This window comes from Shinella pollutisoli (genome assembly GCF_024609765.1).
GTDB classification, from domain to species: Bacteria; Pseudomonadota; Alphaproteobacteria; order Rhizobiales; family Rhizobiaceae; genus Shinella; species Shinella pollutisoli.
Map to the genome: position 1 here is coordinate 1 of NZ_JANFDG010000037.1, position 44,263 is coordinate 44,263.

At 68.1% G+C, this 44,263-nt stretch carries 44 protein-coding genes; 30 read left to right on the forward strand and 14 right to left on the reverse strand.

Annotation, left to right across the window (positions count from 1 at the left end):
• Positions 1 to 69: 69 nt before the first annotated feature.
• Genes hemW through rph form a run of 4 tightly spaced genes read right to left on the reverse strand, consistent with a single transcriptional unit; the run spans position 70 to position 3,065 of the window.
• A complete protein-coding gene (gene hemW / locus NNZ72_RS22765; protein WP_257317978.1) occupies positions 70 to 1,263 on the reverse strand; it encodes a radical SAM family heme chaperone HemW in 1,194 nt (397 codons plus the stop codon).
• 6 nt (positions 1,264 to 1,269) lie between these two features.
• Positions 1,270 to 1,914, reverse strand: a complete 645-nt coding sequence (gene rdgB, locus NNZ72_RS22770) for an RdgB/HAM1 family non-canonical purine NTP pyrophosphatase (protein ID WP_257317979.1) — start codon at positions 1,912 to 1,914, stop codon at positions 1,270 to 1,272.
• Between the two features lie 10 nt (positions 1,915 to 1,924).
• On the reverse strand, positions 1,925 to 2,338 hold the full coding sequence (locus NNZ72_RS22775; protein WP_257317980.1) for a VOC family protein: 414 nt from the start codon (positions 2,336 to 2,338) through the stop codon (positions 1,925 to 1,927).
• 10 nt (positions 2,339 to 2,348) lie between these two features.
• Positions 2,349 to 3,065: a ribonuclease PH gene (gene rph / locus NNZ72_RS22780; protein ID WP_257318016.1), complete on the reverse strand. Its 717-nt coding sequence runs from the start codon at positions 3,063 to 3,065 to the stop codon at positions 2,349 to 2,351.
• A gap of 162 nt (positions 3,066 to 3,227) precedes the next feature.
• On the opposite strand from rph, the gene hrcA reads away from it, so the two are divergent.
• Positions 3,228 to 4,304, forward strand: coding sequence for a heat-inducible transcriptional repressor HrcA (hrcA, locus tag NNZ72_RS22785; protein WP_257317981.1), 1,077 nt, complete (start codon positions 3,228 to 3,230; stop codon positions 4,302 to 4,304).
• An 80-nt stretch (positions 4,305 to 4,384) separates the two neighbouring features.
• Positions 4,385 to 5,023 carry a nucleotide exchange factor GrpE gene (gene grpE / locus NNZ72_RS22790; RefSeq protein ID WP_257317982.1) on the forward strand — a complete coding sequence of 213 codons (639 nt, stop codon included), beginning with the start codon at positions 4,385 to 4,387 and terminating at the stop codon, positions 5,021 to 5,023.
• 75 nt (positions 5,024 to 5,098) lie between these two features.
• Here the strand turns inward: grpE and ptsN are convergent, their stop codons facing one another.
• The 6 genes from ptsN to lptC form a co-directional block, all read right to left on the reverse strand.
• Positions 5,099 to 5,563 carry a PTS IIA-like nitrogen regulatory protein PtsN gene (gene ptsN / locus NNZ72_RS22795; protein ID WP_257317983.1) on the reverse strand — a complete coding sequence of 155 codons (465 nt, stop codon included), beginning with the start codon at positions 5,561 to 5,563 and terminating at the stop codon, positions 5,099 to 5,101.
• A gap of 77 nt (positions 5,564 to 5,640) precedes the next feature.
• Entirely contained in the window at positions 5,641 to 6,216 is a 576-nt protein-coding gene (gene hpf / locus NNZ72_RS22800) for a ribosome hibernation-promoting factor, HPF/YfiA family (protein ID WP_257317984.1), read from the reverse strand.
• Between the two features lie 212 nt (positions 6,217 to 6,428).
• Positions 6,429 to 7,997 (reverse strand): RNA polymerase factor sigma-54, encoded by a 1,569-nt coding sequence (gene rpoN / locus NNZ72_RS22805; protein ID WP_257317985.1) that lies wholly within the window; start codon positions 7,995 to 7,997, stop codon positions 6,429 to 6,431.
• Between the two features lie 102 nt (positions 7,998 to 8,099).
• On the reverse strand, positions 8,100 to 8,909 hold the full coding sequence (lptB, locus tag NNZ72_RS22810; protein WP_371747812.1) for an LPS export ABC transporter ATP-binding protein: 810 nt from the start codon (positions 8,907 to 8,909) through the stop codon (positions 8,100 to 8,102).
• A 10-nt stretch (positions 8,910 to 8,919) separates the two neighbouring features.
• The gene (locus NNZ72_RS22815) at positions 8,920 to 9,477 is read right to left on the reverse strand and encodes an LptA/OstA family protein (protein WP_257318018.1); all 558 of its coding nucleotides are present in this window, start codon (positions 9,475 to 9,477) and stop codon (positions 8,920 to 8,922) included.
• An 18-nt stretch (positions 9,478 to 9,495) separates the two neighbouring features.
• Positions 9,496 to 10,161 (reverse strand): LPS export ABC transporter periplasmic protein LptC, encoded by a 666-nt coding sequence (lptC, locus tag NNZ72_RS22820; protein WP_257317986.1) that lies wholly within the window; start codon positions 10,159 to 10,161, stop codon positions 9,496 to 9,498.
• A 198-nt stretch (positions 10,162 to 10,359) separates the two neighbouring features.
• Here lptC and sppA point away from each other — a divergent pair, with 198 nt between their 5' ends.
• From sppA to NNZ72_RS22835, 3 genes are read left to right on the forward strand one after another with little or no spacing between them, the layout of a single operon-like run.
• Positions 10,360 to 11,310 carry a signal peptide peptidase SppA gene (sppA, locus tag NNZ72_RS22825; RefSeq protein ID WP_257317987.1) on the forward strand — a complete coding sequence of 317 codons (951 nt, stop codon included), beginning with the start codon at positions 10,360 to 10,362 and terminating at the stop codon, positions 11,308 to 11,310.
• Between the two features lie 28 nt (positions 11,311 to 11,338).
• The gene (locus NNZ72_RS22830; protein WP_117367685.1) at positions 11,339 to 11,638 is read left to right on the forward strand and encodes an integration host factor subunit beta; all 300 of its coding nucleotides are present in this window, start codon (positions 11,339 to 11,341) and stop codon (positions 11,636 to 11,638) included.
• Positions 11,639 to 11,646: 8 nt separating this feature from the next.
• Positions 11,647 to 11,988 carry a LapA family protein gene (locus NNZ72_RS22835; RefSeq protein WP_257317988.1) on the forward strand — a complete coding sequence of 114 codons (342 nt, stop codon included), beginning with the start codon at positions 11,647 to 11,649 and terminating at the stop codon, positions 11,986 to 11,988.
• 3 nt (positions 11,989 to 11,991) lie between these two features.
• On the opposite strand, the gene NNZ72_RS22840 is transcribed toward NNZ72_RS22835, so the two are convergent.
• Positions 11,992 to 12,438 (reverse strand): SRPBCC family protein, encoded by a 447-nt coding sequence (locus NNZ72_RS22840; RefSeq protein ID WP_257317989.1) that lies wholly within the window; start codon positions 12,436 to 12,438, stop codon positions 11,992 to 11,994.
• Between the two features lie 104 nt (positions 12,439 to 12,542).
• On the opposite strand from NNZ72_RS22840, the gene NNZ72_RS22845 reads away from it, so the two are divergent.
• The 5 genes from NNZ72_RS22845 (at position 12,543) to olsB (ending at position 18,198) form a co-directional block, all read left to right on the forward strand.
• Positions 12,543 to 13,580 (forward strand): RsmD family RNA methyltransferase, encoded by a 1,038-nt coding sequence (locus NNZ72_RS22845; RefSeq protein ID WP_371747813.1) that lies wholly within the window; start codon positions 12,543 to 12,545, stop codon positions 13,578 to 13,580.
• On the forward strand, positions 13,577 to 14,431 hold the full coding sequence (locus NNZ72_RS22850; RefSeq protein ID WP_257317990.1) for a TrmH family RNA methyltransferase: 855 nt from the start codon (positions 13,577 to 13,579) through the stop codon (positions 14,429 to 14,431). Before NNZ72_RS22845 ends, NNZ72_RS22850 begins: the two co-directional genes overlap by 4 nt.
• Complete coding sequence (lspA, locus tag NNZ72_RS22855) at positions 14,428 to 14,919, forward strand: signal peptidase II (RefSeq protein ID WP_257317991.1); 492 nt, start codon at positions 14,428 to 14,430, stop codon at positions 14,917 to 14,919. Before NNZ72_RS22850 ends, lspA begins: the two co-directional genes overlap by 4 nt.
• Positions 14,920 to 14,975: 56 nt before the next feature.
• Entirely contained in the window at positions 14,976 to 17,231 is a 2,256-nt protein-coding gene (locus NNZ72_RS22860; protein WP_257317992.1) for a hybrid sensor histidine kinase/response regulator, read from the forward strand.
• 91 nt (positions 17,232 to 17,322) lie between these two features.
• Entirely contained in the window at positions 17,323 to 18,198 is an 876-nt protein-coding gene (olsB, locus tag NNZ72_RS22865; protein ID WP_257317993.1) for a l-ornithine N(alpha)-acyltransferase, read from the forward strand.
• Between the two features lie 97 nt (positions 18,199 to 18,295).
• Here the strand turns inward: olsB and NNZ72_RS22870 are convergent, their stop codons facing one another.
• A complete protein-coding gene (locus tag NNZ72_RS22870) occupies positions 18,296 to 20,581 on the reverse strand; it encodes an NADP-dependent malic enzyme (RefSeq protein WP_257317994.1) in 2,286 nt (761 codons plus the stop codon).
• A 115-nt stretch (positions 20,582 to 20,696) separates the two neighbouring features.
• Here NNZ72_RS22870 and mutS point away from each other — a divergent pair, with 115 nt between their 5' ends.
• The 18 genes from mutS to trmB all read left to right on the forward strand — a co-directional run bounded on the left by mutS (position 20,697) and on the right by trmB (position 41,727).
• Positions 20,697 to 23,429 (forward strand): DNA mismatch repair protein MutS, encoded by a 2,733-nt coding sequence (gene mutS / locus NNZ72_RS22875; RefSeq protein WP_257317995.1) that lies wholly within the window; start codon positions 20,697 to 20,699, stop codon positions 23,427 to 23,429.
• Positions 23,430 to 23,651: 222 nt separating this feature from the next.
• Positions 23,652 to 26,498 (forward strand): [protein-PII] uridylyltransferase, encoded by a 2,847-nt coding sequence (locus NNZ72_RS22880; protein ID WP_257317996.1) that lies wholly within the window; start codon positions 23,652 to 23,654, stop codon positions 26,496 to 26,498.
• Positions 26,495 to 28,066 (forward strand): murein biosynthesis integral membrane protein MurJ, encoded by a 1,572-nt coding sequence (gene murJ, locus NNZ72_RS22885; RefSeq protein ID WP_257317997.1) that lies wholly within the window; start codon positions 26,495 to 26,497, stop codon positions 28,064 to 28,066. Before NNZ72_RS22880 ends, murJ begins: the two co-directional genes overlap by 4 nt.
• Before the next feature lie 61 nt (positions 28,067 to 28,127).
• Positions 28,128 to 29,195: a tryptophan--tRNA ligase gene (gene trpS / locus NNZ72_RS22890; RefSeq protein ID WP_257317998.1), complete on the forward strand. Its 1,068-nt coding sequence runs from the start codon at positions 28,128 to 28,130 to the stop codon at positions 29,193 to 29,195.
• Positions 29,196 to 29,279: 84 nt separating this feature from the next.
• Complete coding sequence (locus tag NNZ72_RS22895; RefSeq protein ID WP_257317999.1) at positions 29,280 to 29,771, forward strand: universal stress protein; 492 nt, start codon at positions 29,280 to 29,282, stop codon at positions 29,769 to 29,771.
• A gap of 111 nt (positions 29,772 to 29,882) precedes the next feature.
• A complete protein-coding gene (locus NNZ72_RS22900; RefSeq protein ID WP_257318000.1) occupies positions 29,883 to 30,452 on the forward strand; it encodes a NifU family protein in 570 nt (189 codons plus the stop codon).
• 7 nt (positions 30,453 to 30,459) lie between these two features.
• Positions 30,460 to 31,107 (forward strand): tRNA (adenosine(37)-N6)-threonylcarbamoyltransferase complex dimerization subunit type 1 TsaB, encoded by a 648-nt coding sequence (tsaB, locus tag NNZ72_RS22905; RefSeq protein WP_257318001.1) that lies wholly within the window; start codon positions 30,460 to 30,462, stop codon positions 31,105 to 31,107.
• Positions 31,108 to 31,114: 7 nt separating this feature from the next.
• Positions 31,115 to 31,609, forward strand: coding sequence for a GNAT family N-acetyltransferase (locus NNZ72_RS22910; RefSeq protein WP_257318002.1), 495 nt, complete (start codon positions 31,115 to 31,117; stop codon positions 31,607 to 31,609).
• Between the two features lie 51 nt (positions 31,610 to 31,660).
• Positions 31,661 to 32,089, forward strand: coding sequence for a Fur family transcriptional regulator (locus tag NNZ72_RS22915; protein ID WP_257318003.1), 429 nt, complete (start codon positions 31,661 to 31,663; stop codon positions 32,087 to 32,089).
• Between the two features lie 178 nt (positions 32,090 to 32,267).
• Positions 32,268 to 33,056 (forward strand): lyso-ornithine lipid O-acyltransferase, encoded by a 789-nt coding sequence (gene olsA, locus NNZ72_RS22920; RefSeq protein WP_257318004.1) that lies wholly within the window; start codon positions 32,268 to 32,270, stop codon positions 33,054 to 33,056.
• Between the two features lie 142 nt (positions 33,057 to 33,198).
• Entirely contained in the window at positions 33,199 to 34,566 is a 1,368-nt protein-coding gene (gene miaB, locus NNZ72_RS22925; protein ID WP_257318005.1) for a tRNA (N6-isopentenyl adenosine(37)-C2)-methylthiotransferase MiaB, read from the forward strand.
• A 27-nt stretch (positions 34,567 to 34,593) separates the two neighbouring features.
• Complete coding sequence (locus NNZ72_RS22930; protein ID WP_257318006.1) at positions 34,594 to 35,649, forward strand: PhoH family protein; 1,056 nt, start codon at positions 34,594 to 34,596, stop codon at positions 35,647 to 35,649.
• Positions 35,646 to 36,152 carry an rRNA maturation RNase YbeY gene (ybeY, locus tag NNZ72_RS22935; RefSeq protein ID WP_257318019.1) on the forward strand — a complete coding sequence of 169 codons (507 nt, stop codon included), beginning with the start codon at positions 35,646 to 35,648 and terminating at the stop codon, positions 36,150 to 36,152. Before NNZ72_RS22930 ends, ybeY begins: the two co-directional genes overlap by 4 nt.
• A gap of 29 nt (positions 36,153 to 36,181) precedes the next feature.
• Positions 36,182 to 37,318 (forward strand): hemolysin family protein, encoded by a 1,137-nt coding sequence (locus NNZ72_RS22940; RefSeq protein ID WP_257318007.1) that lies wholly within the window; start codon positions 36,182 to 36,184, stop codon positions 37,316 to 37,318.
• A 175-nt stretch (positions 37,319 to 37,493) separates the two neighbouring features.
• Positions 37,494 to 39,080, forward strand: coding sequence for an apolipoprotein N-acyltransferase (gene lnt, locus NNZ72_RS22945; RefSeq protein WP_257318008.1), 1,587 nt, complete (start codon positions 37,494 to 37,496; stop codon positions 39,078 to 39,080).
• An 80-nt stretch (positions 39,081 to 39,160) separates the two neighbouring features.
• A complete protein-coding gene (locus tag NNZ72_RS22950; protein ID WP_257318009.1) occupies positions 39,161 to 39,586 on the forward strand; it encodes a helix-turn-helix domain-containing protein in 426 nt (141 codons plus the stop codon).
• A gap of 193 nt (positions 39,587 to 39,779) precedes the next feature.
• On the forward strand, positions 39,780 to 41,018 hold the full coding sequence (gene metK / locus NNZ72_RS22955; protein WP_257318010.1) for a methionine adenosyltransferase: 1,239 nt from the start codon (positions 39,780 to 39,782) through the stop codon (positions 41,016 to 41,018).
• 7 nt (positions 41,019 to 41,025) lie between these two features.
• Positions 41,026 to 41,727, forward strand: a complete 702-nt coding sequence (trmB, locus tag NNZ72_RS22960; protein ID WP_257318011.1) for a tRNA (guanosine(46)-N7)-methyltransferase TrmB — start codon at positions 41,026 to 41,028, stop codon at positions 41,725 to 41,727.
• Positions 41,728 to 41,748: 21 nt separating this feature from the next.
• Here the strand turns inward: trmB and NNZ72_RS22965 are convergent, their stop codons facing one another.
• Entirely contained in the window at positions 41,749 to 42,006 is a 258-nt protein-coding gene (locus NNZ72_RS22965) for a BQ00720 family protein (protein WP_257318012.1), read from the reverse strand.
• Positions 42,007 to 42,141: 135 nt separating this feature from the next.
• Complete coding sequence (locus tag NNZ72_RS22970) at positions 42,142 to 42,573, reverse strand: Hsp20 family protein (protein ID WP_257318013.1); 432 nt, start codon at positions 42,571 to 42,573, stop codon at positions 42,142 to 42,144.
• 181 nt (positions 42,574 to 42,754) lie between these two features.
• Between NNZ72_RS22970 and NNZ72_RS22975 the strand changes: the two genes are divergently transcribed.
• Entirely contained in the window at positions 42,755 to 43,699 is a 945-nt protein-coding gene (locus tag NNZ72_RS22975; protein ID WP_257318014.1) for a nucleoside hydrolase, read from the forward strand.
• Positions 43,700 to 43,703: 4 nt separating this feature from the next.
• Positions 43,704 to 44,075 carry a hypothetical protein gene (locus NNZ72_RS22980; protein WP_257318015.1) on the forward strand — a complete coding sequence of 124 codons (372 nt, stop codon included), beginning with the start codon at positions 43,704 to 43,706 and terminating at the stop codon, positions 44,073 to 44,075.
• Positions 44,076 to 44,263: the final 188 nt, after the last annotated feature.

Genomic DNA, 44,263 nt, shown 5'->3' on the forward strand with positions numbered 1-44,263 from the left:
TCGCTATTCGCTATTCGCTATTCGCTATTCGCTATTCGCTATTCGCTATTCGCTATTCGCTATCAGCTATCAGCAGGCCAGATCCGCCACCACCGCATCGAGGATCAGCATGCCGGCGGGCGTGCAGCGCAGGCGGGAATTGCCGAGCCGCTCGACGAAGCCGTGCTCGATCAGGAAATCCTCGCGCGCCGGATCGAGGTCGCGGCCGGAGAGCGCCTGCCAGCGGGCAAGGTCCACGCCTTCCCGCAGCCTGAGGCCCATCAGCAGCAGCTCGTCGGCCTGCTCCTCGCGCTCCAGCACATCCTGCACCACCATGCCGTGGCCTTCGGACGCCACCCGGTCGAGCCAGGCTTCCGGCCGCCGCTCGGTGGCGGTCGCGACCCTGGCGCGGCCGACGGTAAGCCGGCCGTGCGCTCCGGGGCCGATGCCGGCATAGTCGCCGTAGCGCCAGTAGGTGAGGTTGTGGCGGCTTTCCGCGCCCGGCCGGGCGTGGTTGGAGACCTCGTAGGCCGGCATGCCCTCGCGCGCGGTGAACTCCTGCGTCGCCTCGTAGAGGATCGCCGACTGCTCGCCGTCGGGCACGGCAAGCTTGCCCGCCTTGTGCAGGCCGTAGAAGGGCGTGCCCTCCTCGATGGTGAGCTGGTAGAGCGAGAGATGGTCGACCGCGTAGGAGACGGCCTCCTTCAGCTCCCGGTCCCAGTCGGCGACCGTCTGGCCGGGGCGCGCATAGATGAGGTCGAAGGACATGCGTGGAAAAATCTCGCGCGCGAGCCGGATCGCCTTCAGGGCGTCGGCGACGTCGTGCAGCCGGCCGAGAAACTTGAGGTCCCGGTCGTTCAGCGCCTGCACGCCGAGCGAGACGCGGTTGACGCCGGCGGCGCGATAGCCGCGGAAGCGCTCCGCCTCCACGCTCGACGGGTTCGCCTCCATGGTGATCTCGATTCCGTCCGGCACGTGCCAGTGGCGGGCGATGCCGGAAAGGATGGCGTCCACGGTGGCAGGATGCATCAGCGAGGGCGTGCCGCCGCCGAGGAAGATGCTGGTGACGCTGCGCGGGCCGGAAAGCCGCCGCATCGCCGCCATCTCGGCGAGGAACGCCTCGACATAGCGCGGCTGGTCCACCGGCTGGTGGCGGACATGGCTGTTGAAGTCGCAATAGGGACATTTCGCGGCACAGAAGGGCCAGTGCACATAGACGCCGAAGCCCGGATCGAACGCGTCCGCGCCCCGGGCCTGCAGGATGTCGAGAGGCACCGCCGTCATGGTCGCTCAGGCCTTCAGGCAGGTTTCGACGAAGAGCTTGAAGGCGCGGGCGCGATGCGAGAGCGCCGCCGCATCGCCCGGCTTCCAGCCGTGCTTTTCCTCCGCGCTCATCTCGCCGAAGGTCACTTCGTAGCCCTCGGGCTGGAAGACGGGATCGTAGCCGAAGCCTTTTTCCCCGCGCGGCGGCCAGACGACCCGGCCCTCGACCTCGCCGCGGAAGAGCTCCGTGTGCCCGTCCGGCCAGGCGAGGCAGAGGACGGAGACGAAGCGCGCCGTGCGCGTCTCCGGCGAGAGCGCGCCCTTCTCGGCAAGCGCCTTCTCGACCTTCTCCATCGCCATGGAAAAGTCGCGGGTGCCGTCCTCTTTCTCCGCCCAGTTCGCCGTATAGACGCCGGGCGCACCGTCGAGCGCGTCGATCGCGAGGCCGGAATCGTCGGAAAGGGCCGGCAGGCCCGAGGCCCGGGCGGAGGCGAGCGCCTTGATCGCCGCGTTCTCCTCGAAGGTCGTGCCGGTCTCGTCGGGTTCGACGAAATTCAGCTCGGCGGCCGACTTCGCGTCGAAGCCGAAGGGGCCGATGAGGTCGGCGATCTCGCGGATTTTTCCTGCATTGTGGCTGGCGACCACGATGGTTCGGGTGTCGAGCTTGCGCATGGATGGTCCTTCAGGCGATGTCCCACAGGCCCGGCTCGGCGCATTCGAGGCTGTTGCCGGCGGGATCGCGGAAATAGATCGAGCGGGCGCCGTTCGGCCAGCGGAAATCCGCTTCGATGGCGATGCCCGCTTCTTCGAGCTTTTTCACCCAGAAATCAAGGTCCGGGCCGGCGACGCGGAAACAGGCGTGCCCGGCCCCTTTCGCCCCGTGCGGCGGCACGGGCAGCGCATGGGCCGGCGGCGGCACCACCGTCTCCTTCGGGTTGAAGATCAGCAGCACGCCCGGCCCGCAGCGGAAGAAGACATGCCGGTCGCCGTGCCGGGTGATCCGCTCCAGGCCGAGGATGCCGCCGTAGAAGCGCTCGGCCGCGTCGAGGTCCTCCGCGTAGAGCGCGGTTTCGAGGATCCCTTCGATTGCGGCCATGGCTCTCTCCTCAGGCGACCGCCTGCTTCTGCAGGTCGACCAGTTCGGCAATGCCGGCGCGGGCGAGCGAGAGCAGGCCGGAGAACTCCTCCTCGGTGAAGGGCTTGCCCTCCGCCGTGCCTTGGATCTCGACGATGCCGCCGCCGCCGGTCATGACGAAATTGGCGTCGGTCTCGGCGGCGGAATCCTCCAGATAGTCGAGGTCGATCACCGGCTGGCTGGCGAAGATGCCGCAGGAAATGGCGGCGACATGGTCCCTCAGCACGCGCTCGACCTTGATCATGCCGCGCGTCTCCATCCATTTCAGGCAGTCGTGGAGCGCCACCCAGGCGCCGGTGATCGAGGCGGTGCGCGTGCCGCCGTCGGCCTGGATCACGTCGCAGTCGACGGTGATCTGGCGCTCGCCGAGCGCTTCGAGATCGACCACGGCGCGCAGCGACCGGCCGATCAGGCGCTGGATCTCCTGGGTGCGGCCGCCCTGCTTGCCGGCGGCGGCCTCGCGCTTCATGCGCTCGCCGGTGGCGCGCGGCAGCATGCCGTATTCGGCCGTCACCCAGCCCTTGCCGCTGTTTCGCAGCCACGGCGGCGTCTTCTCCTCGAGGCTCGCCGTCACCAGCACATGCGTGTCGCCGAACTTGACGAGGCAGGACCCTTCGGCATGCTTGGAAACGTTGCGCTCGAAGGAAACCTTGCGCATCTGGTCGGTCTTTCTGCCGGACGGCCGCATCATGAACTCCTGATCATCGATATCTGACACGCTGCTTTAGACCAGAACGCCTGCCGTGGGAATGCCGGCGGCCGGGCCGGGCCGGCGCAAAATCCCTTTTGCGCCCGGGGATGAAATCACTATATTCCGGGTGAAGAACGGGATTGCTGCGGAAAGATGGTGTTGAACAAGTCCTCGGGACCCGACATCCAGGCGGCGCTGGACGAGCGATCCGGCGAGATCTTCCGCCGGATCGTCGAAAGCTATCTGGAAAGCGGCGAGCCGCTCGGCTCGCGTAACCTCTCGCGCATCCTGCCCATGTCGCTGTCGCCGGCCTCCGTGCGCAACGTGATGAGCGACCTGGAGGAGCTCGGCCTCATCTATTCCCCGCATGTCAGCGCCGGACGCCTGCCGACCCAGATGGGCCTGCGCTTCTTCGTCGACGCCTTCATGCAGGTGGGCAACATCTCGCCCGAGGACCGCGCCTCGATCGAGCGGCACGTGCGCCCGCATGGCGCCAAGCACGACGCCGTCGAGACGATGATGAACGAGGCGAGCCGGGCGCTGTCCGGCATGTCGCGCGGCGCCGGCCTCGTCATCACCACCAAGAACGACGCGGTGCTGAAGCACGTCGAGTTCATCCGGCTGGAGCCGACCAAGGCGCTCGTCGTGCTGGTCGGCGACCACGACCAGGTGGAGAACCGCATCATCGAGCTGCCGGCCGGCGTCACGGGCTCGCAGCTCACCGAGGCGGCGAACTTCTTGAACGCCCATCTCGCCGGCAACACGCTGGTTGAGGCCCGCGCCCAGCTCGAGAAGCTGCGCGGCGAGGTCAGCCGCGAGCTCGACCGGCTGTCGCAGGACCTGGTCGAGAAGGGGCTCGCCGTCTGGTCCGGCGGCTTCGAGGAGGGCAAGCCGACGCGGCTCATCGTGCGCGGGCGCGCCAACCTGCTGGAAGGCCTCGCCGGCACGGAGGACATCGACCGGCTGCGCATGCTCTTCGACGACCTCGAGCGCAAGGACAGCCTGATCGAGCTGCTCAACCTTGCCGAGAGCGGGCCGGGCGTGCGCATCTTCATCGGCTCGGAGAACAAGCTGTTCTCGCTGTCCGGCTCCTCGCTGATCGTCGCGCCCTATCGCGACAGCGACGAGAAGATCGTCGGCGCCGTCGGCGTCATCGGGCCGACGCGGCTCAATTATTCCCGCATCGTGCCCATGGTGGACTATACCGCACAGCTGATGTCGCGCCTTTCGCGCTGAGCCGGCTTCCAGCCCTTGATTTTTCAGGATCAAAGCTCGATATCGGGCCAAACCCATCCATCTGCAACTCGGAGTACGTCATGACCGACGAGACCAAGAAACATGGACCTGACGAAGTCACGGAAAACGGCGCGGCGGCCGGAACGCCGGTGCCGGAGGAGGCCACCCCGGAGGAACAGGCCGCAGGCCAGGAGGCCGAGGCCGATCCGGTGGAGGCGCTGCGCGCCGAAAACGCGGAGCTGCGCGACAAGTACCTGCGGCTCGCCGCCGAGATGGACAACCTGCGCCGCCGCACCGAGCGCGACGTCAAGGATGCCAAGTCCTATTCCGTCGCAGCCTTCGCCCGTGACATGCTGGCCGTCTCCGACAACCTGCGCCGGGCGCTCGACGCGATTCCCGCCGAGGCGCGCGACGGTGACGACGCCGGTTTCAAGGCGCTCGTCGAGGGCGTCGAGATGACCGAGCGCTCCATGCTGTCGGCGCTGGAGCGCCACGGCGTGCGCAGGATCGATCCGGTCGGCGAGAAGTTCGACCCGCACTTCCACCAGGCGATGTTCGAGGTGCCGAATCCGGACGTCGTCAGCGGCACGGTCGTGCAGGTGGTGCAGGCCGGCTACGTCATCGGCGAGCGCGTGCTGCGCCCGGCGATGGTCGGCGTCTCCAAGGGCGGCCCGAAGGCGCCGGCCGGCGGCGAGGCGAGCGCGCCCGCCCAGGCCTGAGACCCTTCACGGGGCCCGGAACGACGAACGGCGACCTTCGGGTCGCCGTTTCGCGTTGGAGCTTTCGTGAAAGGGTCAGGCCGCGTTCGAGGCGTGCTCCTCGCTGAGGCAGGCATAGATGGCGCTTTCGCTCTCCGAGGCGCGCAGCTTGGCCACCATGGCCGGGTCGCGCAGCACGCGGGCGATGCGCGACAGCGCCTTCAGGTGGTCGGCGCCCGCCCCTTCCGGGGCGAGAAGCAGGAAGACGAGGTCGACCGGCTGGTCGTCCAGCGCCTCGAAGTCGACCGGGGTTTCCAGCCGCGCGAAGATGCCGGTGATCTGCGGCAGCTCCTTGAGCTTGCCGTGCGGGATGGCGATGCCGTTGCCGACACCGGTCGAGCCGAGCCGCTCGCGCTGAAGGATGACGTCGAAAATCTCACGCTCCGAGATTCCGGTGATCTTCGCCGCTTTTGCCGCCAGTTCCTGAAGCAGCTGCTTCTTGGAGTTGGCCTTCATCGCCGGAATGATCGCACTCTGCTGCAGCAAACCTGCCAATGCCATGCCTTTATCCTCGTGCGCCGGTGAAGGTTAAAGAAGGGGCGCGGTGCCGGGTCCGCCGGCACCGCGCCGTCCTTCACTCAGCTTTTGATACTGGCCGCGTCGATCCAGCCAATATTTCCGTCGTTGCGTCGATAGACGATATTGAGTTGTTCCGACCCGGCGCTGCGGAAGAGAAGAACCGGCTCGTCCGTCATGTCGAGCGCCATCACGGCGCTTGCGACGGACATGGTCCTGAGCTTCTTCGTGCTTTCCGCCACGACGGTCGGCGCGTAGTCCTCGGGAAGCTCCTCGGCTTCCTCGGGGACCGAATCCATCACCGTATAGGCCACTTCCGCGAAGGCATCGTGACCGTTGCCGGCATGATGGTCCCTGAGCTTGCGCTTGTAGCGGCGCAGACGCTTCTCGATCCGTTCGGCGGCGGCCTGGAAGGAGGCGAGCGGGTCGTTCGCCTCGCCGTTCGCCTGCAGCGTCGTGCCGGTATCGAGATGGACGCGGCAGTCTGCGGTAAACCGCGAACCGGATTTCTCCACGATGACCTGGCTCGAATATCCTCCGTCGAAATATTTGGTTACGGCCTCCGCGATCTGGTCCTCGATCCGCTGGCGGAACGCATCGCCGATTTCCATGTGTTTACCGGATACACGCACACTCATGGAGTTTCCTCTCTGTTGTGATTTGCGCGTAGCAGTCTATTCCAACCGGACCCGCGTTCCAAGCTCTCCGCACGCGCGGCGGATCTTTCGCCGCACGGCTCTGTAAAGCCGGGAAATGTATCGGGAGCCTCTTGCCTTCTCTTCGAAATTGCGGGGGGCACTTAGCCCGTCCGGGCCGGGAAGTCAATCGGCCGTTCACGACTCGTTAAGTCTCAGGACGCCGCGGCGGCCCTGGCGAGCGCCCGTTTCTCGCGCCGGCGCTGGACGGAGGAGGGGATGTTCATCGCCTCGCGGTACTTCGCCACGGTGCGGCGCGCGAGCTCCACGCCGCCCTTGCGCAGGATGTCGACGATGTCGTCGTCCGACAGCACCGCCTCGGCGGATTCCTGGGAAATCAGGGCGCGGATGCGGTGGCGGACGGATTCGGCCGAATGGGCGTCGCCCCCCTCCGCCGAGCCGATCGACACGGTGAAGAAATATTTCAGCTCGAACAGGCCGCGCGGCGTCAGCATGTATTTGTTGGAGGTGACGCGGCTCACCGTCGATTCGTGCATGCCGATCGCCTCGGCCACGGTCTTCAGGTTGAGCGGCCGCAGGTGGTCGACGCCATGCACGAGGAAGGCGTCCTGCTGGCGCACGATCTCGGCGGCGACCTTGAGGATCGTGCGGGCGCGCTGGTCGAGGCTGCGGGTCAGCCAGTTGGCCGTCTGCAGGCATTCGTTGAGGAAGGCCTGCTCGGCGCTGTCGCGGCCCGTGCGGCGGGAGACGGCGGTGTGGTAGTCGCGGTTGACGAGGACGCGGGGGAGCGCGTCGGCATTGAGCTCGACCTGCCAGCTGCCGTCGGGCGCGGCGCGCACGACGATATCCGGCACGACCGCCTCGGAGGCGGCCGTCTCGAAGCGCAGCCCGGGCTTCGGATCGAGCGCGCGGATCTCGGCGAGCATGTCGACGAGGTCCTCCTCGTTGACGCCGCAGAGCTTGCGCAGCGTCGCGAAATCGCGGCGCGCGAGCAGTTCGAGATTGTCGACGAGCGCCGCCATGGCCGGGTCGAACCGGTCGCGGGCCCTGAGCTGGATGGCGAGGCATTCGCCGAGCGTACGGGCGAAGACGCCGGGCGGGTCGAGCTCCTGCAGCCGCGAGAGCACGCGCTCCACCTCGGCGACCGGCTTGCCGAATCTCAGCGCCGTCTCGGCCGTGCTGCCGGTCAGATAGCCCGCCTCGTCGAGCTGGTCGGCGAGGTGGCGGGCGATCAGCCGCTCGATCTCCCCGGAAAGCAGGAAGGGGATCTGCTCCTCGACCGCGTCCTTCAGCGTCTTGCGGCTGGCGACGAAATCGTCGAGGTCGTAGGCCGCGCCGTCCTCGCTGCCGCCGGGCATCGATTTCCACTGGCCGATCAGCTCGGGCGCATCCGCCGCGCGCGGGCCGGCGTCGTCCGGGAACATGTTGTCGAGGCCGCCGTCGAGCGTGTCGCCGGCTGCGGCCGCGTTGCCCGACACGGCGGAATCGTAGAGGTCGCGCTGGTTCTCGCCGTCGCCGGCCGCGTCGGCGGCCTGCGCGCGCTCCTCGCTCGGCAGCAGGTAGTCGTCGTCCGTCCGCTCGCCGTCGCGTCCGCTCTCCTCGCCGGAGACGATCTCCAGCAGCGGATTCTTCTCGACCTCCTGCTCGATGAAGCGGTTAAGCTCCAGATGCGTCATCTGCAGGAGCTGGATCGACTGCATGAGCTGCGGGGTCATGACCAGCGACTGGCTCTGGCGCAGATGAAGGCTGGCGGCAAGGGCCATGCGGAACGCTACTCCTCAGGGGAAAACCCGTCTGGCCCGAAAATTGCTTTTTTGAGAGGTTTGGTCAAGCCGCGGGCGCCAACGTGGTGAACGCCCGGGGCCTTAGAGGCTGAAATTGTCGCCGAGATAGAGGCGGCGCACGTCCGGATTGCTGACGATGTCGTTGGCGCGGCCGTGCGTCAGCACCTCGCCGGCATGGATGATGTAGGCGCGGTCGATGAGGCCGAGCGTCTCGCGCACGTTGTGGTCGGTGATGAGCACGCCGATGCCGCGCGAGGTGAGGTGGCGCACCAGCGCCTGGATGTCGGCGACCGAGATCGGGTCGACGCCGGCGAAGGGCTCGTCGAGCAGCATGAAGGTCGGATCGGTGGCGAGCGCCCGGGCGATCTCCAGCCGCCGCCGCTCGCCGCCCGACAGCGCGATCGCCGGCGACTTGCGCAGGTGCGAGATCGAGAATTCGGCAAGCAGGCTGTCGAGCTTGGCCTCGCGCCGCGCCCTGTCGCGGTCGTGCACCTCGAGCACGGCGCGGATGTTCTCCTCCACCGTCAGCCCGCGGAAGATCGAGGCCTCCTGCGGCAGATAGCCGACGCCGAGCCGGGCGCGGCGGTACATCGGCATGGTCGTGACGTCGTAGCCGTTGATCTCGATCGAGCCTTCGTCCACCGGCACGAGGCCGGTGATCATGTAGAAGCAGGTCGTCTTGCCGGCGCCGTTCGGCCCGAGCAGGCCGACGGATTCGCCGCGCCGGACGACGAGCGAGACGCCGTTCACCACCCGCCGGTCGCGATAGGACTTCGTCAGCCCGCGCGCGATCAGCGTTCCCTCGTAGCGGGAGAGATCGGCATGGCGCGGCGCTTCCTGGACGGCCTTCTTCGGGCGGCGTGCAAGGCGGGAGAGGAGAGAAAGGGACACGGACGCTATATCAGTTGGTCTTGCGGGATTTCGGGTCGAGCTGGATCATGACGCGGCCGCCGCAGGCATCCAGCTTCGCCTCGCCGGTGCGCATCGTCACGGTCAGCTTGCAGCCGACGAAGACGTTCTTGCCCTCCGATAGCACGACCTTCTCGCCCGAGAGCACCAGCGTCTCGTCGACGAGGTTGAAGGTGCCGGTGTCGGCCGTCGCCTCCTGGGTGCCGGACTTCAGGTAGACCTTGCCGGAGACGTCGATCTTCTCGATGTCGGCGTCGCCGCCGGCGACCGACCCGCCGCTCGCCCGGTAGGAGACGACCATGTTGCCGGCCTGCAGCGTCGTGGTGCCCTGCACGACCTTCACGTTGCCGGAGAACTCCGCCTTGTTCTCCTGGTCGCGGATTTCCAGCCGGTCGCTCTGGATCTGGATCGGCTTGTCGTTGGAAAGCTCCAGGCCCTTCATCCGGCTCTGCGTCTGCTGCGCGCCGGCCTGGCCGGCCGCAAGCGCGAGCCCCGCGGCGAGGACGATGCGGGCGGCGGCCCTCGAACGGGCGGAAAGGGGGGCGGACATGATGGCGGGCATGGCGCTTTACTTTTCTCGGTTGCGGATGGCGGCGGGATCCACGTCGACGACGACCTTGCCCTCGAAGACGATCACCTTGCCCTTATCGGTCATTCGCAGCGACTGCGCAACAATCGATGCTTCGCGCGAGCGGATCGAGATCGGCTCGTCGCTGTTCATGCGCCCGCCGTTGATGTCGAGATGGGCGGAGCGGAAGGCGGCCTCGAGCCCGGTGTTCAGGCGGATGGTGAAGGGCGCGGTCATGTCGAGCAGGTTGCCGCCGCGGTCGTAGACGCCGGTCGCCGCCTCCACCTCGGCGATGGTCGTCTCGTTGACGGGCATCTTGGCGCGGATGTTCTCCAGCGTGATGACGTCCGGCTGCTTGATGTCCTGCAGCGCGCGCTCGGCCTTCATGGAATAGCTGATGCCGTCGTCGTTGCGGCCGGAGATCGCGGGGTTGAGCATGACGAGCTTGCCGTCCTCGATCGAGGCGCTCTCCATCTGCAGGTCGGCGGGCAGGTAGGTGCGGACGATCGAGACGGCGACGAAGACGAGGCCGATGGCGATGGCCGCCGCCGGAAGCACCACTTTCAGCCTGCGCACGCGCGCGGAATGGCGCGCCGCCAGCCGATAGGCTTCGGCGGAAGCGCGGACGTCCGGTATGGAATGCGCGTCCTGAATGGTGTTCAGCATCCTGTCTTGCCTGGCTGCGTCGAGGCGAAGGCCGTCTCCATAACGGGGCCATATGGAGATTATTCCTGAACAAACAATGGATGTCCAAGAAACTTGTACGACGAATTGCCATTTCGCCCGCGAATGCCATATCGATAGGGCTTCCGGCGCACCGTCGAACGGGCCTGCCGGGGCAACACGTTTCGAGGGCAAGAGAGCATGGACCAATCCGCCATCGCCGACCGGCGGCAGCTGCGCCGCAAACTCACGTTCTGGCGCGTCGCGGCGGTGCTCGTCGCGCTTGTCGCGATCTTCGCCGCGGCGCTTGCGCGCTGGCCGGGCGGCGGGGCGCGCGATCATGTCGCACGCGTCGCGATCTCCGGCATCATCCAGGACGATCGCGAGCTGCTCGAGCGCCTCGACCGCATCGCCCGCAACGACCGCGCCAAGGCGCTGGTCGTGACGATCTCCTCGCCCGGCGGCACGACCTACGGCGGCGAGGTGATCTTCAAGGCGCTGCGCAAGGTGGCGGAGAAGAAGCCGGTGATCGCCGACGTGCGCACGCTCGCCGCCTCGGCCGGCTACATGGTGGCGACCGCGGGCGACACGATCGTCGCCGGCGAGAGCTCGATCACCGGCTCGATCGGCGTGCTCTTCCAGTATCCGCAGATGAAGGAGCTGCTCGACAAGCTCGGCGTGTCGCTGGAGGAGATCAAGTCCGCGCCGCTGAAGGCCGAGCCCTCGCCGTTCCATCCGCCGAGCGAGGAGGCCAAGACCATGATCCGCGCCATGGTGATGGACAGCTACGACTGGTTCGTCGACCTCGTCGCCGAGCGCCGCAAGCTGCCGCGCGCCGAGGTGCTGAGGCTTGCCGACGGCAGCATCTTCACCGGCCGGCAGGCGCTCGCCGCCAGGCTCGTCGACCGGCTCGGCGGGCCGGAGGAGATCAAGGCCTACCTCGCCGAGCGCCAGATCGATTCGGAGCTGCCGGTCGTCGACTACGCCGCGCCGGGCGGCACCGGCCTCGCCTGGCTGGGCGGGCAGGCGCGCGACATCCTCGGCGGAATCGCGGGCGCTCCCCTCGATCTTGCGCGCGCGGTCGAAAAGCTCGGCGGCGAAAAGTTGTTCCTTGACGGTCTGGTCTCCGTTTGGCAGGTTGATCGCGATTGAAAAGACACATGTTTTTGAGGGGGCCGCAGTGATCAAGTCGGAACTGGTTCAGATTGTCGCCGCTCGCAATCCCCACCTCTACCACCGCGACGTCGAGAATATCGTCAACGCGGTCCTCGACGAGATCACCGATGCGCTGGCCGCCGGCAACCGCGTGGAGCTGCGCGGCTTCGGGGCCTTCTCGGTCAAGAACCGCCCGTCGCGGTCCGGCCGCAACCCGCGCACCGGCGATGCAGTCTTCGTCGAGGAGAAGTGGGTGCCGTTCTTCAAGACCGGCAAGGAGCTGCGCGAACGCCTCAATCCCGGCCAGGCCGATCAGGACGACTGAGGCGCACCATGGTCAGGAAGCTCGTCAACGTCCTCGTGCTCATCCCGGTCGGCATCGTGCTGATCGTGCTGTCGGTCGCCAACCGGCAGTCCGTGACGCTGGCGCTCAATCCCTTCCGGCCGGAAGACAGCATGCTGTCGCTGACCGCGCCCTTCTTCGTCTACCTGTTCCTGGCGGTGATCCTCGGCATGGTGATCGGCTCGCTCGCCACCTGGTTCAGCCAGGGCAAGCACCGCAAGCGCGCCCGCACCGAGGCGCGCGAGGCGGTGAAATGGCACACCGAGGCCGACAAGCAGAAGTCGCGCGCCGAGGCGATCGCCGCGCAGGCCGTCGTCCCGGTCTCCAAGTAGCCGTCAGGTATTCCCGTTCAGCCGCGCGCCGAAATCGGCGAAGAACTGCGACGCCAGCTTCTTCGAGGTCGAATCGATGAGGCGCGAGCCGAGCTGGGCGATCTTGCCGCCGACCTCGGCCTTGACGTCGTAGGCGAGGATCGTGCCGTCGTCGTCCTCCCGAAGCCGGACGTCCGCCCCGCCCTTGGCGAAGCCGGCGATGCCGCCCTTGCCCTCGCCGGAGATCGTGTAGCTTTCCGGCGGGTTGAGGTTGGAAAGCGTCACCGCGCCGTTGAAGGTGGCCGAGACCGGGCCGATCTTGACCTTGACGGTCGCCGCCATCTCGGTCGGCGATGCCATGGTGAGCGACTGACAGCCCGGAATGCAGGCCTTCAGCACCTCCGGATCGTTGAGCGCCGCCCAGACGGCGTCCCTCGGGGCTGCGATGCGCTCCTCGCCCGACATGTCCATGGCCGTTCCTCCCTCTGCCTCCTTGATTTATCGCAGAACGGAAAGCGCTTTGCCAAGAGGGGGAGGGATGCTATGGGACCCGGAAAACCAGGGACGACGCGATCGTGAAGGACAGACACCGCCGGCCGAAGACCGGCTTCGAGGCCCCGTCGAGGCCGCAGCCCGCGCGCAGGGAGCCGCGTCCGGCCCCCGAGCCCGCGGCCCGCCCGCTTCACCGCCGCACCGGCGGGAAGCCGGCCGAGCGCGTGCCGGTGATCCTGGAGACGGCGGGCTCGGACCAGTACCGGCTGATCGACAGCGGCCGCGGCGAGAAGCTGGAGCAATACGGCCCCTACCGCATCGTCCGGCCCGAGGCGCAGGCGCTCTGGCAGCGCAGCCTGCCGGACGCCGTCTGGGAGAAGGCCGACGCGATCTTCACCGGCGACACCGACGAGGACGGCATGGGCCGCTGGAAGTTCCCGCGGCAGGCCCTCGGCGAGACCTGGCCGATGCGCCTCCTCGACGTCGATTTCCACGGCCGCTTCACCGCCTTCCGCCATGTCGGCGTCTTCCCCGAGCAGCTCGCCCACTGGCGCTGGATGAAGGAGCGCATCTCGGAAGCCAATCGGCCGGTGAAGGTGCTGAACCTCTTCGGCTATACGGGCGTCGCCTCGCTGGTGGCGGCGAGCGCAGGCGCCGAGGTGACCCATGTCGACGCCTCGAAGAAGGCGATCGGCTGGGCGCGCGAGAACCAGGCGCTCGGGCGCATGGAGAAGCTGCCGATCCGCTGGATCTGCGAGGACGCGATGAAGTTCATCCAGCGCGAGGAGCGCCGCGGCAGCCGCTACGACATCATCCTCACCGACCCGCCGAAATTCGGCCGCGGCCCGAACGGCGAGGTCTGGCAGCTCTTCGACCACCTGCCGCTGATGCTCGACATCTGCCGCGAAATCCTGTCGCCGAAGGCGATCGGCCTCGTGCTGACGGCCTATTCGATCCGGGCGAGCTTCTATTCCATCCACGAGCTGATGCGCGAGACGATGCGCGGCCTCGGCGGCACGGTGGAATCAGGCGAGCTCGTCATCCGCGAGACCGGGCCGGACGGCGACGAGGCCGGCCGCGCGCTCTCCACCTCCCTTTTCAGCCGATGGATCAGCGCATGAGCGACCAGCACGAAGGCCCGCGCCGCGTCGGCCAGGTCAAGGAAGTGACGAGCCTCTCCAATCCGATCGTCAAGGACATCAAGGCGCTGTCGCTGAAGAAGACGCGCGACGAGACGAAGAGCTTCCTCGCCGAGGGCCTGAAGCTCGTCATCGACGCGCTCGACCTCGGCTGGACGATTCGCACCCTCGTCTATGCCAAGAACGTCAAGGACAAGCCGCAGGTCGTGCAGGTGGCGGCGAAGACGGTGGCGCGCGGCGGCCTCGTGCTGGAGGTGAGCGAGAAGGTGCTCTCTTCGATCACCCGGCGCGACAACCCGCAGATGGTCGTCGGCATCTTCGAGCAGCGCTGGACGGCGCTGAAGGACGTGAGGCCGGGCAGGGACGAGACCTGGGTCGCGCTCGACCGGGTGCGCGATCCCGGCAATCTCGGCACGATCATCCGCACCGCGGACGCGGCCGGCGCGAGCGGCGTCGTCCTCGTCGGCGAGACGACGGATCCCTATTCGCTGGAGACGGTGCGCGCCACCATGGGCTCGGTCTTCGCCGTGCCGCTCGTCAGGGCGAGCCCCGCCGACTTCCTCGCCTGGAAGAGGACGGCCGGCGTTTCGGTCGTGGCGACCCATCTCGCCGGCGCGGTCGACTACCGCATGATCGACTACCGCAGGAAACCCGTCGTCCTGCTGATGGGCAACGAGCAGGCAGGGCTGCCCGAGGAGTTCGCCCGCGAGGCCGACGCGCTCGTCCGCATCCCGCAGGCGGGGCGGGCCGATTCGCTGAACCTCGCGATCGCCACCGGCATCATGCTGTTCGAGGCGCGCCGCCACCTGCTTTCGCTGGACGCCGGCGCATGAGCGGGCGCATCCCGCTGATGTCGCGGCCGCTGCCGGTCGTCCTGGTCATCCTGCTGGCCGTCGCCCTCGACCAGACGGTGAAGTTCGCCGTCGAGGCTTTCCTGCCGTTCCAGGAGGCGGTGGAGGTGGTGCCGATGCTGGCGCTCTACCGCACCTACAATTACGGCGTTGCCTTCTCGATGCTGTCGGGCATGGAAGGCTGGTTCATCGTCGGCCTCCGGCTCTTCGTCGTCGGCTTCGTCGTCTGGCTGTGGCGGCAGACGCCGAAGGCGCGCGGCCTCGCGCATGCCGGCTATGCGCTCATCATCGCCGGCGCCATCGGCAACCTGATCGACCGGGCGCTGTTCGGCTACGTCATCGACTATGTGCTCTTCCACACGCAGAGCTGGTCCTTCGCCGTCTTCAACCTCGCCGACAGCTTCATCACCATCGGCGCCGGCCTCATCATCCTCGACGAGCTCCTGCTGCTCGTCCGTCGCGATCGCTAGATTTTTACGGATTTGCTGAAGCCGTTTTGAACGGTCGGCGTGCTATGCGCACAGGCATGAGCGAGCCCGTCAAGCTACAGAACCGCCTCAAGGCCGAATTTTCCGAGCCGCCACCGGCCGGCCCGTCCGCCGCCGTCACGGAGGAACGCCGGGTGCCGGAGCCGTCACCCGCACCGGAAAGCCATGCGGCGCACGGCAACCTCATCGCCGGCTTCGGCCTGCTCTATGCGGCGCTCGTCCTCGCCACCGGCATGGCCGCGGGCTTCTATGTCGCCGCCATGGGCCTCGCGCTCGCCGGCGTCGCCGGGGCGGCCGTGCTGATGCGTGCCCGCGGCAGGGGCGCACCCGCGAGCGAGGCCGAGCAGGACCGGTCCTGGGAGCGCGACGAGGCGTCGGAGATCCTCTCGGCCATCCACGACGTGCTCGGCGACATCGTCGTCATGCGCGCGCTCGACGGCCGCATCCTGCGCGCCAATGCCGTGCTTGCCACGCTGACCGGCGTCGAGGCGGTCGAGGGCCGGACCTGCGAGGAGCTGGGCCTTGCCTTCCGCTCGCAGGCGATCCCGCACCGCTACGACGTCGATCTCGACGGCCCGGCGGGGAAACGCATCTATTCCTGGCACGACATCACCGTGCGCGACCCCGCCTCGGGCGACCTCGTCGTGCATTCGATCGCCCGCGACGTGACGGAGGAGCGCCGGGCGGAGCGCGAGCGCGAGATGGCGAGGCTGCGCGCAGAGGAGGCCAGTGCCGCGAAGTCGCGGCTGCTCGCCACCGTCAGCCACGAGATCCGCACGCCGCTCTCCGGCATCCTCGGCATGTCGCACCTGATCGGCCAGACGCGGCTGACGGCCGAGCAGAAGAACTATCTCGCCGGCATGCGCCAGTCCGGCCACGCGCTCGTCCAGCTCGTCGACGACCTGCTCGACTTCTCGACGCTGGAGGCCGGGCGCTTCCAGCTCCGCCCTTCCGAGGAACCGGTGCGCCCGCTCCTCGAAAGCGTGGTGGAGATGCTGTCCCACCGCGCGCACGAGAAGGGCATCGAGATCGGCTCCTTCGTCTCGCCGGACGTGCCGGGCCTCGTCGTCTTCGACGCCCCGCGCCTGCGCCAGGTGCTCTACAACGTCGTCGGCAATGCGGTGAAGTTCACCCACACGGGCGGCGTCTCGCTGGAGACCGCGCTCGACGGCGAGGCGATCGTCATCCGCGTGACCGACACCGGCCCCGGCATGACGGCGGAGGAGCAGGCGCGCATCTTCCGCGAGTTCGAGCAGGCGGGCGGCGCGGCCCAGCGCAGCGGCGGCACCGGCCTCGGCCTTGCGATCTCCGCGCGCATCCTCTCCGAGGCCGGCGGCGCGCTGACGCTCGAAAGCACGCCCGGCAAGGGCAGCACCTTCACAATCCGCATGCCCGTCGAGGCGCGCCAGGCCCCGGGCGTCGCCGGGAGCCGCCGCCGCGTGCTCGGCGACAGCCGCGTCTTCCTGCTGGCTCCCGACGGGCCGGCCGCCCGGGCGCTGGCGCGCACCGTCGCGGCGCTCGGCGGCACCTGCCACCACGCCGCGACGGCCGAGGAGGCGCGCGAGATCGCGCTCGGCCTCGAAAACCGCGGGGAGACGCTGACCGACGTCATCGTCGACAACCGCCTGTCCGGCCTGTTCCGTCGTACGCTCGCCGATCTCGCCTGCTTCCGCGAGGGCAATGCGCGGCGCGTCTATCTCGTCAACCCGGAGGAGCGCGGCGGCCGCCCGGTCGGCAATGGCGAGGGCTACGACGCCTGGCTCATCCGGCCGCTGCGCGAGCGCTCGCTGGTCGAGGTGCTGCGCGGGCGGATGAAGGGCGTCGAGGCGCGCGACGCGATCAACGACAACCGGCCGGTGCTGAAGGACCTGCCGCCGCTCGCGCCCGACTTCGCGCCCGCCTCCGCCCACGGCCTCGATATCCTCCTGGCCGAGGACGATCCGGTCAACGCCATGCTGGTGCGGGCCGTGCTGGAGCGGGCCGGTCACGCCGTCCGCCATGTCCCGGACTATCCGGGCCTCCTCGCCGCGCTCGACGACCCGGACGTCCCGGCCGATCTGCTCGTCACCGACCTCGGCATGCCGGGCGGCGAGGGCACGGGCACCATCGCGCGCGTCGTCGCCGGCGACTGCGGAAGGAAGCGCCTGCCGGTGATCGTGCTGACGGCGGACCGGCGCCCGGGCCTGAAGGAGGAGCTCCTGGCGACGGGGGCGGCCGCCGTGCTCGCCAAGCCGGCCGAGCCCGAGACGCTGCTTGCGGAAGTCGCGCGCCTGGCAAACCGCATGCCGGCCTGACCGTTCCTGCTTTCCAAGCGGGCCCCGCGTCATTATCCTGTTGCAGAACGATGCTTAAAGGCAGCCAGTTCTGCCATCGGGAGATCGCGACATGACGCTCGACCTCGCCCACCCCCATCCCGTCGCTCCGGCGGATATCGCCCCCAGGACCGCAACGCGCCCGGTGACCGACGCGCTCGGACGCATCGGCAACCTCGAGACGCGGCTCGCCCGCTCGCCCGCCGAGAGCGACGCGGCGCAGGCGGTGCGCTACCGCGTCTTCGCCGAGGAGATGAACGCGCGCCTTTCGCCCGATGCGGTGCGCCGCAAGCGCGACACCGACGCCTGGGACATGGTCTGCGACCATCTGCTGGTGCTCGACACCGCGATCGCCGGCGACGCCGAGGAGCAGATCGTCGGCACCTACCGGCTGCTCCGGCAGGAGGTCGCCGCGGTTTCCGGCGGCTTCTACTCGCAGTCGGAATTCGACGTCGACGCGCTCGTCGCCCGCCATCCCGGCAAGCGCTTCATGGAGCTCGGCCGCTCCTGCGTGCTGCCGGAATACCGCACCCGCCGCACGGTTGAGCTGTTGTGGCAGGGCTGCTGGGCCTATGCGCTGAAGCACGGCGCCGACGTGATGTTCGGCTGCGCCTCCTTCCCCGGCGCGATCCCCGAGGAGCATGCGCTGGCGCTCTCCTTCCTGCATCACAACGTGCGGGCGAAGGACGAATGGAGCGTCGCCGCCCTGCCGGAATTCCACCGCACCATGGACCTGATGCCGGTGGAGGCGATCGACGCGAAGCGGGCGCTCGCCGCCATGCCGCCGCTCGTCAAGGGCTACCTGCGCCTCGGCGCCTCGATCGGCAGCGGCGCGGTGGTCGACCACGCCTTCGGCACGACGGACGTGCTGATCGTGCTGCCCATCGGCCGCATATCCGGCCGCTACATCAACTACTACGGCGCCGACGCCGGCCGCTTCTCGAGCTGATATTGTAGCGAATAGGGAGTAGCGAATAGAACAGGATAGGCGCAATCCTATTCGCTATTCGCTATTCGCTATTCGCTATTCGCTATTCGCCTACCGCCTAAACCCCGGCATTGTACGCGGCGAGCGCCGCCATGTTGACGATGTCGCTGTCCTTGGCGCCCATCGAGACGATCTGCACCGACTTGTCGAGGCCCACGAGCAGCGGGCCGATCACCGTCGAGCCGCCGAGCTCCTGCAGCATCTTCGTCGAGATCGAGGCCGAGTGGAAGGCCGGCATGACGAGCACGTTGCCCGGCTCCGACAGGCGGCAGAACGGATATTGCTCCATGATGCGCGGATTGAGCGCCACGTCCGCCGCCATCTCGCCGTCGTACTCGAAGTCGACGCGGCGCCGGTCGAGGATGTTGACCGCCTCCTTGACCCGCTCGGAGCGTTCGCCGGAGGGATGGCCGAAGGTGGAATAGGCGAGCATCGCCACGCGCGGCTCGTAGCCGAGGCGGCGGGCGAGCCCGGCGGCCTCCACGGCGATGTCGGCGAGCTCCTCCGAGGTCGGCATGTCATGCACGGCGGTGTCGGCGACGAGCACGGCGCGGCCGCGGCAGAGCGCCAGCGACGCGCCGATGACGCGGTGGCCGGGCTTGGCGTCGATGCAGCGCCGCACGTCCTCCAGCGCCGTCGAGTAATTGCGCGTCAGCCCCGTCACCATCGCGTCCGCGTCGCCGAGCGCCACCATGCAGGCGGCGAAATGGTTGCGGTCGTTGTGGATCAGGCGCTGGGCGTCTCGGTAGAGGTAGCCCTTCCGCTGCAGCCGCGCATAGAGATAGTCGATATAGGCGTCGTTGCGCGTCGAGATGCGGGCATTGAGCAGCTCGATGCCCGGCCGGTCGAGATCGATGCCGGCGCGCTCGGCGACCTCGCGCATCCGGTCGTCGCGGCCGACGAGGATCGCCGTGCCGAGCTGCTGGTTGGCGTAGGAGACGGCGGCACGCATCATCTGCTCCTCCTCGCCCTCGGCGAAGACGACGCGCTTCGGATGGCGGCGCACCCGGGCGTAGATCTGCTGCAGCGTCGAGGCGATCGGGTCGCGCCTTGCCTTGAGGTCGCGCGCATAGGCGTCGAGATCGGGAATGTGCTTGCGCGCGACGCCCGTCTCCATCGCCGCCTTGGCCACGGCGACCGGGATCGCCGAGATGAGGCGCGGGTCGAAGGGCACGGGAATGATATATTGCGGCCCGAAGCGCGGGCGCACACCCTGGTAGGCGGCCGCCACGTCGTCCGGCACGTCCTGCTTGGCGAGGCTCGCCAGCGCCTCGGCCGCGGCGATCTTCATCGCGTCGTTGATGGTGGAGGCGCGCACGTCGAGCGCGCCGCGGAAGATGTAGGGGAAACCGAGAACGTTGTTGACCTGGTTCGGATAGTCCGAGCGCCCCGTCGCGACGATCGCGTCGTCGCGGATGCGGGTGACCTCCTCCGGCGTGATCTCCGGGTCCGGGTTCGCCATCGCGAAGATGATCGGCCGCGGCGCCATCGAGCGCACCATCTCCTCCGTCAGCGCCCCCTTGGCCGAGAGCCCGAAGAAGACGTCGGCCCCGTCGAGCGCTTCCGCGAGCGAGCGCCGGTCGGTCTTGACGGCATGCGCCGACTTCCACTGGTTCATGCCCTCCTCGCGGCCCTGGTAGATCACGCCCTTGGTGTCGCAGAGGATGACGTTGTCGGGGGCGAAGCCCATCGACTTGATGAGCTCGATGCAGGCGATGGCCGCGGCACCCGCGCCGTTGCAGACGAGCTTCGTCGTCTTGAAGTCGCGGCCCGTCAGCGCCAGCGCGTTGATGAGGCCGGCCGCCGCGATGATCGCCGTGCCGTGCTGGTCGTCATGGAAGACGGGGATGTCCATCAGCTCGCGCAGGCGGCTTTCGATGATGAAACAGTCCGGTGCCTTGATGTCCTCGAGGTTGATGCCGCCGAAGGAGGGGCCGAGGTAGCGCACGCAGTTGACGAACTCGTCGACATTCTCGGTGTCGACCTCGAGGTCGATGGAATCGACGTCGGCGAAGCGCTTGAAGAGGACGGACTTGCCTTCCATCACCGGCTTGGAGGCGAGCGCGCCGAGATTGCCCAGACCGAGGATGGCGGTGCCGTTGGAGATGACGGCGACCATGTTGCCGCGCGTCGTGTAGTCGTAGGCGAGCCCCGGATCCTCGGCGATCGCCTTCACCGGCACGGCGACGCCGGGCGAATAGGCGAGCGACAGGTCGCGCTGCGTCGCCATCGGCTTGGTCGGCGTTATCTCCAGCTTGCCGGGACGGCCGGAGGCGTGGAAATCCAGCGCTTCGCTGTCCGTGACGCTCGCCCGCTGGCGATCGGATTTGGCGGTTTCCGGCATGAACTCCCCCTTGATACTCCTGTGGGCGATGTGCCCACATCCTCCCTTGGCTGTTGTTTTCTATAGCGGTGCACGGCTAGGGTGGCACCTGTTTTTTTGGAAGAACTGTCTCTCCGTGAACGATCCGATCGCCCGCCCCAACGATGTCCTGTCGACGGCCGAGCTCGCCAGCGGCGAGAGCCGCGCATCGGCCACGCCGATGATGGAACAGTATATCGAGATCAAGGCCGCCAATCCGGACAGCCTGCTGTTCTACCGCATGGGCGATTTCTACGAGCTGTTCTTCGAGGACGCCGTCGACGCCTCGCGCGCGCTCGGCATCACGCTGACGAAGCGCGGCCAGCACATGGGCCTCGACATCCCCATGTGCGGCGTGCCGGTGCACGCCGCCGACGACTACCTGCAGAAGCTGATCGCGCTCGGCTTCCGGGTCGCCGTCTGCGAGCAGGTCGAGGACCCGGCCGAGGCGAAGAAGCGCGGCTCGAAATCGGTGGTGCGCCGCGACGTGGTGCGGCTCGTCACCCCCGGCACGCTGACGGAGGAAAAGCTCCTCTCGCCCTCCGACGCCAATTATCTCATGGCCGTGGCGCGCATCCGCGGCGGGGCGGAGCCGGCGATGGCGCTCGCCTGGATCGACATCTCCACCGGCATCTTCCGCCTGTCGGAGACGACGCAGACGCGGCTTTTGGCCGACGTCCTGCGCGTCGAGCCGCGCGAGCTGATCGTGCCGGACACGCTGTTCCACGATCCCGAGTTCCGCCCGGCCCTCGACGTGCTCGGCCGCGTGGCCGTGCCGCAGCCGGCGGTGCTCTTCGACAGCGCCACGGCGGAGAACCGCATCGCCCGCTATTTCGGCGTCTCGACGCTCGATGGCTTCGGCACCTTCTCGCGCGCCGAGCTGGCCGCCGCGTCTGCCGCCGTCGCCTATGTGGAGAAGACGCAGATCGCCGAGCGCCCGCCGCTTGGCCGGCCGGAGCGCGAGAGTGCCGCCTCCACGCTCTTCATCGATCCGGCGACGCGGGCCAATCTCGAACTGGTGCGCACGCTCTCCGGCGAGCGCGGCGGCACGCTGCTCAAGGCCATCGACCGTACGGTGACGAGCGGCGGCGCGCGGCTTCTCGCCGAGCGGCTGATGTCGCCGCTGACCGATCCGGACGCGATCAACACGCGGCTCGATTCCGTCGCCGTTCTCGCCGACCGGCCGGCCTTCGCCGAGGACCTGCGCGTCCTGCTGAAGCGGCTGCCCGACATGCCGCGCGCGCTTTCGCGGCTGGCGCTCGGCCGCGGCGGCCCGCGCGATCTCGGCGCCATCTTCCAGGGTCTCTCGACGGCGGCGGAGATCGCCCGGCGGATGGCGGCAGAGGACCTCGGCGGCGAGCTCGCCGAGGCGCGCGCGGCGATCGCCGCCCTGCCGGTCGACCTCTCGCACAGGCTCGCCGTGCAGCTCGCCGACGAACTGCCGCTCCTCAAGCGCGACGGCGGCTTCATCCGCGAGGGCGCCGACGGCGAGCTCGACGAGATGCGGGCGCTGCGCGACCAGTCGCGCCGGGTGATCGCCGGCCTGCAGCTGCAATATGCCGAGGAGACCGGCGTCAGGTCGCTGAAGATCAAGCACAACAACGTGCTCGGCTATTTCATCGAGGTCTCCGCCGGCAATGCCGGCGCCCTGACCGAGGGCGAGGCGGCCAAGGCCCGCTTCATCCACCGCCAGACCATGGCGGGCGCCATGCGCTTCACGACGACGGTGCTCTCCGAGCTGGAGACGAAGATCGCCAACGCCGCCGACCGGGCGCTCGCCATCGAGCTTGCCGCCTTCGAGACGCTGACGACCGCCGTGGTGGCGGAGGCCGAGGCGATCAAGGCGGCGGCCCGGGCGCTCGCGGTGGTCGACGTCTCCGCCGGGCTTGCGGTGCTCGCCGAGGAACAGGCCTGGAGCCGGCCGGTCGTCGATCGCTCGAAGATGTTCTGCATCGTCGGCGGCCGTCATCCCGTCGTGGAGCAGGCGCTGCGCCGCCAGCAGGCGGCCGCCTTCGTCGCCAACGGCTGCGATCTCTCCCCCGTCGACGGCAAGGGCGACGGGGCGATCTGGCTCTTGACCGGCCCGAACATGGGCGGCAAGTCGACCTTCCTGCGCCAGAACGCGCTGATCGCCATCCTCGCGCAGATGGGGGCCTACGTGCCGGCCGAGAGCGCCCATATCGGCATCGTCGACCGGCTGTTCTCCCGCGTCGGCGCCTCGGACGATCTCGCCCGCGGCCGCTCGACCTTCATGGTCGAGATGGTCGAGACGGCGGCGATCCTCAACCAGGCGACCGACCGCTCGCTGGTCATTCTGGATGAAATCGGCCGGGGGACGGCGACCTTCGACGGCCTCTCCATCGCTTGGGCAGCCGTCGAGCACCTGCACGAGGCGAACCGCTGCCGCGGCCTCTTCGCCACCCATTTCCACGAGCTGACGGTGCTCTCGGAAAAGCTCGGCCGGCTTTCCAACGCCACGATGCGCGTCAAGGAATGGGACGGCGAGGTGATCTTCCTGCACGAGGTCGGGCCGGGTGCGGCCGACCGCTCCTACGGCATCCAGGTGGCGCGGCTCGCGGGCCTGCCGCCCTCGGTCGTGGCGCGGGCGAAGGACGTGCTGGCGAAGCTGGAGGACGCCGACCGCAAGAACCCGGCAAGCCAGCTCATCGACGACCTGCCGCTGTTCCAGGTGGCCGTCCGCCGCGAGGAGCTGCAGCGCTCGACGGCGCCCTCGAAGGTCGAGGAGATGTTAAAGGGTCTCAACCCCGACGACATGACGCCGCGCGAGGCGCTGGAGGCGCTCTATGCGCTGAAGCGGGAGCTTTCGTAAGACTATCCCCCCTCTGCCCTGCCGGGCATCTCCCCCACAAGAGGGGAGATCGGCAGGAGGCAAGCACCCTGCTCCAAATGCGCCGTTTGCGATGGACGAAGAGGGTGCTCCATCCAATCTCGCCCCTTGTGGGGGAGATGCCCGGCAGGGCAGAGGGGGGTATCAGCACGACGGCATGCCGCCCACTGTCCTCTCCCCGCAAAACCGTCTATACGGGCGACGATGGAAAAGACGCTGACGGCACCGGCCGACTCGGGCCTTCTCGACGTGGCGGCGCTGCGCGCCCGCTGCGAGTTCATCGCCAGCACCAATGCGGACTATCGCGATCGGATGCGCCGCGAGCTGCTTGCCGCCTTCAAGCAGGCCAACGCCGCCGGCCGCGAGCGGGCGAAGGCGCTGCTCTTCGCCGACGGCAGCGGCCTGCAATGCGCCGCGCGCATCTCCTGGCTGCAGGACCAGCTGATCTCCGTCCTGCACGATTTCGCGCTGAATCACGTCTTCTCCGCCGGCCACGCGGCCCCCGCCCAGCACATCACCGTGACCGCCGTCGGCGGCTACGGGCGCGGCACGCTGGCGCCGGGCTCCGACATCGACCTGCTCTTCCTCCTGCCGGCGAAGCCCGCGCCATGGTCGACGCCGGCGATCGAGTTCATGCTCTATCTCCTGTGGGACATGGGCTTCAAGGTCGGCCACGCGACGCGCACGGTCGAGGAATGCATCGTGCTCTCCAAGGGCGACATGACGATCCGCACGGCGATCCTGGAGGCGCGTTACGTCTGCGGCTCCGGGACGCTGTTCGACGAGCTGAACGCGCGCTTCGATCGCGAGATCGTCCGCAACACCGGCCCCGAATTCATCGCCGCCAAGCTCGCCGAGCGCGACGAGCGCCACCGCAAGGCCGGCGACACGCGCTACCTGGTCGAGCCCAACGTCAAGGAAGGCAAGGGCGGCCTTCGCGACCTGCACACGCTGTTCTGGATCGCCAAGTATTTCTACCGCGTGCGCGACCCGGCCGAGCTGGTGAAGCTCGGCGTCCTGTCGCGCAACGAATACAAGCTGTTCCAGAAGGCGGAGGATTTCCTCTGGGCGGTGCGCTGCCACATGCATTTCCTCACGGGCAAGGCCGAGGAGCGGCTCTCCTTCGATATCCAGCGCGAGATCGCCGAGGCGCTCGGCTACCAGCCGCATCCGGGCCTTTCGGCCGTCGAGCGCTTCATGAAGCACTATTTCCTCGTGGCGAAGGACGTGGGCGATCTCACCCGCATCTTCTGCGCCACGCTGGAGGACCAGCACGCCAAGGAGGCGCCCGGCCTCGGCGCCGTCATCATCAGCCGCTTCACCCGCCGCAGCCGCAAGATCGCCGGCACGCTCGATTTTCTCGAGGACCGCGGCCGCATCACCGTCGCCGACCCGGAGGTCTTCCGCCGCGATCCGGTGAACCTCATCCGCCTGTTCCACATCGCCGACATCAACAAGCTGGAGTTCCATCCGGACGCGCTGAAGCTCGTCACCCGCTCGCTGAAGCTCGTCAACCACGCGCTGCGCGAGGACGAGGAGGCGAACCGGCTGTTCCTGTCGATCCTGACCTCGCCGCGCGATCCGGCACTCATCCTGCGCCGCATGAACGAGGCCGGCGTGCTCGGCCGCTTCATCCCCGATTTCGGCAAGATCGTCGCGATGATGCAGTTCAACATGTACCACCACTATACGGTGGACGAGCACCTGATCCGCTCCGTCGGCGTGCTCTCCGGCATCGACCAGGGCCGCGAGAAGGAGGCCCATCCGCTGACCTTCCAGCTCATGCCGGGGCTGGAGGACAAGGTGCCGCTCTACGTGGCGGTGCTGCTGCACGACATCGCCAAGGGCCGGCCGGAGGATCATTCGGTGGCCGGTGCGAAGGTCGCGCGAAAACTCTGCCCGCGCTTCGGGCTGACGCCGAAGCAGACGGAGCTGGTCGTCTGGCTGATCGAGGAGCACCTGACCATGTCGATGGTCGCCCAGACCCGCGACCTCAACGACCGCAAGACGATCCTCGACTTCGCCGAGAAGGTGCAGTCGATGGAGCGGCTGAAGATGCTCTTGATCCTCACCGTCTGCGACATCCGCGCCGTCGGCCCCGGCGTCTGGAACGGCTGGAAGGGCCAGCTGCTGCGCACGCTCTACTACGAAACGGAGCTGGTGATCTCCGGCGGCTTCTCCGAGCTGTCGCGCAGCGAGCGGGCGAAGGCCGCCCGCGAGACGCTCGCCGAGGCGCTCGCCGACTGGAGCCAGAAGGACCGCAAGACCTACACGCGGCTCCACTACGATCCCTATCTGCTGACGGTGCCGCTGGAGGACCAGGTGCGCCATGCCGGCTTCATCCGCGAGGCGGACAAGGCGAAGCAGGCGCTCGCCACCATGGTGCGCACCCATTCCTTCCATGCCATCACCGAGATCACCGTGCTCTCGCCCGACCATCCGCGGCTGCTGACGGTGATCGCCGGCGCCTGTGCGGCGGCCGGCGCCAACATCGTCGACGCGCAGATCTTCACCACCTCGGACGGCCGCGCGCTCGACACGATCCTCGTCAACCGCGAGTTCCCGGACGACGCCGACGAGATGCGCCGTGCGGCGACGATCGGCAAGATGATCGAGGACGTGCTCTCCGGCCGCAAGCGCCTGCCGGAGGTGATCGCCACGCGCGCGAGGAACCGCAGGCGCAGCCGCGCCTTCACCGTGCCGCCGGCCGTCACCATCTCCAACGGGCTGTCGAACAAGTTCACCGTCATCGAGATCGAGTGCCTCGACCGCCCGGGCCTGCTCTCCGAGGTGACGGCGGTGCTCTCCGACCTCTCGCTCGACATCGCCTCGGCGCACATCACCACCTTCGGCGAGAAGGTCATCGACACCTTCTACGTCACCGACCTCGTCGGCCAGAAGATCACCAACGAGAACCGGCAGGGCAACATCGTCGCCCGCCTCAAGGCCGTGATGGCCGACGAGGCGGACGATGCCCGCGACCGCATGCCGTCCGGCATGATCGCGCCGGCTGCCATTCCCCAGCAGAAAAGGGCAAAGGCCGAACAATGAGCCTGGTGAAGAAATTCGCGACCGTCGGCGGCGCGACGCTTGGCAGCCGCGTGCTCGGCTTCGCCCGCGAGACGCTGATGGCTGCGGCGCTGGGCACCGGCCCGATGGCCGACGCCTTCTATGCCGCCTTTCGCTTCCCGAACCTCTTCCGCCGGCTCTTCGCCGAGGGTGCGTTCAACGCCGCCTTCGTGCCGCTCTTCGCCAAGGAGATCGAGGCGGGCGGCATCGACGGGGCGAAGCGTTTTTCCGAAGAGGTCTTCGGTGTCCTCTTCACGGTGCTGCTGCTACTGACGATCGCCATGGAGCTCTCCATGCCGCTGATCGTCGCCTGGGTCATTGCGCCGGGCTTCGTCGACGATGCGGAGAAGTTCGACGTGACGGTGAAGCTCGCCGTCGTCATGTTCCCCTATCTCATGTGCATGTCGCTGACGGCGATGCTGTCGGGCATGCTGAACTCGCTGCACCATTATTTCGCCGCCGCCGTCGCCCCCGTCTTCCTCAACATGGTGCTGATCGGCGCGCTCGGTTATGCGCTCTGGCAGGGCGCCTCGCCGCTCGAGACGGCCTGGTATCTCTCCTGGGGCGTGCTCGCCGCCGGCCTCCTGCAGATGGCGGTGCTCTATGCCGGGGTGCGCCATGCCGGCATGCGGATCGGCCTTCGCCGGCCGCGCATGACGGAGAACGTCAAGCGCCTGCTGTGGCTCGCGCTGCCCGCCGCCGTCACCGGCGGCATTACCCAGATCAACCAGCTGATCGGCCAGATGATCGCCTCCACCAAGGACGGGGCGATCTCGGCGCTGCAATATGCCGACCGGGTCTATCAGCTGCCGCTCGGCGTCGTCGGCATCGCCGTCGGCGTCGTGCTTTTGCCGGAGCTTGCCCGTGCGCTGAAGGCCGGCCACGAGCGCGAGGCCGGCAACCTGCAGAACCGCTCGATGGAATTCGTGCTGTTCCTGACGCTGCCGGCGGCGGGTGCGCTCTGGGTCATCTCCGACGAGATCGTCCGCGTGCTCTACGAGCGCGGCGCCTTCGGCGTCGAGACGACGGCGGTGGTGGCCGGCACGCTCGCCATCTACGGCCTCGGCCTGCCTGGCTTCGTGATGATCAAGGCGCTGAACCCCGGCTTCTTCGCCCGCGAGGACACGAAGACGCCGATGCGCATCACGCTCGCCTCGGTCGTCGTCAACTGCGTGCTCGCCGTCTCGCTCTTCCCGCTCTTCCACGAGCGAGGCATCGCCACGGCGGAAGCCGTTTCCGGCTGGCTGACGGCGCTCGCCCTCTTCGTCACGCTGGTCAGGCGCGGCCACTGGCCGCTCGAACGGGCGCTCGCCTTCCGTATCCTGCGTCTCCTCGCCGCCACCGTGGTCATGGCCGTCGCGCTGGAATATGCCTCGGGCTTCCTCTCCGACCGGCTGGCGTCCACCGCCTCGCTCTACGAGCAGGTCGGCGCGCTCGGCCTCCTCGTCGTCTTCGCGATGATCGTCTATTTCTCCGTCGCCTTCCTCATCGGCGGCGCCGATCTCGGCATGATCCGCCGCAACCTGAAGCGCGGCCGCAACGCCTCTTGATCCCCATCGGCGCGCCGTGCATAAGCGCGCCAGACCCCTTTTACACGGACGACAGACCGCCATGAGCGCATTCAAGCCCCTCGTCTTCTCCGGCGTGCAGCCGACCGGCAACCTCCACCTCGGCAACTATCTCGGCGCCATCCGCAAGTTCGTGGCGCTGCAGGACGAGCATGACTGCATCTACTGCGTCGTCGACCTGCACGCGATCACCGCGCAGCTCGTCCATGACGACATGCGAAGCCAGATACGCTCGATCGCCGCCGCCTTCATCGCCTCCGGCATCGATCCAAAGAAGCACATCGTCTTCAACCAGTCCGCCGTGCCGCAGCACGCCGAGCTCGCCTGGATCTTCAACTGCGTCGCCCGCATCGGCTGGATGGAGCGCATGACCCAGTTCAAGGACAAGGCGAGCGGCAAGAACGCCGAGCAGGTCTCGCTCGGCCTCCTCGCCTATCCGAGCCTAATGGCCGCCGACATCCTCGTCTACCGGGCCACCCACGTGCCGGTCGGCGACGACCAGAAGCAGCACCTGGAGCTCACCCGCGACATCGCCCAGAAGTTCAACATCGACTTCGGCGACCATATCCGCCGCACCGGCTTGGGGCTCGACATCGTCGTCGGCGAGGAGCCGGTGCACGCCTATTTCCCGATGGTCGAGCCGCTGATCGGTGGGCCAGCGCCGCGCGTCATGAGCCTGCGCGACGGCACCAAGAAGATGTCGAAGTCGGACGCCTCCGACCTCTCGCGCATCAACCTCCTCGATGACGCCGACACGATCTCGAAGAAGATCCGCAAGGCCAAGACCGATCCGGACGCGCTGCCCAGCGAGGTGGACGGCCTGAAGGGCCGGCCCGAGGCGGAGAACCTTGTCGGCATCTACGCCGCGCTCTCCGACAGGACGAAGGCCGACGTGCTTTCCGAGTTCGGCGGCCAGCAGTTCTCCGTCTTTAAGCCGGCGCTAGTGGACCTTGCGGTCAACGTGCTCTCGCCGATCACCGGCGAGATGCGCCGCCTGATGGACGACACGACCCACATCGACGCCATCCTGCGCGACGGCGGCGAAAGGGCGCGGGCCAGGGCGGAGAAAACCATGCAGGAAGTCCGCGACATCATCGGTTTTCTACAGTAAGGTCGCCGCAAAAAGCTCCGGAGCAATTCCAGCAAAGTGTGTAGCGGTTTTGCGTCCGGAATTGCGTGAGACAAAGGAGGCCGTATGGTTTCTCGCCGACTTTCCCGCCTTGAGGGGCATCGCCGCAAATTCCTGGCCGTCATCGACGACACGCCGGAATGCCAGCGGGCGGTGCGCTATGCGGGAAGCCGGGCGAAAAATTCCAACGGCGCCGTCGTGCTGCTCTACGTGATCGCCAACGGCGACTTCCAGCAATGGCTGGGCGTCGAGGAGATCATGCGGGCGGAGGCGCGCGAGGAGGCGGAGGCCGTGCTCGCCAAGGCCGCGCAGGCATTGCGCGAGTCGGTCGGCATCGAGCCGGAGACCGTCATCCGCGAGGGCGTGGCGAGCGAGGAGATCAACGGGCTGATCGAGGACGACCGCGACATCGCCATCCTCGTGCTCGCCGCGGGCTCCTCCAAGGAGGGGCCGGGGCCGCTCGTCTCGTCGCTCGCGACCCGCACGCAGGCCTTCCCGATCCCGGTGACGGTGATCCCGGAAACGCTCACCGACGAGGAGATCGACGCGCTGAGCTAGGGCAAAAGCGCGGCGCGACGGTCTTGAAGGCAAGCCCGGAAAGGCTTATCTTCTTTTGAATTATTCTAAATGCCCTGGCCGACGAGAATGCCCGGCCGCATGGAGAGAAAGATGTTCATCCAGACAGAAGCGACGCCGAACCCGTCGACCCTAAAGTTCCTGCCGGGCAAGGTCGTGCTGGAGCACGGCACCGCCGAGTTCCGCGACGAGACCGAGGCGCTCGCCGCCTCGCCGCTCGCCGCCCGCCTCTTTTCCATCCCGGGCGTCACCGGCGTCTTCCTCGGCTACGATTTCATCACCGTCACCAAGGACGGCGCGGACTGGCAGCACATGAAGCCGGCGATCCTCGGCAACATCATGGAGCATTTCATGTCCGGCCAGCCGATCATGGCGAGCGGGGCGATGACGGACGACGACGATCACGAGGGCGAGTTCTTCGACGAGGGCGACGAGACGATCGTCGCGACGATCAAGGAGCTGCTCGACACGCGCGTGCGTCCGGCCGTCGCCCAGGACGGCGGCGACATCACCTTCAAGGGGTTCCGCGACGGCGTCGTCTATCTCAACATGAAGGGCGCCTGCTCCGGCTGCCCGTCCTCGACGGCGACGCTGAAGCACGGCGTGCAGAACCTGCTCCGCCATTTCGTGCCGGAAGTGCAGGAAGTCGAAGCCGTCATGTGATGCCGGCATGCGCGTCCTTGCGATCGACACCTCGGGCAGCGGCTGCCGCGCGGCCCTCTACGATGCGGAAACGGACAGCGTGCTCGGCGAGGCCGGCGCCGAGATCGGCCGCGGCCATGCCGAACGGCTGATGGACTTCATCGACGCCGCGCTTGTTGCCGCGGGATGCGACCTCGCCGACATAGGCCGCATCGCCGTCACCGTCGGCCCCGGTTCCTTCACCGGCATCCGCGTCGGCGTCGCCACGGCGCGCGGGCTGGCGCTCGCGCTCGGCATCCCGGCCGTGGGCGTGACGACACTTTCGGCGCTCGCTGCGGCCCGCACCAGGGACAAGCCTCTGCTGGTCGTCATGGACGCCCGGCGCGGCGAGGTCTATTGCCAGTCCTTTGCCGCCGGCGGCGCGGCGCTTTCCGACCCCGCCCTCCTCTCCGTCGACGACGCGCGGGCGCTCGCCGTCCGCCATGACGGCGACATCGCCGGTTCGGCTGCGGCGATGCTGCGCGAAGGCGCCATGCCGGAGACGGACGCGGTCGACGTCGCCGCTGTCGCCCGCCTCGGCGCCGCCCTCGATCCGGAGGTGCACCGGCCGAAGCCGCTCTATCTGCGCGGCCCCGACGCCAAGCCGCAGGCCGGCTTCGCGATCCGGAGGGCCTGAGGCCGCCATGTCCTTCGTGGACTATTTCACCCGAAAGCCGGCCTTCGACATCTTCCCGCTCGAGACGGACGACGCGGGCCTCGCCGCGGCCCTGCATCGCGGCCGCTTCGCCCGGCCGTGGAACGACGGCGAGTTCCACGCGCTCCTGTCGCAGGAGCCGGTCTTCGGCTTCCTCGCGCTGCGCGAGGGCATGCTGTCGCGCACCGCCGGCGGCTTCGTGCTGGCGCGCGCGGCGGCGGGCGAGGCGGAGATCCTGTCGATCGCCGTCGATCCGCAGCACGAGCGCGCCGGCCTCGGCTGGCGACTGATGCTGGCTGCGCTGCGCGAGGCGAAGATGCGCGGCGCCGAGCATGTCTTCCTGGAGGTGGACGAGGGCAACGTGCCGGCCCGCCGCCTCTACGAGAAGCTCGGCTTCGGCAGGGTCGGCGAGCGCAAGGCCTACTATGCCGGTGCGGACGGCAGCCGGTCCACGGCGCTTGTCATGCGGCTTGATCTTCGCTAGTTGCCCCTGCTAGGTCCCTTCGGGGGGCTGAACGCAACGAGGGCCGGTCGCATGGCGGATGTCGAGAAAACGCTGGAAGAGCTCTGCGTCGAGCGCGGCATGCGCATGACCGAGCAGCGCCGCATCATCGCCCGCGTGCTGGAGAGCTCCGCCGACCATCCGGACGTGGAGGAACTCTACCGCCGCTCCGCGCAGGTCGATTCGCGCATCTCCATCTCCACGGTCTACCGCACGGTGAAGCTGTTCGAGGACGCCGGTATCATCGAGCGCCACGACTTCCGCGACGGCCGCTCGCGCTACGAGACCGTGCCCGAGGAGCACCACGACCACCTGATCGACCTCAAGACCGGCACGGTGATCGAGTTCCATTCCCCCGAGATCGAGGCTTTGCAGGAGCGCATCGCCCGCGAGCACGGTTTCCGGCTGGTCGACCACCGTCTGGAGCTTTATGGGGTGCCGCTGAAGAAGGGCGAGGAGTGAGGTCGCACCCCCCTCTGCCCTGCCGGGCATCTCCCCCTCAAGGGGGGAGATTGGATGGGGGGCCGTTTCGCACATCTCCAGCGTTGCTGTTTGAGCGGGGTTTCCACGCCTTGCCGATCTCCCCCCTTGAGTGGGAGATGCCCGGCAGGGCAGAGGGGGGTAAAAGGGGCAGGGGCGCATGATCGCCTGGCTGCGCATCGCCTTGGCGGTCCTGGTTGTGGCGGCGGCGACCGTCGTGCTCCTGCCGTTCCAGCTCGTGGCGCTGCGCTTCGACCTGAAGCTGCGCCGCCATATCCCGCGGCTCTGGCATCGCGTCGCCTGCCGCATGATCGGCCTCAAGGTGACGGTGCACGGCGTGCCGGAGAAGAGCCGTCCGCTGCTGATCGCCGCCAACCACGCCTCCTGGAAGGACATCCTCGCGCTCGGCTCCGTCGTCGACGTCGCCTATGTGGCGAAGGCGGAGGTGCGCGGCTGGCCGGTCTTCGGCACGCTTGCCAAGCTGCAGGCGACGATCTTCGTCGATCGCGGCGAGAAGCGGAAAGCCGGCGACCAGGCGGACGAGATCGCCCAACGGCTCGCCGGCGGTGAGATCGTCGTGCTCTTCCCGGAGGGCACGACCTCGGACGGCAACCGGCTCATGGAGATAAAGACTTCGCTCTTCGGCGCGGCCGCCTCCGCCGTGCCGCATGCGCCGGAGGGCGTGGTGCATATCCAGCCAGTCGCAATCGCCTATACCGGCATCCACGGCATGGCGATGGGCCGCTATCACCGGCCGATCGCCGCCTGGCCGGGTGACGTCACGCTGCTGCCCCATCTCCTCGGCGCGCTGCGCGAGGGGGCGGTCGACGTGGAGATCGATTTCGGCGAGCGGATCGAGTACCGCGCCGGCAGCAACCGCAAGGCCGTCGCCCGCGAGGTGGAGGCGCGGCTGCGCGCCATGCTGATCTCGCGCCTGCGCGGCCGGTGAAAAGGCTTCATTTTCCCGGCTTTTTCCACTAGAGCAATTCCAGCAAAAGTGCGCAGCGGTTTTGCGTCCGGAATTGCGAAGAACAAAAGGATGGAGCCTATCCGCGGTTCGGAGAACGCGGATACGCTCTGAGAAAGCCGGCATGAGCGAACAGGTCACCCCCGTCAACACCCGCAAGGTCTTCGTCAAGACCTACGGCTGCCAGATGAACGTCTACGACAGCGAGCGCATGACCGACGCGCTGTCGAAGGACGGCTACGTGGCGACGGACGTGCTGGAGGACGCCGACCTCGTGCTCCTCAACACCTGCCACATCCGCGAGAAGGCGGCGGAGAAGGTCTATTCCGAGCTCGGCCGGCTGCGCGAGATGAAGAAGGACCGGGCGAGGGACGGCCGCGAGCTGACGATCGGCGTCACCGGCTGCGTGGCGCAGGCGGAGGGCAAGGAGATCCTGCGCCGCGCGCCCGCCGTCGACCTCGTCATCGGCCCGCAGACCTATCACCGCCTGCCCGAGGCGCTCAGGCGTGCCAAGGGCGGCGAGCGCGTGGTCGAGACGGACTATGCGCTGGAAGACAAGTTCGAGCACCTGCCCGCGCCGGATCGGGCGCGGACCCGCGCGCGCGGCGTCACCGCCTTCCTGACGGTGCAGGAGGGCTGCGACAAGTTCTGCACCTTCTGCGTCGTGCCCTATACGCGGGGCGCCGAGGTTTCCCGCCCCGTGGCGCAGATCGTCGCCGAGGCGGAGAAGCTCGCCGAGGCCGGCGTGCGCGAGGTGACGCTGCTCGGTCAGAACGTCAATGCCTGGCACGGCGCAGGCCCCGACGGCGCCGAATGGGGCCTCGGCGACCTGCTCCACCGCCTCTCGGAAATAGAGGGCCTGGCGCGGCTGCGCTACACGACCAGCCATCCGCGCGACATGGACGAGCGGCTGATCGCGGCCCATCGCGACCTGCCGAAGCTGATGCCCTACCTGCACCTGCCCGTGCAGTCCGGTTCCGACCGGATCCTCAAGGCGATGAACCGCCGCCATACGGCCGCGGAATATGTCGCGCTGATCGAACGCATCCGCGCCGTCCAGCCGGACCTCGCCATTTCCGGCGACTTCATCGTCGGCTTTCCCGGCGAGACGGACGAGGATTTCGAGGCGACGATGCGGCTCGTCGAGACGGTCTTCTATGCGCAGGCCTTCTCCTTCAAATATTCGATCCGCCCCGGCACGCCGGGCGCCGAGATGGACGGCCACGTCGCCGAGGAGGTCAAGGCCGAGCGGCTCGAACGGCTGCAGGCGCTGCTCTTCAGCCAGCAGCGCGCCTTCGCCGCCCGCTGCATCGGCCGCGAGATCGACCTGCTGCTGGAAAAGCCCGGCCGCATGCCCGGCCAGCTCGTCGGCCGCTCGCCCTGGCTGCAGCCTGTGAATATTGATGCAAAAGGTTCTGAAATCGGTGACATTATCCGGGTACGAATCACCGACGCCGGGCCCAACAGCCTCTTTGCCGAGGCCATCGGCTGAGGACCGGGCCAAAGGAGCCCTGACCGCTTGAACGGACACGAATTGACGACGTCATCGCCGCGCCAGTCGAAGAGCCAAACGACAGACGCAAATCACTTCGTGCTGACCTTCGAGAACAATCGATACGCAAGCGAGCTCTTCGGCCAGTTCGACCAGCACCTGAAGCTCATCGAGCAGCGCCTCGGCATCGACGCGCGGGCGCGCGGCAATTCCGTCGCGATCACCGGCGACGTGGTGGCGACCAACCAGGCCCGCCGCGCGCTCGACTATCTCTATGGCCGTCTGCAGGGCGGCGGCTCGGTCGAGCTTTCCGATGTCGAGGGCGCGATCCGCATGGCGATCGCGGCCGACGACCAGCTCTCGCTGCCGACCATGGAGCGCAAGGCCAAGCTCACCATGGCGCAGATCTCCACGCGCAAGAAGACGATCGTCGCCCGCACGCCGACGCAGGACGCCTATATCCGCGCGCTGGAACGGGCCGAGCTCGTCTTCGGCGTCGGCCCGGCCGGCACCGGCAAGACCTATCTCGCCGTGGCGCACGCCGCCCAGCTCCTCGAGCGCGGCGCGGTCGACCGCATCATCCTCTCGCGCCCGGCCGTGGAAGCCGGCGAACGCCTCGGCTTCCTGCCGGGCGACATGAAGGAGAAGGTCGATCCGTATCTGCGCCCGCTCTACGACGCGCTCTACGACATGATGCCGGGCGACAAGGTGGAGCGCGCCATCACCGCCGGCGTCATCGAGATCGCGCCGCTCGCCTTCATGCGCGGCCGGACGCTCGCGAATGCCGCCGTCATCCTCGACGAGGCGCAGAACACGACCTCGATGCAGATGAAGATGTTCCTGACCCGTCTCGGCGAGAACGGGCGGATGATCGTCACCGGCGACCCGAGCCAGGTCGACCTGCCGCGCGGCGTGAAATCGGGTCTTGTTGAGGCCCTGCAGATATTGAGGGGCGTCGAGGGCGTGTCCGTCGTCCGCTTCAAGGACGCCGACGTCGTGCGCCATCCGATGGTGGCGCGGATCGTCCGGGCCTACGAGGCGCAGACGGCCGTCCAGGACGAAAGCGAGCAGGTGGACCGCTGAGCGAGCTCGACATCCAGATCGCGGTGGAGGAGGGGGCCTGGCCCCCGGAGGAGCGCCTGCGCGCGGCAAGCGAGCGCGTGCTTTTCGCCGCCGCCCGTTTCCTAGCCCGCGAGGAAGGCCAGCCCTTTCCGGAAAAAGGCGCCCCGGAAGTCTCGCTCGTCTTCACCAGCGACGAGGACATTCGCTCGATCAATGCCGAGTGGCGTGGGCAGGACAAGCCGACCAACGTGCTCTCCTTCCCGGCCTTCCCGCTGACGCCGGGCAAGGTGCCGGGGCCGATGCTCGGCGACATCATCTTCGCGGAGGAGACGCTTGTCCGCGAGGCGGCCGAGCTCGGCAAGTCCTTCGACGATCACCTCACCCATCTCATGGTGCATGGATTTCTCCACCTCTTCGGCTATGATCACATGGAAGACGGCGAGGCGGAAAAAATGGAAGGGCTCGAGACTCGCATTCTGGCGGAACTCGGCCTATCTGACCCCTATGGGGATGAGCCTGGTTGACAGGCCGGCCCGATTGACAGTTTGGAACGATGAGCGATTTCAGGAACCAGCCGGCGACGGCGGAAAACAACGAGGCGGACGCCTCGGGTGAAAGCGAGGCGGGCAGTAGTAGCAGCGGCCCGCAGAGGCAGGAGAGCGGCAGCGGCGGCCTGTCGTCGTTCCTCTCCCGCGCGGCGCGCTTCTGGCGCATGCCCGACGCCTCCAGCCTTCGCAAGGACCTTGCCGAAGCGTTGATGACGAGCGAGGAGAGCGGCGAGACCGCCTTCTCGCCGGAAGAGCGCGCGATGCTGCACAACATCCTGCGCTTCCGCGAGGTGCGCGTCGAGGACGTGATGGTGCCGCGCGCCGACATCGACGCGGTCGACCAGAGCATCAGCCTCGCCGAGCTGCTCGTCCTCTTCGAGGAATCCGGCCGCTCGCGCATGCCGGTCTATTGCGAGAGCCTCGACGACCCGCGCGGCATGGTCCATATCCGCGACGTGCTCGCCTACGTCACCCGCCAGGCCCGCAACAAGCGCCGCGCCGGCACGAAGAACGGCAACGCCGCCGGCGAGAAGCCCGTCCGCGCGCCGAAGGCGGAGTTCGACCTCGCCCGCGTGGATCTCACGAAGAGCGTGGCGGATGCCGGCATCATCCGCAAGGTCCTGTTCGTGCCGCCGTCGATGCTCGCCGCCGACCTGATGGCGCGCATGCAGGCCGACCGCACGCAGATGGCCCTCGTCATCGACGAATACGGCGGCACCGACGGCCTCGCCTCGCTGGAGGACATCGTCGAGATGGTCGTCGGCGACATCGAGGACGAGCACGACGACGACGAGGCGATGATCACCCGCGTGTCCGACGACGTGTCGATCGCCGACGCGCGCGTCGAGCTGGAGGAGCTCGCCGAGGCGATCGGCCCCGACTTCGACATCCGCGACCAGCTCGAGGACGCCGACACGCTGGGCGGCCTGATCTTCGCCTCGCTCGGCCGCATTCCGGCGCGCGGCGAGGTGGTGCAGGCCGTTCCCGGCTTCGAGTTCCACGTCCTCGACGCCGATCCGCGCCGCGTCAAGCGGGTGCGCGTCACCCGCAAGCGCCCGCACGCCGTGCGCCGCCGCGAGCGCAGGCCCGAGACCGGAGCCGCGGAGGCGGATGCAGCGGCCGGCCAGCCGGCGGAGGATTGACACTCAGCCCCTTGAACCCCACCCCCCTCTGCCCTGCCGGGCAGAGGGGGGTAACGCAGCGCGACATTCACCATGTGCGGCCATCCCGCCCCTCTCCGCAAGGGCAGGACAAGCCGCCGGTTTTTTGAAAGACTGGCGCGGCTGATTCGGGGACATCATCGGGGAAGGGGACGGGATGGAGCAGCTCGCGGGCAAGGTCATGCTGCTGTCCGGCGCAAGGCGGGCAATGGCGGCGCTTCTTGCGGGTCTCATCGGCGTGCTGGCGCTGCCGCCCTTTTCCTTTCCGGCCGCCCTCTTCGTCTCCTTCACCCTGCTCGTCTGGCTGATCGACGGGGCGACCGCCGCGCCGGAGGCGGGGTTCTTCCGGCGGCTCTGGCCCGCCTTCCTGACCGGCTGGCTGTTCGGCTTCGGCTATTTCACCGGCGGTCTCTGGTGGCTCGGCAATGCGCTTCTGGTCGAGGCCGAGGACTATGCCTGGGCCCTGCCGCTCGCCGTCTTCGGCCTGCCGGCCTTCCTCGCGCTCTACTACGGCCTCGCCGCCGCGCTCGCCCGGCTCGTCTGGTCGGACGGCATGGGGCGGATCGCCGCGCTCGCCTTCGCCTTCGGGCTTTGCGAGTGGCTGCGCGGCGTCCTCTTCACCGGCTTTCCCTGGAACGCGGTCGGCTACGGCGCGATGCCGGTGCCGCTCCTCATGCAATCGGCGCGGGTCCTCGGCATCGCCGGCATCAACGCGCTCGCCGTCTTCGTCTTCGCCGCGCCCGCGCTCCTCGGCACGCGCCGCGGCCGGCTGCCGGGTCTCGCGCTCGCCTCGCTGCTGGTCGCGGCCCATGTCGGCTACGGCTTCTACGTGCTCCATGTCACGCCCGCGCCGGAAAACCGGGAAACGGTCATCCGCCTCGTCCAGCCGATGATCGACCAGGCGATGAAGCTCGACGATTCGGCGCGCGCCGAGATCTTTGAACGGCATCTGGCGCTCTCCGCCGCCCCGCCCGTAGAGGGCGGCAAGCGGCCGGACGTCGTCGTCTGGCCGGAGACCTCGATCCCCTTCATCCTCACCGACAATCCGGACGCGCTCACGCGCATCGCCGACGTGCTGGCGGACGACCAGGTGCTGATCGCCGGCGCGGTGCGCACGGAAGGGGCGGGCTCCGGCAAGGGACCGCGCTACTACAACTCGATCTACGTGATCGACGGCAAGGGCCAGATCGCCGCCGCCGCCGACAAGGTCCATCTCGTGCCCTTCGGCGAGTACATGCCCTTCGAGGACGTCTTCACCGATCTCGGCATCGCCGCGGTGGCGGCCATGCCCGGCGGCTTTTCCGGCGCGCGCGAGCACCAGCTCCTGCAGGCCTCGGGCATGAGCTTCTATCCGCTGATCTGCTACGAGGCGATCTTCCCCGCGGAGATCGGGGCCGCGGGCGAAACGGCGACCGCCCTCCTCAACGTCACCAACGACGCCTGGTTCGGCAACACGCCGGGTCCCTACCAGCATTTCCACCAGGCGCGGCTCAGGGCCGTGGAGCGCGGCCTGCCGCTCATCCGCGCCGCCAACAACGGTGTCTCCGCCGTCGTGGATGCCCGCGGGCGCGTCGTCTCGGGCCTCGCCTACGACGTCGCCGGCTATACCGACGCGGTTCTTCCGGGAAGGGTGGACCTCGGCGATCCGGCCCGCCGGCAGGCTTTCTGGTTCTGGCTGGTCACCGCCGGCTTCCTTGTCGTGGGCGTCGTTTCCCGCGTGGCTTTTCCCGGACGGGCGAATTGACCCCCAACCCCTAAAATTGCATAGTGTCGCGCGCCGGGGGCCGGATGGGCGGGGCCAATTCCACACGTTAGGACAAGGTTATGGCTGAAAACAAGAAAAAGCCGAATCCGATCGACATCCACGTCGGCAGCCGCATCCGGCTTCGGCGGACCATGCTCGGCATGAGCCAGGAGAAGCTCGGCGAAAGCCTCGGCATCACCTTCCAGCAGATCCAGAAATACGAGAAGGGCACGAACCGCGTCGGCGCGAGCCGCCTGCAGAACATTTCGAGCATTCTCAACGTGCCGGTCTCCTTCTTCTTCGAGGATGCGCCCGGCGATCGCGCCGACGTGCAGTCGGGGCTGGCGGAAGCCTCCAGCTCCAACTACGTCGTCGATTTCCTGTCCTCTTCCGAGGGCCTCCAGCTCAACCGCGCCTTCGTGAAGATCACCGACCCGAAGGTGCGCCGCAAGCTGGTGGATCTCGTCAAGGCGCTTGCCGCCGAAGCGGAGGCGGAGAGCGAATAGGTCCACCGGACCGGTTCACGGAACGGCGGCCCTCGGGGCCGCTTTTTCGTTTGTGCCGGTGCGTGCGGCAAATTTTTTCCCGCCTATGGTAAGGCGAAGACATAAACATATTCTTATGTCCTTCTGCGCTTGTCTTTCGCCGGTGAACTGACTAACAACAGCGGAGTTCATCTTCATTGAGGGGAATTCCCGCATGCGCAGCAGTTACCTCTTCACCAGCGAATCCGTGTCCGAGGGCCATCCGGACAAGGTGTGCGACCGGATTTCCGACGAGATCGTCGACCTGGTCTATAGGGAGGCGGCGAAGTCGAAGGTCGATCCCTGGTCCGTGCGCATCGCCTGCGAGACGCTGGCGACGACCAACCGCGTCGTCATCGCCGGTGAGGTCCGCCTGCCGCCGAGCCTGATGAAGAAGGACAAGAACGGCAAGGACGTCATCAATCCCGCCCGCTTCAAGGCGGCGGCCCGCAAGGCGATCCGCGAGATCGGCTACGAGCAGGACGGCTTCCACTGGAAGACGGCGAAGATCGACGTGCTGCTGCACTCCCAGTCCGCCGACATCGCCCAAGGCGTCGACAATGCCGCCGACCGCCAGGGCGACGAGGGCGCGGGCGACCAGGGCATCATGTTCGGCTACGCCTGCCGCGAGACCGCCGAGCTGATGCCGGCGCCGCTCTACTACGCGCACCGCATCCTCCAGCTCCTCGCCGCCGCCCGCAAGAAGGGCGAGGGGGACGCCGGCAAGCTCGGTCCCGACGCCAAGAGCCAGGTGACGGTCCGCTATGTCGACGGCAAGCCCGCCGACGTCGCCTCGATCGTGCTCTCCACGCAGCATCTCGATCCGAACTGGGATTCCGCCAAGGTCCGCGCGGTCGTCGAGCCCTATATCCGCGAGGCGCTCGCCGACCTGAAGATCGCCGACGATTGCTCCTGGTACATCAACCCGACCGGCAAGTTCGTCATCGGCGGCCCGGACGGCGACGCGGGGCTGACGGGCCGCAAGATCATCGTCGACACCTATGGCGGTGCCGCGCCGCACGGCGGCGGCGCCTTCTCCGGCAAGGACACGACCAAGGTCGACCGCTCGGCGGCCTATGCCGCGCGCTACCTTGCCAAGAACGTCGTGGCCGCCGGCCTCGCCGACCGCTGCGCGATCCAGCTCGCCTATGCCATCGGCGTCGCCCAGCCGCTGTCGATCTATGTCGACCTGTACGGCACCGGCAAGGTCGGGGAGGATCAGGTGGAAGCGGCGATCCGCAAGGTCATGGATCTTTCGCCTTCCGGCATCCGCCGCCATCTCGACCTCAACAAGCCGATCTACGCGAAGACCTCCGCCTACGGCCATTTCGGCCGCAAGGCCGGCCGCGACGGGTCCTTCTCGTGGGAAAGGCTCGACCTCGTCAAACCGCTCAAGGATGCGTTGAAGAACTGAGGCGCCGATGACCGAAGCCGACCGCCGCAGCCGCGCGACCGAAGCCTTCTTCGGTCGCCGCAAGGGCAAGCCGTTGCGCGAGCGGCAGCTGCATCATCTGGAAACGGTGCTGCCGGCGCTGAAGCTCGATCTCTCGGTTCCGGCGCCGGCGGACCTCGCGTCGCTCTTTCCCGATGCACCGGCGCAGGTCCGGCTGGAGATCGGCTTCGGCGGCGGGGAGCACCTGATCCACCGGGCGCTGGAGACGCCGCGGACGGGCTTCATCGGCGTGGAGCCCTTCGTCAATTCGATGGCGAAGCTGGTGGGGCGAATCGAGGAGACGGGCGTGCGCAACATCCGTCTCTACGACGACGACGCGACGGTGCTCCTGGATTGGCTGCCGGAGGGTTCGCTCGACCGGATCGACCTGCTCTATCCCGACCCGTGGCCGAAGCGGAAGCATTGGAAGCGGCGCTTCGTGTCGAAGGTCAATCTCGACCGTTTCGCGCGGGTGCTGAAGCCGGGCGGGCTGTTTGCCTTCGCGTCCGACATCGACACCTACGTCAACTGGACTCTCGTCCATTGCGCGGCGCATCCCGCCTTCGAGTGGACGGCGGAGAACGCGGCGGACTGGCTGACGCCGTTTGCCGGCTGGCCGGGAACGCGGTACGAGGCGAAGGCACGGCGCGAGGGCCGCGCATCGGCCTATCTCACCTTCCGCCGTCTCTGACGGAAGGCAACGGATGGTCCGTCAGTGCAGGCTGACGGTGCGCAGCTCGTCCTCGGCCGCCTTGTAGAAGGTGCTGGAACGGTTGTCGGTGAGCAGGATCGGCGTGCCGTCGGCGCCGAACAGCGCCCACAGGTCGAGGTTCGGATCGATCTCGGGCGCTTCCGGGAAGCAGCGCGATACCTCTTCCGCCTTCATCTTGCGGATGTAACCGACTTCGCCCGCGCCGAGATGGGCAAGATCGGCCTTCGAAACGGTGGGGGTGGAAGTCTTCAGTCCCATAGTTGCCTCCATGGCAATCGCCGGCGTTCTGCCGGCCACCGCACGCCCGCTGCCACCATGGCCCGTCGGTGCGTCCGGCGATCAGGTTATGCGCGAAACGGTCCGGCGGGTGTTCCCGCAGGAACGGCTCTTGCGCTAGTCTGGTACGGAAATGTTAATTTTCTTTACCATGCGCACGGGCTCCGGCCTGACGAGGTCCACGGACAGGAGCCCGTTGCGAAGCTCCGCGCCCGAGACGTACATGCCCTCGGCAAGCACGAAGGTGCGCTGGAACTGCCGCGCCGCGATGCCGCGGTAGAGATAGTCCCGCTCGCCGCCGTCGACCTGCCGGCCGCGGATCACGAGCTGGTTCTCTTCCGTCGTCACGTCGAGTTCCTCCTCGGAAAAGCCGGCCACGGCCAGCGTGATGCGAAGGCGCTCGGGCGTTCCGGCCTTGCTGTCGGGGCGAAGGCGCTCGATGTTGTAGGGGGGATAGCCGTCATTGCCCTTGGCGATCCGCTCAAGGGTCTTCTCCATGGCATCGAAGCCCAGGAGCATCGGGCTGGTGAAAGGGGTCATGCGCGACATCATCTAGTCCTTGGCTCTCAAGCGACCGTGGCGGGACCCGGATCGGCATCCCGTCCCCGCCAATATGGGGATTGCGGCCCCGGGGCGCAAGACGCTTGCGATTGGTGATTTCGCAAATATAGTCGCCGCTTCGCCCCGCGGTGTGCGGGTGCAACAGTAAGGACGCGTGAACGGAGCGGGCATGGCTGAGCCACGGAAAATCATCATCGACACGGACCCTGGCCAGGACGATGCCGCCGCCATCATGCTGGCGCTCGGGAGCCCGCAGGACCTCGATGTCCTGGGCATCACGACGGTCGCCGGCAACGTGCCGCTGTCGCTCACCTCGCGCAACGCCCGCATCGTGCTGGAGTTCTGCGGCCGCCCGGACGTCAAGGTCTTCGCCGGCGCCGAGAGGCCGATCGCCCGGCCGCTGATCACCGCCGAACACGTGCACGGCCAGACCGGCCTCGACGGGCCCGAGCTGCACGAGCCCGAGATGCCGCTTCAGGACAAGCATGCCGTCGACTTCATCGTCGAGACGCTGCTGCGCGAGCCCGCCGGCACTGTCACGCTCTGCACGCTCGGGCCTCTCACCAACATCGCGCTGGCGCTGGAGAAGGCGCCGGAGATCGGCCCGCGCGTCCGCGAGCTGGTGATGATGGGCGGCGGCTTCTTCGAGGGCGGCAACATCACGCCAGCCGCCGAGTTCAACATCTATGTCGATCCGGAGGCCGCCGCCGCGGTGCTTGCCGCCGGCATCCCGACGGTGATGATGCCCCTCGACGTAACGCACAAGGTGCTGACGCTGAAGCGCCGCGTGGCGCCGCTGAAGGCGATCGGCAGCCGGCCGGCCACCGCCCTCGTCGAGATGCTGGATTTCTTCGAGCGCTTCGACGTGGAGAAATACGGCTCGGACGGCGGCCCGCTGCACGATCCGACCGTGATCGCCTATCTGCTGAAGCCGGAGCTCTTCTCGGGCCGCGACTGCAATGTCGAGGTCGAGACGCGCTCGCCGCTCACCGCGGGCATGACGGTGGTCGACTGGTGGCGGGTGACGGGCCGCCGCCACAATGCCCGCGTCATGCGCGACATCGACGCCGACGGCTTCTTCGCGCTGCTCGCCGAGCGCGTGGCGAGGCTTTAGGGCGATGCGGACGCTGCGCGGCACGCGGGCGCCGGCGGGAGCGGCGGCGCGCTTCCATGCCGAGATGATGGAGCTCTACGACCGTTTCGCCGCCCTCGGCTTCCGCCCCGTCCTGCTGCGCCGCCATGTCGTCTTGAACGGCGGCGTCGCGGCGGCACGCGACCTCGTCTTCAAGCTCGGCACGACCGGCCTCGAGCGGCTGGTCGACCTCGGCAGGCCCGAGCTCTCGATGGAGGCGGCGATGCTGAAGCCGGACTATCGCGCGCTCTTCACCGAGGCGGAGCTGAAGGAAGCCGCCGACCGGCTTGCCGCCGCCGGCCGTTCCCGCTCCCGCTCGCGCGGCCGCCTGCAGGCGACGCCCGCCGTCCGCGGCTGACGCGAACGAAAAAGGCCGGCGCATGCGCCGGCCTTTCCGTTTTCCAGGCGTTTCCGCTCAGAACTCTTCCCAGTCGTCCCGGGCGAGCGCGGTGTTGCCCGCGACCTGCGGCACGGCGCGGCCGGCCGGCGCGGCGGCACGCGGAGCCTCGGCGCGGGCGCGCCGCTGCTGCGGCCGCGCGGCGGGCT

What these genes read in the sequence shown, in the direction of transcription:
- hemW (WP_257317978.1), bottom strand. Translation starts at nt 1,263, where the DNA reads ATGACGGCGGTGCCTCTCGACATCCTGCAGGCCCGGGGCGCGGACGCG.
- rdgB (WP_257317979.1), bottom strand. Translation starts at nt 1,914, where the DNA reads ATGCGCAAGCTCGACACCCGAACCATCGTGGTCGCCAGCCACAATGCA.
- NNZ72_RS22775 (WP_257317980.1), bottom strand. Translation starts at nt 2,338, where the DNA reads ATGGCCGCAATCGAAGGGATCCTCGAAACCGCGCTCTACGCGGAGGAC.
- rph (WP_257318016.1), bottom strand. Translation starts at nt 3,065, where the DNA reads ATGCGGCCGTCCGGCAGAAAGACCGACCAGATGCGCAAGGTTTCCTTC.
- grpE (WP_257317982.1), top strand. Translation starts at nt 4,385, where the DNA reads ATGACCGACGAGACCAAGAAACATGGACCTGACGAAGTCACGGAAAAC.
- ptsN (WP_257317983.1), bottom strand. Translation starts at nt 5,563, where the DNA reads ATGGCATTGGCAGGTTTGCTGCAGCAGAGTGCGATCATTCCGGCGATG.
- hpf (WP_257317984.1), bottom strand. Translation starts at nt 6,216, where the DNA reads ATGAGTGTGCGTGTATCCGGTAAACACATGGAAATCGGCGATGCGTTC.
- rpoN (WP_257317985.1), bottom strand. Translation starts at nt 7,997, where the DNA reads ATGGCCCTTGCCGCCAGCCTTCATCTGCGCCAGAGCCAGTCGCTGGTC.
- NNZ72_RS22815 (WP_257318018.1), bottom strand. Translation starts at nt 9,477, where the DNA reads ATGTCCGCCCCCCTTTCCGCCCGTTCGAGGGCCGCCGCCCGCATCGTC.
- lptC (WP_257317986.1), bottom strand. Translation starts at nt 10,161, where the DNA reads ATGCTGAACACCATTCAGGACGCGCATTCCATACCGGACGTCCGCGCT.
- sppA (WP_257317987.1), top strand. Translation starts at nt 10,360, where the DNA reads ATGGACCAATCCGCCATCGCCGACCGGCGGCAGCTGCGCCGCAAACTC.
- NNZ72_RS22835 (WP_257317988.1), top strand. Translation starts at nt 11,647, where the DNA reads ATGGTCAGGAAGCTCGTCAACGTCCTCGTGCTCATCCCGGTCGGCATC.
- NNZ72_RS22840 (WP_257317989.1), bottom strand. Translation starts at nt 12,438, where the DNA reads ATGGACATGTCGGGCGAGGAGCGCATCGCAGCCCCGAGGGACGCCGTC.
- NNZ72_RS22850 (WP_257317990.1), top strand. Translation starts at nt 13,577, where the DNA reads ATGAGCGACCAGCACGAAGGCCCGCGCCGCGTCGGCCAGGTCAAGGAA.
- lspA (WP_257317991.1), top strand. Translation starts at nt 14,428, where the DNA reads ATGAGCGGGCGCATCCCGCTGATGTCGCGGCCGCTGCCGGTCGTCCTG.
- NNZ72_RS22860 (WP_257317992.1), top strand. Translation starts at nt 14,976, where the DNA reads ATGAGCGAGCCCGTCAAGCTACAGAACCGCCTCAAGGCCGAATTTTCC.
- olsB (WP_257317993.1), top strand. Translation starts at nt 17,323, where the DNA reads ATGACGCTCGACCTCGCCCACCCCCATCCCGTCGCTCCGGCGGATATC.
- NNZ72_RS22870 (WP_257317994.1), bottom strand. Translation starts at nt 20,581, where the DNA reads ATGCCGGAAACCGCCAAATCCGATCGCCAGCGGGCGAGCGTCACGGAC.
- NNZ72_RS22880 (WP_257317996.1), top strand. Translation starts at nt 23,652, where the DNA reads ATGGAAAAGACGCTGACGGCACCGGCCGACTCGGGCCTTCTCGACGTG.
- murJ (WP_257317997.1), top strand. Translation starts at nt 26,495, where the DNA reads ATGAGCCTGGTGAAGAAATTCGCGACCGTCGGCGGCGCGACGCTTGGC.
- trpS (WP_257317998.1), top strand. Translation starts at nt 28,128, where the DNA reads ATGAGCGCATTCAAGCCCCTCGTCTTCTCCGGCGTGCAGCCGACCGGC.
- NNZ72_RS22895 (WP_257317999.1), top strand. Translation starts at nt 29,280, where the DNA reads ATGGTTTCTCGCCGACTTTCCCGCCTTGAGGGGCATCGCCGCAAATTC.
- NNZ72_RS22900 (WP_257318000.1), top strand. Translation starts at nt 29,883, where the DNA reads ATGTTCATCCAGACAGAAGCGACGCCGAACCCGTCGACCCTAAAGTTC.
- tsaB (WP_257318001.1), top strand. Translation starts at nt 30,460, where the DNA reads ATGCGCGTCCTTGCGATCGACACCTCGGGCAGCGGCTGCCGCGCGGCC.
- NNZ72_RS22910 (WP_257318002.1), top strand. Translation starts at nt 31,115, where the DNA reads ATGTCCTTCGTGGACTATTTCACCCGAAAGCCGGCCTTCGACATCTTC.
- NNZ72_RS22915 (WP_257318003.1), top strand. Translation starts at nt 31,661, where the DNA reads ATGGCGGATGTCGAGAAAACGCTGGAAGAGCTCTGCGTCGAGCGCGGC.
- olsA (WP_257318004.1), top strand. Translation starts at nt 32,268, where the DNA reads ATGATCGCCTGGCTGCGCATCGCCTTGGCGGTCCTGGTTGTGGCGGCG.
- miaB (WP_257318005.1), top strand. Translation starts at nt 33,199, where the DNA reads ATGAGCGAACAGGTCACCCCCGTCAACACCCGCAAGGTCTTCGTCAAG.
- NNZ72_RS22940 (WP_257318007.1), top strand. Translation starts at nt 36,182, where the DNA reads ATGAGCGATTTCAGGAACCAGCCGGCGACGGCGGAAAACAACGAGGCG.
- lnt (WP_257318008.1), top strand. Translation starts at nt 37,494, where the DNA reads ATGGAGCAGCTCGCGGGCAAGGTCATGCTGCTGTCCGGCGCAAGGCGG.
- NNZ72_RS22950 (WP_257318009.1), top strand. Translation starts at nt 39,161, where the DNA reads ATGGCTGAAAACAAGAAAAAGCCGAATCCGATCGACATCCACGTCGGC.
- metK (WP_257318010.1), top strand. Translation starts at nt 39,780, where the DNA reads ATGCGCAGCAGTTACCTCTTCACCAGCGAATCCGTGTCCGAGGGCCAT.
- trmB (WP_257318011.1), top strand. Translation starts at nt 41,026, where the DNA reads ATGACCGAAGCCGACCGCCGCAGCCGCGCGACCGAAGCCTTCTTCGGT.
- NNZ72_RS22965 (WP_257318012.1), bottom strand. Translation starts at nt 42,006, where the DNA reads ATGGGACTGAAGACTTCCACCCCCACCGTTTCGAAGGCCGATCTTGCC.
- NNZ72_RS22970 (WP_257318013.1), bottom strand. Translation starts at nt 42,573, where the DNA reads ATGTCGCGCATGACCCCTTTCACCAGCCCGATGCTCCTGGGCTTCGAT.
- NNZ72_RS22975 (WP_257318014.1), top strand. Translation starts at nt 42,755, where the DNA reads ATGGCTGAGCCACGGAAAATCATCATCGACACGGACCCTGGCCAGGAC.
- NNZ72_RS22980 (WP_257318015.1), top strand. Translation starts at nt 43,704, where the DNA reads ATGCGGACGCTGCGCGGCACGCGGGCGCCGGCGGGAGCGGCGGCGCGC.